The sequence below is a fragment of the Pseudomonas sp. NMS19W genome (assembly GCF_051554255.1).
GTDB classification, from domain to species: domain Bacteria; phylum Pseudomonadota; class Gammaproteobacteria; order Pseudomonadales; family Pseudomonadaceae; genus Aquipseudomonas; species Aquipseudomonas kribbensis.
This window is the reverse complement of record NZ_CP136718.1, coordinates 4,701,859-4,759,529: the sequence shown is the minus strand read 5'-3', so window position 1 is coordinate 4,759,529 and position 57,671 is coordinate 4,701,859. Positions and strand designations below refer to the sequence as shown.

Annotated in this window: 47 protein-coding genes and 4 pseudogenes (2 of these 51 only partly in view); 18 read left to right on the top strand and 33 right to left on the bottom strand. The window is 60.7% G+C overall.

Annotated features, from left to right (window positions below):
- The 9 genes and pseudogenes from R1A29_RS21755 to R1A29_RS21715 all read right to left on the bottom strand — a co-directional run.
- Positions 1–352: the 5' portion of a DUF2857 domain-containing protein gene (locus R1A29_RS21755; RefSeq protein ID WP_438299529.1), read on the bottom strand. Its footprint begins 344 nt before the window's first position; the window shows 352 of its 696 coding nt (coding positions 1–352); it begins with the start codon at positions 350–352; its stop codon lies off the left edge, out of view.
- Between the two features lie 32 nt (positions 353–384).
- Positions 385–2,090, bottom strand: a pseudogene (locus R1A29_RS21750) (ParB family protein).
- A gap of 1 nt (position 2,091) precedes the next feature.
- Entirely contained in the window at positions 2,092–2,436 is a 345-nt protein-coding gene (locus R1A29_RS21745; protein ID WP_438299528.1) for an Arc family DNA-binding protein, read from the bottom strand.
- 10 nt (positions 2,437–2,446) lie between these two features.
- The gene (gene yejK / locus R1A29_RS21740) at positions 2,447–3,451 is read right to left on the bottom strand and encodes a nucleoid-associated protein YejK (protein WP_438299527.1); all 1,005 of its coding nucleotides are present in this window, start codon (positions 3,449–3,451) and stop codon (positions 2,447–2,449) included.
- The gene (locus R1A29_RS21735) at positions 3,451–3,684 is read right to left on the bottom strand and encodes a hypothetical protein (protein WP_438299526.1); all 234 of its coding nucleotides are present in this window, start codon (positions 3,682–3,684) and stop codon (positions 3,451–3,453) included. Before R1A29_RS21735 ends, yejK begins: the two co-directional genes overlap by 1 nt.
- A complete protein-coding gene (locus tag R1A29_RS21730; RefSeq protein WP_438299525.1) occupies positions 3,677–4,204 on the bottom strand; it encodes a hypothetical protein in 528 nt (175 codons plus the stop codon). The genes R1A29_RS21735 and R1A29_RS21730 overlap by 8 nt, the downstream gene beginning before the upstream one ends.
- Before the next feature lie 174 nt (positions 4,205–4,378).
- Positions 4,379–5,758: a replicative DNA helicase gene (dnaB, locus tag R1A29_RS21725; RefSeq protein WP_438299524.1), complete on the bottom strand. Its 1,380-nt coding sequence runs from the start codon at positions 5,756–5,758 to the stop codon at positions 4,379–4,381.
- Positions 5,721–6,419, bottom strand: a complete 699-nt coding sequence (locus R1A29_RS21720) for a DUF2786 domain-containing protein (RefSeq protein WP_438299523.1) — start codon at positions 6,417–6,419, stop codon at positions 5,721–5,723. The genes dnaB and R1A29_RS21720 overlap by 38 nt, the downstream gene beginning before the upstream one ends.
- A gap of 1,054 nt (positions 6,420–7,473) precedes the next feature.
- Positions 7,474–8,343 (bottom strand): annotated as a pseudogene (locus R1A29_RS21715) (ParA family protein); the annotation flags it as partial.
- Positions 8,344–8,761: 418 nt separating this feature from the next.
- On the opposite strand from R1A29_RS21715, the gene nadA reads away from it, so the two are divergent.
- A complete protein-coding gene (gene nadA, locus R1A29_RS21710) occupies positions 8,762–9,820 on the top strand; it encodes a quinolinate synthase NadA (protein WP_438299522.1) in 1,059 nt (352 codons plus the stop codon).
- A gap of 58 nt (positions 9,821–9,878) precedes the next feature.
- Here the strand turns inward: nadA and R1A29_RS21705 are convergent, their stop codons facing one another.
- The 12 genes from R1A29_RS21705 to arcD (R1A29_RS21650) all read right to left on the bottom strand — a co-directional run bounded on the left by R1A29_RS21705 (position 9,879) and on the right by arcD (R1A29_RS21650) (position 24,426).
- Complete coding sequence (locus R1A29_RS21705) at positions 9,879–10,367, bottom strand: RDD family protein (protein WP_438299521.1); 489 nt, start codon at positions 10,365–10,367, stop codon at positions 9,879–9,881.
- Between the two features lie 97 nt (positions 10,368–10,464).
- Positions 10,465–10,677 (bottom strand): cold-shock protein, encoded by a 213-nt coding sequence (locus R1A29_RS21700; protein ID WP_065258514.1) that lies wholly within the window; start codon positions 10,675–10,677, stop codon positions 10,465–10,467.
- Between the two features lie 404 nt (positions 10,678–11,081).
- Complete coding sequence (gene gcvT, locus R1A29_RS21695) at positions 11,082–12,206, bottom strand: glycine cleavage system aminomethyltransferase GcvT (protein WP_438299520.1); 1,125 nt, start codon at positions 12,204–12,206, stop codon at positions 11,082–11,084.
- A 51-nt stretch (positions 12,207–12,257) separates the two neighbouring features.
- Positions 12,258–13,634, bottom strand: a complete 1,377-nt coding sequence (locus R1A29_RS21690; RefSeq protein ID WP_085730271.1) for an L-serine ammonia-lyase — start codon at positions 13,632–13,634, stop codon at positions 12,258–12,260.
- Positions 13,635–13,754: 120 nt separating this feature from the next.
- Positions 13,755–16,607 carry an aminomethyl-transferring glycine dehydrogenase gene (gcvP, locus tag R1A29_RS21685; RefSeq protein ID WP_438299519.1) on the bottom strand — a complete coding sequence of 951 codons (2,853 nt, stop codon included), beginning with the start codon at positions 16,605–16,607 and terminating at the stop codon, positions 13,755–13,757.
- A gap of 10 nt (positions 16,608–16,617) precedes the next feature.
- Positions 16,618–17,001, bottom strand: a complete 384-nt coding sequence (gene gcvH / locus R1A29_RS21680) for a glycine cleavage system protein GcvH (protein WP_119427862.1) — start codon at positions 16,999–17,001, stop codon at positions 16,618–16,620.
- A gap of 304 nt (positions 17,002–17,305) precedes the next feature.
- A complete protein-coding gene (locus tag R1A29_RS21675) occupies positions 17,306–18,814 on the bottom strand; it encodes a sigma-54-dependent transcriptional regulator (RefSeq protein WP_114885058.1) in 1,509 nt (502 codons plus the stop codon).
- 279 nt (positions 18,815–19,093) lie between these two features.
- On the bottom strand, positions 19,094–19,456 hold the full coding sequence (locus R1A29_RS21670; RefSeq protein WP_085709636.1) for a DUF5064 family protein: 363 nt from the start codon (positions 19,454–19,456) through the stop codon (positions 19,094–19,096).
- A 64-nt stretch (positions 19,457–19,520) separates the two neighbouring features.
- Entirely contained in the window at positions 19,521–20,450 is a 930-nt protein-coding gene (gene arcC / locus R1A29_RS21665; RefSeq protein ID WP_438299518.1) for a carbamate kinase, read from the bottom strand.
- A 72-nt stretch (positions 20,451–20,522) separates the two neighbouring features.
- Complete coding sequence (locus R1A29_RS21660; protein ID WP_025126828.1) at positions 20,523–21,533, bottom strand: ornithine carbamoyltransferase; 1,011 nt, start codon at positions 21,531–21,533, stop codon at positions 20,523–20,525.
- Positions 21,534–21,707: 174 nt separating this feature from the next.
- Positions 21,708–22,964 carry an arginine deiminase gene (arcA, locus tag R1A29_RS21655; RefSeq protein ID WP_085709638.1) on the bottom strand — a complete coding sequence of 419 codons (1,257 nt, stop codon included), beginning with the start codon at positions 22,962–22,964 and terminating at the stop codon, positions 21,708–21,710.
- A gap of 34 nt (positions 22,965–22,998) precedes the next feature.
- Positions 22,999–24,426, bottom strand: a complete 1,428-nt coding sequence (arcD, locus tag R1A29_RS21650) for an arginine-ornithine antiporter (protein ID WP_134827880.1) — start codon at positions 24,424–24,426, stop codon at positions 22,999–23,001.
- Between the two features lie 437 nt (positions 24,427–24,863).
- On the opposite strand from arcD (R1A29_RS21650), the pseudogene arcD (R1A29_RS21645) reads away from it, so the two are divergent.
- Positions 24,864–26,290: pseudogene (arcD, locus tag R1A29_RS21645) on the top strand (arginine-ornithine antiporter).
- Positions 26,287–27,138, top strand: a complete 852-nt coding sequence (locus tag R1A29_RS21640) for a DNA-3-methyladenine glycosylase family protein (RefSeq protein ID WP_438299517.1) — start codon at positions 26,287–26,289, stop codon at positions 27,136–27,138. Before arcD (R1A29_RS21645) ends, R1A29_RS21640 begins: the two are co-directional and overlap by 4 nt.
- A gap of 13 nt (positions 27,139–27,151) precedes the next feature.
- On the opposite strand, the gene R1A29_RS21635 is transcribed toward R1A29_RS21640, so the two are convergent.
- The 9 genes and pseudogenes from R1A29_RS21635 to gap all read right to left on the bottom strand — a co-directional run bounded on the left by R1A29_RS21635 (position 27,152) and on the right by gap (position 37,545).
- Complete coding sequence (locus tag R1A29_RS21635) at positions 27,152–28,501, bottom strand: CoA transferase (RefSeq protein WP_438299516.1); 1,350 nt, start codon at positions 28,499–28,501, stop codon at positions 27,152–27,154.
- 38 nt (positions 28,502–28,539) lie between these two features.
- On the bottom strand, positions 28,540–29,295 hold the full coding sequence (locus R1A29_RS21630; protein WP_371320921.1) for a methyl-accepting chemotaxis protein: 756 nt from the start codon (positions 29,293–29,295) through the stop codon (positions 28,540–28,542).
- Positions 29,296–29,397: 102 nt separating this feature from the next.
- Positions 29,398–30,405: pseudogene (locus R1A29_RS21625) on the bottom strand (PDC sensor domain-containing protein); the annotation flags it as partial.
- 453 nt (positions 30,406–30,858) lie between these two features.
- Positions 30,859–31,254 (bottom strand): YbaN family protein, encoded by a 396-nt coding sequence (locus R1A29_RS21620; RefSeq protein WP_085709643.1) that lies wholly within the window; start codon positions 31,252–31,254, stop codon positions 30,859–30,861.
- A 145-nt stretch (positions 31,255–31,399) separates the two neighbouring features.
- A complete protein-coding gene (locus R1A29_RS21615) occupies positions 31,400–31,996 on the bottom strand; it encodes a biliverdin-producing heme oxygenase (protein WP_085709644.1) in 597 nt (198 codons plus the stop codon).
- Between the two features lie 111 nt (positions 31,997–32,107).
- Positions 32,108–34,693, bottom strand: a complete 2,586-nt coding sequence (locus R1A29_RS21610; RefSeq protein WP_438299515.1) for a TonB-dependent receptor — start codon at positions 34,691–34,693, stop codon at positions 32,108–32,110.
- Positions 34,694–34,815: 122 nt separating this feature from the next.
- Positions 34,816–35,781: a FecR family protein gene (locus tag R1A29_RS21605; RefSeq protein WP_438299514.1), complete on the bottom strand. Its 966-nt coding sequence runs from the start codon at positions 35,779–35,781 to the stop codon at positions 34,816–34,818.
- 124 nt (positions 35,782–35,905) lie between these two features.
- A complete protein-coding gene (locus tag R1A29_RS21600) occupies positions 35,906–36,424 on the bottom strand; it encodes an RNA polymerase sigma factor (protein WP_438299513.1) in 519 nt (172 codons plus the stop codon).
- A gap of 119 nt (positions 36,425–36,543) precedes the next feature.
- Complete coding sequence (gene gap / locus R1A29_RS21595) at positions 36,544–37,545, bottom strand: type I glyceraldehyde-3-phosphate dehydrogenase (RefSeq protein WP_085709648.1); 1,002 nt, start codon at positions 37,543–37,545, stop codon at positions 36,544–36,546.
- Positions 37,546–37,766: 221 nt separating this feature from the next.
- Here gap and edd point away from each other — a divergent pair, with 221 nt between their 5' ends.
- The 11 genes from edd (at position 37,767) to R1A29_RS21540 (ending at position 51,225) form a co-directional block, all read left to right on the top strand.
- Positions 37,767–39,593 (top strand): phosphogluconate dehydratase, encoded by a 1,827-nt coding sequence (gene edd / locus R1A29_RS21590; RefSeq protein WP_064383733.1) that lies wholly within the window; start codon positions 37,767–37,769, stop codon positions 39,591–39,593.
- Positions 39,590–40,546 (top strand): glucokinase, encoded by a 957-nt coding sequence (locus R1A29_RS21585; protein ID WP_085709649.1) that lies wholly within the window; start codon positions 39,590–39,592, stop codon positions 40,544–40,546. The genes edd and R1A29_RS21585 overlap by 4 nt, the downstream gene beginning before the upstream one ends.
- Before the next feature lie 79 nt (positions 40,547–40,625).
- A complete protein-coding gene (locus R1A29_RS21580) occupies positions 40,626–41,357 on the top strand; it encodes a response regulator (protein WP_025112821.1) in 732 nt (243 codons plus the stop codon).
- Positions 41,358–41,388: 31 nt separating this feature from the next.
- Positions 41,389–42,816 carry an ATP-binding protein gene (locus tag R1A29_RS21575; protein ID WP_162803532.1) on the top strand — a complete coding sequence of 476 codons (1,428 nt, stop codon included), beginning with the start codon at positions 41,389–41,391 and terminating at the stop codon, positions 42,814–42,816.
- A gap of 295 nt (positions 42,817–43,111) precedes the next feature.
- On the top strand, positions 43,112–44,371 hold the full coding sequence (locus R1A29_RS21570; protein ID WP_438299512.1) for a D-mannose isomerase: 1,260 nt from the start codon (positions 43,112–43,114) through the stop codon (positions 44,369–44,371).
- Between the two features lie 118 nt (positions 44,372–44,489).
- Positions 44,490–45,791 (top strand): ABC transporter substrate-binding protein, encoded by a 1,302-nt coding sequence (locus R1A29_RS21565; RefSeq protein ID WP_438299511.1) that lies wholly within the window; start codon positions 44,490–44,492, stop codon positions 45,789–45,791.
- A gap of 109 nt (positions 45,792–45,900) precedes the next feature.
- Positions 45,901–46,809: a carbohydrate ABC transporter permease gene (locus R1A29_RS21560; RefSeq protein WP_085709653.1), complete on the top strand. Its 909-nt coding sequence runs from the start codon at positions 45,901–45,903 to the stop codon at positions 46,807–46,809.
- Positions 46,802–47,647, top strand: coding sequence for a carbohydrate ABC transporter permease (locus R1A29_RS21555; RefSeq protein WP_085709654.1), 846 nt, complete (start codon positions 46,802–46,804; stop codon positions 47,645–47,647). The genes R1A29_RS21560 and R1A29_RS21555 overlap by 8 nt, the downstream gene beginning before the upstream one ends.
- A 2-nt stretch (positions 47,648–47,649) precedes the next feature.
- Entirely contained in the window at positions 47,650–48,810 is a 1,161-nt protein-coding gene (locus R1A29_RS21550; protein WP_085709655.1) for an ABC transporter ATP-binding protein, read from the top strand.
- 95 nt (positions 48,811–48,905) lie between these two features.
- Positions 48,906–50,255, top strand: a complete 1,350-nt coding sequence (locus tag R1A29_RS21545) for a carbohydrate porin (RefSeq protein ID WP_119427878.1) — start codon at positions 48,906–48,908, stop codon at positions 50,253–50,255.
- Between the two features lie 115 nt (positions 50,256–50,370).
- Positions 50,371–51,225 carry a D-hexose-6-phosphate mutarotase gene (locus R1A29_RS21540; protein ID WP_438299510.1) on the top strand — a complete coding sequence of 285 codons (855 nt, stop codon included), beginning with the start codon at positions 50,371–50,373 and terminating at the stop codon, positions 51,223–51,225.
- 206 nt (positions 51,226–51,431) lie between these two features.
- On the opposite strand, the gene R1A29_RS21535 is transcribed toward R1A29_RS21540, so the two are convergent.
- Positions 51,432–52,292, bottom strand: coding sequence for a MurR/RpiR family transcriptional regulator (locus R1A29_RS21535; protein WP_169842436.1), 861 nt, complete (start codon positions 52,290–52,292; stop codon positions 51,432–51,434).
- A gap of 226 nt (positions 52,293–52,518) precedes the next feature.
- On the opposite strand from R1A29_RS21535, the gene zwf reads away from it, so the two are divergent.
- The 4 genes from zwf to R1A29_RS21515 all read left to right on the top strand — a co-directional run bounded on the left by zwf (position 52,519) and on the right by R1A29_RS21515 (position 56,271).
- On the top strand, positions 52,519–53,985 hold the full coding sequence (zwf, locus tag R1A29_RS21530) for a glucose-6-phosphate dehydrogenase (RefSeq protein WP_438299509.1): 1,467 nt from the start codon (positions 52,519–52,521) through the stop codon (positions 53,983–53,985).
- A complete protein-coding gene (gene pgl / locus R1A29_RS21525; RefSeq protein ID WP_438299508.1) occupies positions 53,972–54,685 on the top strand; it encodes a 6-phosphogluconolactonase in 714 nt (237 codons plus the stop codon). Before zwf ends, pgl begins: the two co-directional genes overlap by 14 nt.
- Before the next feature lie 17 nt (positions 54,686–54,702).
- Complete coding sequence (locus R1A29_RS21520; RefSeq protein ID WP_011335602.1) at positions 54,703–55,368, top strand: bifunctional 4-hydroxy-2-oxoglutarate aldolase/2-dehydro-3-deoxy-phosphogluconate aldolase; 666 nt, start codon at positions 54,703–54,705, stop codon at positions 55,366–55,368.
- A 186-nt stretch (positions 55,369–55,554) separates the two neighbouring features.
- Positions 55,555–56,271: an intradiol ring-cleavage dioxygenase gene (locus tag R1A29_RS21515; RefSeq protein ID WP_438299507.1), complete on the top strand. Its 717-nt coding sequence runs from the start codon at positions 55,555–55,557 to the stop codon at positions 56,269–56,271.
- Here the strand turns inward: R1A29_RS21515 and R1A29_RS21510 are convergent.
- Together R1A29_RS21510 and R1A29_RS21505 are read right to left on the bottom strand one after the other, a co-directional pair.
- Positions 56,268–57,449 carry an aminotransferase class V-fold PLP-dependent enzyme gene (locus R1A29_RS21510; protein WP_438299506.1) on the bottom strand — a complete coding sequence of 394 codons (1,182 nt, stop codon included), beginning with the start codon at positions 57,447–57,449 and terminating at the stop codon, positions 56,268–56,270. The genes R1A29_RS21515 and R1A29_RS21510 overlap by 4 nt on opposite strands.
- 24 nt (positions 57,450–57,473) lie before the next feature.
- On the bottom strand, positions 57,474–57,671 hold the 3' portion of the coding sequence (locus tag R1A29_RS21505) for a DUF3820 family protein (protein WP_003213031.1). It continues 39 nt past the right edge of the window; only the last 198 of its 237 coding nucleotides appear in the window; the start codon falls outside the window, past its right edge — the gene reads right to left on this strand; it ends in the stop codon at positions 57,474–57,476.

Sequence of the window (57,671 nt, the reverse complement as noted above, 5' to 3'; positions counted from 1 at the left end):
GGGCTCGAACCCCAATGACGGTACGCTGAAGGGCGATCTCCTGAGGTGTGAGCCCGAAAAACTTGTTGAGCAAGCTGGTAGTGGCACCCAAGCGGATTGCCCGCTCAATAAGGCGGGTTTCCTCTTCAGAGCGAGCAGCCCCGGTCAGAAGCTTGAGGATCATCGAGCTGTTGATAGACACATTGACCCAACTGACCGGTGTGTTGCGGAGCAAGCTGAGAACTGTTGGATGCTGGATCTGGCCCAGCACCTCGGGTTCAACCCCCATCTCCACACAGCGCTGGAGTTGGCCATTGCGCATCAGGTCAAGTAGCTGCGACAGAACTGCTTCGTTAAGTGTTGACTTGGACATTGAGACTCCCTCCCATTCATCTCATCGAGTGTTCAGTTGCCCTGGGCTTCCGAGGACCGTTTGAACTCTTCGATTTCCAAGTCGATCAACCGGCGAGCCAGTCGAATGATGCGGAACAGTTTGACCAGCGCGCCGTCGCTCAAACGGCCGTCGTCTCCTGGAGACTTTTCAGTACTCAAGGGCTGGCCCAGCAGCAGTTGGCCTAAGCCGGCTGCAAATTCAAACTCAGCTAATGCGCTGGCAGGATCTGGTTGCTCGTTCAGCATATTCAGAGCGATAGCCATGGCCCCGCTCAATGACTGAAGCAGCGTCAGGGTATGTTGAGCTGTTGCAGTGATTTCGACATCGGTGTCGGGCTGTTTGTATTTGAAACCGATCCCGCCGTCGATTGCCTGGATATCGCCTGGGCCGTCGACGGACTCGAGAATCTCAACTGCCAGCTGGGCTACCTGGTTGCGCAATTCTGCAGCTTGGTCAATCTGCCGCTCGATGTACCAAAGGTCTGTGATGGGGTGCAGTCCCCCGGCCTGTACGGGAATGGCGACCAGACAGTTCGCGTTGAAATCGGGTAGGGTTTCCCCACTGAGAGCGGCAACCTTCGCTTTGGTCTCGATCACCCGCTGGCTGAGGTTCGCTGGGGACGCAATGTGCCCTGCAACTCGCTCCTGCTGCTCCTCTAGTGTGAGCAAGGCTGCCGGCGCTGGGGCTGCTGGCTGGGGTGGTGTATGCGGAGACCGCTGCGAGCGAACAGTACCTTCAGATGGTTGTTGCGATGGAGGAAGGGTAGAGCCTGCCCCAGTACCTGGCGCAGGCGCGGGTGGAGTAGCGGTCGAACTCGTGATCGGCAATTCAACCACCGGTGTCGAGCGACGAAGCTTGTCCTGCTGTTGAGTGATTTCCAGCAGGATGTCCTCATAGCCCAACAGCAGCGATTTTTTCATTGTGCCGATGAGCTCGTCCTGGAAACGCTGGAACAGGAACTCTTCTGCCTCGCCTTCGAACTGGGCAAGGACGTCCTGGAACAACATCTCGAAGTCGACGCCTTCATTGCTGTAGTGCTTTTCCCAGCAGGCCAGTGCTGACTTCCTTAACGACAGTATTTTCTCGATCTGTGGCTTGCCGAGACCGTTGTAGAGAAGAGCAGGTACGGCAGGGAGCAGGTGCTGAACCGTGTCCAGCATCCTGCTGATATGAGAAGGAGAGATTGGATATCCGTCCTTCGTTAGACGGCGAGAGAGTTCTCGAATCCCAATCACCTCCCCACTCTCGGATTCATACAGCGTTTTTGCGTTCCCCACACCCACGGCGCGCTCGATGAACTTGAGTTCACCCTTGAGATCCTCAGCCAAGTGGCCGGTGAGCATGATGATCTCGCCGCGGGCTTGGTCCCAAGGGCGGAACAGCACGTGGAGGCGCTGGTACCGCGGGTCGTTGGTCTCTTGGAACAGCTCCTTCAAGATCGAGATGCGAGTATTGCCACCGTTGCGAATACGGTACTTCCCTTCCCCTGGCCGGCGAGTTACAGGCGGGGGGTGTCGAGGCCGCGGTTGCGTATCGACTCTTTGATTTCATCGTACCGAGGGTTACGGGTGGTACGAGGGTTGTCCTCCCAAGGGAGGACCTCGTCGATGCTCAGCAGGAGTGGGGTATCAGCGATAGGGTCGCTCATGGCGGCGGTGGAGCCTGTAGGGCTGAAGCCTGGAGCCAGGAGCTTGGCTTTGAGGTCTGTAGCGGCCATATCAAGCTCCTACCGCAGCAACGTGGGACAGATCCAGTGGAGTTTGATTGCGGACCAGGTGCAACACCTCCTGGATGTCGTCCTGTGTAGGAACGGCGTTTTGCAGCAGGCGATCGATGATCCTGTAAGCGCGAGCCAGCTCTGACTTGAGATTGTCGTCTGCTGAACCGGCCTGGACCTGAGCAGTATTGTGTTGGTCATTGAGCAGCGATTGCTCAAGGCGCTCAATGATCTCGCTGTTCATAGAGCGATGGTTGTCGCGGGCGACTTGAGCGACACGTTCACGCATGCCATCAGGCAGGCGAACCACAAATTTGTCAGCGGTGCGGGAATTGGTTGCGTTCATGGTGTTCTCCTTACTGGCGGCGCTTGAGTTGGTCGGTGAGCTGAGTGGGCAGGTTCTTGATCGTCAGCGAGCCGGTGTCGGCGTCGTAGGTGACGTTGGAACCGAGCAGGTGCGCCTCAAAGCTGATCGACAAACCTTCGGCGCGGCCGGTGAAACGGCGGAACTGGTTGAGCGTGCGCTTATCGGCCGGGATCTCCGGGGATAGGCCGTAGTCGCTATTGCGGATGTGGTCGTAAAACGCCTGAGGGCGGTCTTCATCGAGAGTCTGGGACAGCTCTTGAAGAGAGAGGGGCTGCCCCAGCTTCGTTTGGGTGGTGGCATAGTCGAGCAGCGCGTGGGTTTTCTCCCTGGCGCTTTCTTCTGGGAGATCTTCTTTCTCGACGTATTCGGTGAATGCCTTGAGAAGCGTGCGGGTTTCACCTGGCCCGTCGACACCTTCTTGGCACCCGATGAAGTCGCGGAAGTAGTCCGAACTCTTCCTGCCGTTTTTGCCTGTAACGAAGGAAATGTACTGCTTCGAGTTTGGGTTGTTGCGCCACTCGCTCAGGTTGATCCGGGCCGCGCAGGAGAAGTTGCTGGTGTCCAGGTAGCGAGAGGCGACAACATTAAGATCACCGTCGAGGCCGACGGTTTCGACCTGCTGGAGGACGGCGATCATCAGGTATTCAGTCAAGCCTTGTTGGTAATGACTGAAGAGCACGTGGCCACCGGTGGATAGGTTGACCTCTTCAATTAGTTTCTGCAGATGTTCGACAGACACACGGCTGAAGCTGGTGAAGTCTTGCTGTTCCTCCAGGTACTGTTTCAGCCAACCGCTGAACGGGTACGCACCCGACTCCCCATGGAAGAAGCCCCATGCTTTGCCTTGCTTGGCGTTGTAGCTGTCGTTCAGGTCGGCCTGGAGGTTCTCGATGGCATCCGTAGCCGGGAGCTCTGTGTCACGAGCGTGAAGGACGGACGGGTTGCCGTCGGGCCGCTTATCGAGCTGGTGAACGATTGCATGTCGGATTGGCATTATTGAATTCCCCGGGAGGTGTTATTTTGGGCCTCGGCACGGCGGAGCAGCGCCCGAGTATTACGCTCGGTACGGCGGTCGCTGGGCGTGCAGGACGTGAAGATCGGTGTAAAGCCGGACTTGCTGAATTTCAGATGCCCGCTGTTGGAGCGGGTGAGAGTCCAGCCTTCGGAGAGGGCGAATTCGGCAAGCCGGCGAACACTGTCGTGCGCGCCGCGAAGGAGGTTACGCATTGGATCCGGCCTCCTTCTGGCAAAGCGCATCCCCGGCTTGGATGGCTACGATTTCCGGAGTGCAGCCGGGGTATTGGGTGGCCAGGTCGGTGAGAAACTCACGCGCAGTTTCGCGCGATCCAGGAATGCGGAAGACCACGGTGCAATGATGAGCCTCATCATCGGAGCTGGTCAGATTGGGGGTTACTGCCACCTTCAGACCGCAGCTCAGGAGATGTCTAGGTACCCATACGGACCAGAAATAGTTTGTCAGCAGGGCTGGTTGGCCAAGAAGGGTCGCTGCCAGCGTTCCAGCATCATTGCATTCCAGCTCGATGTACTGCAGTCGGGCAAGCTCTTGCACAGCCTCATTCAGCTCAACTGGCACGGTGGTTTCACCAAACTGGGTGAGCCGTGAGATGACCTGGCCGAGTGCATCCAGCCAAACCGCGTTTACGCCAGAATGGTGCGCAAAGGCTAAGGCCGATTGGTCGGTGTTCGCGATCGCGGGGATCTTTGGATAGCTCTGCTCAGCTTGCATTTGGCAGCTCCGAGAGAGGGACGGGGTCATAGCTGCCGCACACCGGGCATACCAGAACCTCTGCCTCACCTTCAGGGGTGTGCTCGGCAGGATGCACCTGCCGTATTTGGTGCAGCGCGAAGTGCCGGCCACAGTTTAGGCAGCCGTGGGTAATCAGATGGGGTTCTATGACCGTCATGCGGCGGCTCCTTGCCAATGATCAGCAGTGAGGTTTGCGAAGCGAGTTTGGTTGGCGATGAAGGCTGCGCGGACATAGCCGACGGGGCCGTTGCGGTGTTTACCAATGATCAGTTCGGCAACGCCTTTGAGTTCGGTGTCCTCGTTGTACACCTCGTCTCGATAGACAAAAACGATGAGGTCCGCGTCTTGCTCGATAGCCCCGCTATCCCGTAGATCAGCATTCACAGGGCGCTTATTGGGTCGGCGCTCGAGGTCCCGATTGAGCTGCGAGAGGGCCATGAAGGGGCAGTTGAACTCCTTCGCGATCCCCTTGAGTGACCGGGAGATTTCGCTGATTTCGTTGACCCTGTTTTCCTGGCCGGGGCTCCGCATGAGCTGCAGGTAATCCGCCATGATCAAGCAAGGCTTCCCGAAGCGCCGGCTGGCACGTCTAACCTTGGCCCGCATAGCGGCAGGGGTCAGGTTCGCGCTGTCATCGATGACCAGTCGGTTGCCATAGGCGTTCATGCGATGGACGGCGGCGGATAGCTTGGGCCAATCTTCATCCTGCAACTGACCGGATAGCAGCCGGCTCAGATCGATGTGGCCCAGAATGGCCAGCATTCGATAGATCAGCGCCTCGGTAGGCATCTCCATGCTGAAAACCAGCACAATCTCGTCAGGCGAATTTGTCAGCGCGGCATCGACAATGCTCAAGCAGAACGAGGTTTTGCCCATGGATGGGCGCGCGCCTACGATAATGAGATCGGCTGGCTGCAAACCACGGGTCATCTCGTCAAGATCGGTGATCCCGGTCGGCACACCGGTAACGGTTACATGGCCATTGAAATTGGCGTCGATTTTGTCGACGACAGAGAGCAGTGCCTCGTTCATGTCGGCGAATTCGCTAACTACACGACCTTCACCCAGCTTAAACAGCTTCTGCTCTAGCGTGTCCTGGACCTCAGCCGCGTCAGCGGTGAGTTCAGCAGCGTCCCGAGTCCCCTGAAAACACAGAGACATGATGCGACGGAGATGGGCGCGGTTGCGCACGATCTCAGCATACGACCTAATATTCGCTACAGATGGAGTGTTCTTGGCCAGCTCTGCCAGGTAGGAGAGGCCTCCAACCTCCTCAGGGATGGCCATCGCCTCAAAAATCGTCACTATATCGAATGGGCTGTTTTTCTCTGACAGCTCTTGGATGGCAGTGAAGATCAGCCTGTGTTGGGATAGAAAAAAGTCGTCCGCCTGCAGTAGATCACCGACCAGATCCCAGGCTTCGTTGTCCAGCATCAGCCCGCCCAGGACGCCTTGTTCTGCCTCGACGGAATGAGGGGGGAAAGGATCAGATCGGTCACCTGACACCTCCGTGGGCAATTCCTGGCTGTTCACTGCGGCTTACTCCCCGGTGGAGCTGAGCATGCTGACCCTCCTTAATTCCTGCGTACAGCGAGCTACGATCGTGGCCCTTGGCTTCGCTTGGCGTGATGTCGAAGCGCTTCAACTCAGGGTGATGTAAGGTCAAGTAGGCAGTGATATCAGCCTGGATATCTGGGGCTAGGTCACCTGCGAATTCTCGAACTTTGTAGGCCACTGCCCCAATCCAACCCTCGGCAAAGAGTTGGCCGCGACGTCGTTTGGTCTTCAACTGGCAGCGTTTCTGCTGCGAGACATGCTCGCGACGTGCTTTCTGCAGTTGCAGGACGAGGCTGCTGTAGGCATAGGCAGCCAGATCCGGTCCGATACCCTTGCCCAGGAACTTGAAGCAGTACCCTTGCAATGGGTGGTAGTAGGAGAGGTGGCTGCAGTCGAAAGCGGCTGCGCACGTCGCGGCCAGGGAGTGCAGCCAATCCGCCGGGGAGCGGCGAGTGCCAGTAGGGACGCTTGCTTCTAGAACCTGACTGGCTCGAAGTTCGTCGGACTCGATGTTGTACTTGGCCATGAGCGAGCGGGCCTGGCGGAGTGCGGTTGCGGCCTCGTTCGTGTTTGCCCCTGGGCTATTGGCCAAGGACATCAGCTTGGTGACCTTGTCGAGGATCTTCTGCTTGTCCATCAAGATCCCTCCCCGGCGTGACGAGGCCGGCTGCGCATCGCGGATGCGATTAAGGTCAGGGTATTCAGCCCGCCGAAGACACGGAGCGCACAGGCTGGGTAGACCGCTCCTTGCAACGCCAGCTCGCCATGGGGGGCTTTGAGGATCGAGCCCAAGCCATAGGCAGTGGCCAGTGCCACAGAGCAGTTCATGAGATACAGGCAAAACGAGCCTGCGAACTGGGAGATGGAGGCCGAAGTCATCGAGCGCCTCCAGACTGCTGTTTGAGGGGATCGGCACCAATAAACATTTCGGCCGCCTGGCCCTCCTGCTTATCCGCTGCAGGTACCAGGGCCTCTTGCCAAAGGCGCAGTGTTTCGCGCTCGTTTGCTGTCAGGACTGCCAGGGCAACAGCTTCTGCCACCTTCTCCTGCAGGAGACGCAGGCGTTCATCAACTGATGAACCATCGTCATAAGCAAGGTGGCTGGTAAGGTCGCTGATCATGGAGTAGCGGAGTGATCTGACATTCCCTGCTCGGTGCTGCTCCACTGAATGCCCATAGAGCCGGGCAGGTGTCTTCAGCTCGTTTCTGATGTAAACGTTGAATTCAGAAGGGTTGTAGGAGGTGTAGAACTGCCGCGCACGATTCAGAATGAGTGCAGCTTTGATCGTCTCCAGCAGTTCTTCAGAGGTTTCGGTGGGTAATGGGAATGTTCGGGCAACCAACTGCTTCGACAGGGCTTCACGCGCATCTTGCCGGCGTTTCGTTTCTTTCTCGGAACGAACGCGCTTTTCCTTCGCATGGGTCACGTTGTGACCGATCGAATCAATGAGTTGTGCGGCACTACGCAGTAGCTCGCGCTGTTCACTGCTCAGAAGGTCACTGAGCGAACCGAGCAAGCCGGCACCCATCTTCCAACCGTTGGCCAGCTTGTGCAGGTCCCCAGACGTGGACGTCAGCTTTTTCTGGATACCCCGTAATTCATTGGAACTGTAGAGTTTCCCAATCCTGAGAACCTCATCAGCGGTGATCCCGGCAGCCTCGATAATCGTGTGCTTACTCATCGCGGCGGGCCCCCTAGCGATCTCGGCGACACGTTCTTCCGTCATTGCCTCGAAGCGGTCCTTCCACTCCGGGAACGCTTCTATAGCCAGGTTGCGGATGACGGTCAGTGCCGACGGAGACTTCCGATTTGACGGTTGGCGGTATTCCAATCGGTGTGCCGGAACTCCTTGGCTGGCCGCATTTTTGAAGACTACAGCGTCGGGAATGATTGATTGGAGGACGGTGTAGTCTGTATTTCCATCGAAAATTTCACGAACGGTTCTATGAATCTCGCGCGCGTCGGCTGTTTCATCCAGGCCGTTGATGATGATGTTGATGTGGGGAATGGTGAGACCGAGGCGTGCATAACTGCGAAGTCCATCCATCATGTGGATGGTTCCACGGCTGAATTCGCGCGCTGCCAACATTTCCGGAGGGAGAGGGGAGAGTATGACATCGCTGGCGAGTACAACCATCTCAAGCATGGCTGAGCGGGCGCCCTGGGTGTCGAAGAGGATCAGGTCGTAATCAGCTTCGAATGCCGACATCAGGTTCGCTAACCGCAGTCGCCCGTCAGGGGCTTGCAGTATGAGGTTGTTCAGTTGGTTGTTGGCGTCGTTCGAAATGATGACGTCGAGGTTCTTGATTGATGTCCGAGAGATGATTTTTGACCGATCAGTCTCATTGAAGGAAAGCAGCTCAAAAATGCCCCCGGGTGCAGTGTATTCAAGGGGGAAGTAGGAGGATGCGGAGGGCTGGACAGGATCCAGATCGATGAGGAGGGTGCGCAGGCCTGCGTCTGCTGTGAATGCCCCCAGATTAGTGGACCCAGTGGACTTCCCAGTACCACCTTTGGTGGAAACTTTACCTACTCGTTTTGCTTTTTTCGGGTGTGTCATTGCCATGCCTCTAATGTGGATTTCATTAGAGGCTGCGTGCCTAGGCGCTGGAATGGTGCTTAAAACCCCTCCTAGATGAAATTTCGGCCTAGGTCCCAATTGTCTTTTAACCAATTGGTCGTAGGTTCGAATCCCACACGACCCACCATATTTGGCGGTTTAGAAAATCCGGAAGGCCCACGAAAGTGAGGATTTCCGGGTTTTTTTTTGCCTGCGATTTGGCATCCCTCCATTTGGCGCCAGTTGCGCTGACACAGGTCAGAATCATCTTTTGCATCACGGGGATATTCTGTAGCCTTGCGCAGCTTCAACGCTGTCCGTGCCTGATAAAACTCACTCTCCCGGCGGTACCCTCAAGCGGTCCGGAGCCGGGTGTATACTCGACTTTCGCGCGAATGCGCCTGCAGGTCTTGCGAACATGACGCAGATTTCCGAACGCCTTCTGGTACAAGCCCACCTCGACGCCAAGCAGCCCAAGCCGCTGACGGCTGAGGAAGAGGCTTATTACCGTTCCGCCATCGCCGCCGAGCTCAAGGCTCAGGACGCGGTGCTTGTTGCTCACTTTTATTGCGATCCGATCATTCAGGCCCTCGCCGAAGAAACCGGTGGTTGCGTTTCCGACTCGCTGGAAATGGCCCGCTTCGGCAACGCTCACCCGGCCAAGACCGTGGTGGTCGCCGGTGTGAAGTTCATGGGTGAAACCGCGAAGATTCTCAACCCGGAAAAGCGCGTGTTGATGCCGACCCTCGACGCGACCTGCTCGCTGGACCTGGGTTGCCCGGTGGATGAGTTCTCGGCGTTCTGCGATCAGCATCCCGAGCGCACCGTGGTGGTGTACGCCAATACCTCGGCCGCGGTCAAAGCCCGGGCCGACTGGGTGGTGACATCGAGTTGTGCACTGGAGATCGTCGAAAGCCTGATGGATAACGGCGAGACCATCATCTGGGGCCCGGACAAGCACCTGGGCACCTACATCCAGCGCCAGACGGGCGCCGACATGCTGTTGTGGGACGGTGCCTGCATCGTTCACGAAGAGTTCAAGTCCAAGCAACTGGAAGACATGAAGGCGCTGTACCCGGACGCCGCCATTCTGGTACACCCGGAGTCGCCGACGTCGGTGATCGAGCTGGCAGACGCCGTCGGTTCCACCAGCCAGTTGATCGCTGCCGCGCAATCGCTGCCGAACAAGACCCTGATCGTGGCCACTGACCGTGGCATCTTCTACAAGATGCAGCAGCTGTGCCCGGACAAGGTCTTCATCGAGGCGCCAACGGCCGGTAACGGCGCGGCGTGCCGCAGTTGTGCGCATTGCCCGTGGATGGCCATGAACACCCTTGAGCGCACGCTGAAGTGCCTGAAGGAGGGATCGAACGAGATCTCCGTCGACCCGGCGCTGATTCCCCAGGCGATCCGCCCGCTCAAGCGCATGCTTGACTTCACTCAGGCTGCGCGGATGAAACTGGCAGGCAACGCCTGACCTTGAGCCGCATACGAAAACGCCCCGATCTGGTCGGGGCGTTTTTGCATCTGCAGGATTATTTGGCTTTTTTCGGAATTCGCACCAGTTGCGTATCCGAATAGATGTCGTGCCAGGCGCGCTTCTGTTTATCGAACAGGGACCAGAAGAATCCCACGCCCAGACACAGCCAGGACGCAATCGACACCATGAACCGCAGCAGTGCCTGCCACAGGCTGATCGCGGTGCCATCGGCATTCTGTACGCGGATGCCCCAGACCTGCATGCCCAGGGTCTGGCCGGCGTGAGTCCAGAATTTGGCGAAGAAGCCGAACAGCACCAGCAGCAGCACGGTGGAATACAGCGGGTCGCCGTCCAGTTTGCCGGCGTCGGTCATTGCGCGCAGACGTTCTTCGCCGATGATTGCAGCCTGGATCAGCTTATAGATGAAGCCCGTTACGATCAGCAGAGCGGTGCACAGCAGGAAGTCATAGAACATCGCTGCCAGACGACGGCCGAGACCGACGGCAGGAAAGTCGCCCTGGGGAAGGAGCAGGTGTTTCGACATGGCAGCCTCTGGACGGAAAGTGAAGCGCCATTTTACGGATTCGCGCGCACAAAAAAGCCCCTGATATCAATATCAGAGGCTTTTTCGTTACAGAAGATCAGGCTTCTGCGATGACTTCATCAGCTTGCATGCCTTTCTGGCCCTGCACTGCAACGAAGGTCACTTTCTGGCCTTCCTTCAAGCTCTTGAAGCCGCTGCCCTGAATGGCGCGGAAATGCACGAACAGATCCGGACCGCTTTCTGGAGTGATAAAACCAAAACCTTTCTCGTCGTTAAACCACTTGACGGTACCGCTCTGACGTGTGGACATTTCTTATTTCCTTTGACGCAAAAATTGATGACAGTCTCTTCCTCATGAAAGAGTACTGGGGCTGGTTGCAGGAGAGTAAGAAGACGTCGAACGGGATGTAGCTAACTTGTAGGCTACTGCCCAGGTCACGATTCCAAGCTGACCCATGCAAACACAGTGGACAAACTCTACGCCAACTACAGGAGGAAAAACAAGCCCCGTGAAGGCCCCGGTTTTCCTGTGCTTGCCGGCTGTTAGTCAGTCCACTAGTCGGGCTTATACGATTAGCTTGTTCAATTGTTTTCGAACGTTATAAGCCAAGTTCATATTCGAATCGAATGTAAGGGAAGTGCACTGTTTTATGGCGATTGCGTTACACATTAGTGCACGCATAACGCAATCGCGTTACTTATAGAAACAGTCAATCAACCACGATAGTAGCGTTGTGGAACGAATGGCATTTTGCTTACAAGCATTTGCACCTTTTTCCCACGAACGATGGCCCAGACTGGTGTGTCCAGTGCGACATAAGCGCTGTCGAGGTAACCCATCGCCAATGGCCCGCCCAGGGTCGGGCCGAAACCGCCGCTGCACACGCTACCGATGACTTCGCCGGCTTCGTTGACGATCTCTGCACCTTCACGGACCGGCGTGCGCTCCTGCGGCAGCAGGCCGACGCGTTTGCGTACGACACCGTTCTGCTGCTGGCCAAAAACCTGTTCCGCACCCGGGAAACCGCCGGCCCGTGCGCCATCGGCACGGCGTGGCTTGGAGATTGCCCACAACAGGCTGGCTTCGATTGGCGTGGTGTCGGTGTTCATGTCGTGGCCGTACAGGCACAGGCCGGCTTCCAGGCGCAGCGAATCCCGGGCACCGAGGCCGATGGCGGCGACTTCCGGTTCGGCCAGCAGGGCGCGGGCGAGTTTTTCCGCATCGGCTGCCGGTACGGAGATTTCGAAACCGTCTTCACCGGTGTAGCCCGAACGGCTGACGAAGCAATCCACACCCAGCAGCGTCACGCGGGCGAACTGCATGAAGGTCATCTTCGCCACTTCCGGCGCCAGACGTGCCAGTACGGTTACGGCCGCCGGACCTTGCAGGGCGAGCAGGGCGCGGGCTTCGAACAGCTCGGTAATGGTGCACTGATCGCCAATGTGTTTTTGCAGATGCGCCAGGTCCTGATCCTTGCACGCGGCGTTGACCACCAGGAACAGTTCGTCGTTGCCCAGATTGGCGACCATCAGGTCGTCGAGGATGCCACCGGTTTCGTTGGTGAACATCGCGTAGCGCTGCATGCCCACCGGCAGGTCGATGATGTCCACCGGTACCAGGGTTTCCAGGGCTTTGGCGGCATCGGCGCCGGTCAGGCGGATCTGACCCATGTGCGAGACATCGAACAGCCCGGCCTGCTCACGGGTGTGCTGGTGTTCCTTCATCACGCCCAGCGGGTATTGCACCGGCATGTCGTAGCCGGCGAACGGCACCATGCGGGCGCCGAGTTCGATGTGCAGAGCGTGCAGCGGGGTTTTCGACAGTTGTTCGGTGGACATGCGTGACTCCTTGATTCACACCAACCCTCTCCCGGCGGAAGAGGGGGCTAATTAACACTCGATAATGTTGACCGCCAGACCGCCACGGGCGGTCTCCTTGTATTTGCTTTTCATGTCGGCGCCGGTCTGGCGCATGGTGCGGATGACCTTGTCGAGGGAGACGAAGTGCTGCCCGTCGCCGCGCATGGCCATGCGCACGGCGTTGATCGCCTTGACCGAGCCCATGGCGTTGCGTTCGATACACGGCACCTGCACCAGCCCGCCAATCGGGTCGCAGGTCAGGCCGAGGTTGTGTTCCATGCCGATTTCGGCGGCGTTTTCCACTTGCTGCACGCTGCCGCCGAGGACTTCGCACAACGCACCGGCCGCCATCGAACAGGCCACGCCGACCTCGCCCTGACAGCCGACTTCGGCGCCGGAGATCGAGGCGTTTTCCTTGTACAGAATGCCGATGGCCGCCGCGGTCAGCAGGAAGCGCACCACGCCGTCATCGTTCGCGCCGGGAATGAAGCGCATGTAGTAATGCAGCACCGCAGGGATGATCCCCGCCGCACCGTTGGTCGGTGCTGTCACTACACGCCCGCCATTGGCGTTTTCTTCGTTGACGGCGAGGGCGTAGAGGTTGACCCAGTCCAGCACCGACAACGGATCGCGCAGCGACGATTCCGGGTTCTTGCACAGTTGCCGGTGCAACGCCGCCGCCCGCCGTTTGACCTTCAGGCCACCCGGCAGAATGCCTTCGTTGCGACAGCCGGCGGCCACGCAGTCCTGCATCACTTGCCAGATTTTCAGCAGGCCGGCGCGGGTTTCCGCTTCCGGGCGCCAGGCACTTTCGTTGGTCAGCATCACCTGACTGATCGACAGACCATAGGTGGCGCAGTGACCAAGCAAGTCCTTGGCACTTTTGAACGGGAAGGTCAGCGGTGTGGCGTCTTCGACGATGCGGTCGGCACCGGCCGCATCTTCGTCGACCACAAAACCGCCGCCGACCGAGTAGTACTCGCGGCTGCGGATCTGCAATCCCGCCGCATCGAAGGCACGGAAGATCATGCCATTGGGGTGATAGGCCAACGGCTTGCGGATCATTGCCAGATGTTCTTTCTCGTTGAACGCGATGCTGTGTTCACCGAGCAGGTTCAAACGCCCGCTGCCACGAATCTGCGTGAGACGTGCGGCGACGGTTTCGGTATCCACGGTGTCCGGGTGTTCACCTTCCAGGCCCAGCAGCACAGCCTTGTCGCTGCCGTGACCCTTGCCGGTGGCGCCGAGGGATCCATACAACTCGACCCTGACGCTGGTGGTGGCCGACAACAGGTTTTCCCGGCGCAGGCCTTCGACGAAGCGCGCAGCTGCGCGCATCGGGCCGACGGTGTGGGAGCTGGAGGGGCCGATGCCAATCTTGAACAGGTCGAACACGCTTAACGACATGGGAGGCTCCTGCGGAGCAGTTGTAAGCGGCAAGCTTCAAGCTGCAAGCAAGAGCGGTTGGCTTTTGACTTGTTGCTTGAGGCTTGCAGCTTGAGGCTTGAAGCTTATAGCTGCTTCTTTTTAAGCGTAGCTTTCGATCGACGGGCAGGCGCAGACCAGGTTGCGGTCGCCGAACACGTTGTCGACGCGACCGACCGGCGGCCAGTACTTGCCTTCGATCAACGACGCCACCGGGTACACCGCCTGTTCGCGGCTGTACGGGTGAGTCCACTCGCCAACCAGCTCTGCCGCGGTGTGCGGAGCGTTCTTCAGCGGGTTGTCGTCCTTGTCCAGGGTGCCGTTTTCCACTGCGCGGATTTCTTCGCGGATGCGGATCATGGCGTCGCAGAAGCGGTCCAGTTCTTCTTTGGATTCACTTTCGGTCGGTTCGATCATCAGCGTGCCGGCCACCGGGAACGACATGGTCGGGGCGTGGAAACCGAAGTCGATCAGACGCTTGGCCACGTCATCGACGCTGATGCCGCTGCTGTCTTTCAGCGGACGCAGATCCAGAATGCACTCGTGCGCCACCAGACCATTGCTGCCGGTGTACAGCACCGGGTAGTGCTCTTCCAGGCGACGGGAAATGTAGTTGGCATTGAGGATCGCCAGTTGCGAAGCGCGCTTCAGACCCGCGCCACCCATCATGCGAATGTACATCCAGGTGATCGGCAGAATGCTTGCGCTGCCGAACGGTGCTGCGCAGACCGCGCCTTCCTTGCGCTCCATGTGGCCGTGGCCCGGCAGGAACGGAGTCAGGTGCGATTTCACGCCGATCGGGCCGACGCCCGGGCCGCCACCGCCGTGGGGGATGCAGAAAGTCTTGTGCAGGTTCAGGTGCGAGACGTCGCCACCGAACTTGCCCGGTGCGCAGAGGCCGACCATCGCGTTCATGTTGGCGCCGTCGATGTACACCTGGCCGCCGTTGTCATGAATGATGCCGCAGATTTCGCGGATGCCTTCTTCGAACACGCCGTGGGTCGACGGGTAGGTGATCATCAGCGCGGCGAGGTGTTCGCGGTGCTCGATGGCCTTGGCGCGCAGGTCTTCGATGTCGACGTTGCCACGGGCGTCGCACGCGGTCACGACCACGCGCATGCCGGCCATGTTGGCGGTGGCCGGGTTGGTGCCGTGGGCGGACGACGGGATCAGGCAGATGTCGCGACGGTCTTCGCCACGGCTCTGGTGGTAGGCACGGATCGCCAGCAGGCCTGCGTATTCACCCTGGGAACCGGCGTTCGGTTGCAACGAGATCGCGTCATAACCGGTGGCGGCGCAGAGCATCGCTTCCAGTTCATCGGTCAGTTGCTGGTAGCCGGCGCTTTGCTCGGCCGGGGCGAACGGGTGCAGGGCGCCGAATTCGGCCCAGGTCACCGGGATCATTTCGCTGGCGGCGTTGAGCTTCATGGTGCACGAGCCCAGCGGGATCATGGTGCGATCCAGTGCCAGGTCCTTGTCCGCCAGTTTGCGCAGGTAGCGCATCAGCTCGGTTTCCGAGTGATAACGGTTGAACACCGGGTGGCTGAGGATCGGCGACTGACGCACCAGTGTGGCTGGAATGGTGCTTTGCGCGGCAGCGGCCAGAGCCGCGAAATCCGGCAGAGTCTTGCCGTCGGCGAACAGGCTCCACAGGGTTTCGATATCGACCTGGGTGGTGGTTTCGTCGACCGACAGGCCCAGACGCTGGGTGTCGATCACCCGCAGGTTGATCTGTTGGGCGCGGGCCTTGTCATGCAGCGCGGCGGTTTGCGCGCCGGTGGACAGGGTCAGGGTATCGAAGAAGCTGGTTTGCTCGACGGTCACGCCCAATGCGCTCAGGCCCTTGGCCAGGATCGCGGTCAGGTGATGCACGCGGTTGGCAATTTGGGTCAGGCCTTTCGGGCCGTGGTACACGGCGTACATGCTGGCGATGTTGGCCAGCAGCACTTGCGCGGTGCAGATGTTCGACGTGGCCTTCTCGCGGCGGATGTGTTGCTCGCGGGTCTGCATCGCCAGGCGCAGGGCCGGCTTGCCGAAGCGGTCAACCGAGACACCGACCAGACGGCCCGGCATGTCGCGCTTGAATGCATCTTTGGTGGAGAAGTAAGCCGCGTGCGGGCCGCCGAAGCCCAGCGGTACGCCGAAGCGCTGGGCGCTGCCGATGGCTACGTCGGCGCCGAATTCGCCCGGCGGAGTCAGCAGGGTCAGGGCCAGCAGGTCAGCGGCCACGGCTACCAGGGCGTTGGCAGCGTGGAAGCGTTCGGTCAGTTCGCGGTAGTCGAACACATCACCGTTGCTCGCCGGGTATTGCAGCAGGGCGCCGAAGAACGGCGTCACGTCAGTCAGTTCACGCTCGTCGCCGACCACCACTTCAATGCCCAGCGGCTCGGCACGGGTGCGCAGCACGTCGAGGGTTTGCGGGTGGCTGTGGATCGAGGCGAAGAACTGGTGGCTGCCCTTGTTCTTGCTCAGGCGTTTGCAGAAGGTCATGGCTTCGGCAGCGGCGGTGGCTTCGTCGAGCAGGGAAGCGTTGGCGATCGGCAGGCCGGTGAGGTCGCTGATCAGGGTCTGGAAGTTCAGCAGCGCTTCGAGACGGCCCTGGGAGATTTCTGGCTGATACGGGGTGTAAGCGGTGTACCAGGCCGGGTTTTCCAGCAGGTTGCGCAGGATCGGCGACGGCGTGTGGCAGTTGTAGTAGCCCTGGCCGATGTAGGTCTTGAACAGCTGGTTCTTGCCGGCGATGCCTTTGATCATTGCCAGGGCATCGGCTTCGCTCAGGCCGTCGTCGAGGCCGAGCACGCTGGTGCCCTTGATGCTTTCCGGGATGACGCTGGCGCTCAGGGCTTCGAGCGAGTCGAAGCCGAGGCTGTTGAGCATGGCCTGCTCGTCACCGGCGCGCGGGCCGATGTGACGGGCGATGAATTCGTTGGCGGTGCCGAGATTTACTTGGGTCATGTCAGGTTCCTCAGGCTTCGGCTTGGGCTTTGATCAGACGGTCGTAGGCGTCCTGATCCAGCAGCTTGGCGACGGCGGAAGCGTCGGCTGGCTTGAAGCGGAAGAACCAGCCTTCGCCCAGCGGATCTTCGTTGACCAGCTCAGGGGCATCTTCCAGCGCCGGGTTGACTGCCAGCACTTCACCGTCCAGCGGCATGTACACGCCGCTGGCGGCTTTGACCGATTCCACGGTGGCGGCTTCGGCGCCCTTCTCGTAAGCCTGCAGTTCAGGCAGTTGCACGAACACCACGTCGCCCAAAGCGTTCTGCGCGAAAGCGGTGATGCCAACGGTGACAGAACCATCGGCTTCGGCGCGCAGCCATTCGTGATCTTCAGTAAAACGCAACTCGCTCATGGAATCTCCTAAGGGCCAGACTCGTCTGGTGGACGCGGTGGATTACTTGGGCGGTAATGCCCTGATTTTATGAACGGTTACTTAGCAAGAACGCGGCCAACGTAAAAATATCGTTATAAATCAATGAGTTGATATTTTACTGATGAGCTTTGAGGGTGGGGTGTGTAGCGAAATCGCTACAGCTCGGGGCGAAGAAAAAAGCTGAAGCGGATCAAAGCCTTGCACGGCGGTGATCGGAGGAGGGTGTAGCGATATCGTTCCGCTGTAGCGCTTTCAGTACAGATGGAGGTCGCTTTTGGTGGGGTCAGGCTTTTCCCGGAATCCCGTACTTGCGCAGCCGATGGGCAATCGCCGTGTGCGAAGTCTGCAGGCGGCCGGCCAGTTGGCGGGTCGAGGGGTAGCTGACGTAGAGTTTTTCCAGCAGCGATTTCTCGAAGGCTTCCACGGCTTCTTCCAGGCTGTCGACGTCGGTGTCGGTCTGGCGTGCCACGGAGGTGCCGGCGATGTCGAGGTCGCCGATGTCTACCAGGCTGCTTTCGCAGATGGCGGCGGCGCGGAAAATCACGTTCTGCAATTGCCGCACGTTGCCCGGCCAGCGGTTGCCGAGCAGCGCCGGGTAAGTACCCGGGGCAAGGCGGCAGACCGGGCGCTGGATCTGCGCGCAGGCCTGCTGCATGAAATAGCGCGCCAGCAACAGAATGTCCTGACCGCGTTCGCGCAACGGCGGCACTTCGACGTTGAGCACGTTGAGGCGGTAGAACAGGTCTTCGCGGAACAGGCCTTCGCTGACCATTTTTTCCAGGTCACGGTGAGTGGCGCTGAGGATCCGCACATCGACTTTGACTTCGCGATCGCCGCCCACCCGACGGAAGCTGCCATCGTTGAGGAACCGCAGCAGTTTGGCCTGCAAGTACGGCGACATCTCGCCGATCTCGTCGAGAAACACCGTGCCCTGGTTGGCCAGCTCCATCAGCCCCGGTTTTCCGCCCCGTTGTGCGCCGGTGAAGGCACCGGGGGCATAGCCGAACAGTTCGCTCTCGGCGAGGTTCTCCGGCAGGGCCGCGCAGTTCAGCGCCAGAAACGGTGCGTTGTGTCGGGCGCTGATGGCGTGACAGGCGCGGGCCACCAGTTCCTTGCCGGTACCGGTTTCACCCTGGATCAGCAGCGGCGCATCGAGGGCCGCCACGCGCTGCGCCCGGGCCTTGAGCGTGCGGATCGGCGGCGACTCGCCGAGCAGTGCATCGAAACCTTCGGCATGGTCGTGGTGCAGCGCCGAGAGCTGTTCGCCGATACGGTTGGGTTGATACAGGGTCAGCAGGGCGCCGGCGTCGGTGATCGGCGTGGCATCCAGCAACAGGGTCTGGCCGTTGACGGTGATCTCCCGCAGCGGCAAGCGGAAGCCCTGTTCAAGCAAGGTTTCGAGCAGGCCCGGATCGTTGAACAGTTCCGAGACGCTTTCTCCCGCTGGTTCGCGACCGTACAAGGCGATCAGCGCCGGGTTGGCCAACAGCACCTTGCCGGCGCTGTCCAGCGCCAGCACCGGGTCGGTCATCGCCGCGAGCAACGCGTCAAGCTGCAAGTGCCGGCGCTGGCCGGGGAGGATGTCGACCACCACCACTGCTTCCACGCCGCGCACCCGGAACAGCGCATCCTTCAACTCTTCGAGCACTTGCGGGCTGAGGGTCGGGGCGTCGATGTAGACGTTCGGCGGAACCATTTCCACCGCATCCAGATTGAGATTGCGTCCACCGAGAATCGCCAGGACTTCCTGGGTGATGCCGACGCGGTCGATGAAACTGACGTGGATACGCATGGGGTGGTTCTGGGTTCTGGAGTGCGGAGGGGGGCAAGTATGCCTTGGGGCGATGGCGGAGGTGAAATCAAAAGCACCCTCACCCCAGCCCTCTCCCGGTGGGAGAGGGGGCCGACCGAGGTGTCTTGCGTGATACATCGACCTGAAGAATCGAGGCGATTATGGATTCGATAAGGCAGGATCAGGTCGGCGTAGCTCTGAAGCATCCCCCGGTCAGCTCCCTCTCCCTCCGGGAGAGGGCTGGGCGGGCGGCGTTCCGATGAGGGGAAGCTTTTGGGGTCACTCGAAATGCTCTGGATTGACCGGATCCCCGGATTTCATATTCAGCTGCGTACGAATGTCTTCAAACATCAGGTCGTAATGCTTGTGCACCGAGCCGATCTGGCTGTGGCTTTTGGGGATGCCGTACTTTTCGGCAATCTGCGTCACGTTGCGCGCGAAGTTGTAGGCCTCTTCCTTGGGCAGAAAGAATGGTTCGTTGACCTCTTTGCCCTGGATGCTTCCAACCAGCCGGAACTGTATCCCTTTGCCTTTTTGCGGATCCTGCGACACCTCGTATTCGAGGCGGATGTTGTAGTTGACGTCATCTTTGGTCAACGCGTGCCGCTCGATGTGCAAATGACCGGGTTCGAACTGGGCCATGGTGTTCTCTCCTTTCAAGGCATGGGAGAAGGGCAGACCTGGAGTCTGCCCCAGCATTTCTTTTTTATCGGTAGGTGATGCCGGGTTTCGAGGTGCTCACCCGCGTACCGGCGGTGCCCTGGACGATGGCTTCGATGTCCGCCAGCGAACCGATTACCGCGACCTTGCCAGTATGGCGTGCAAATTCGCAAGCTGCCTGCACCTTCGGCCCCATGGACCCGGCGGCGAAGCCCAGGCGTTCGAGTTCGTCCGGGTGGGCCTGGGCAATGGCTTTCTCGGTGGGTTTTTTGAAGTCGATGTACGCCGCGTTGACGTCGGTGGCGATCACCAGCAAGTCCGCTTCCAGCTGTTCGGCCAGCAGCGACGAGCACAGGTCCTTGTCGATGACCGCCTCAATGCCTTTGAGGTTGCGCTTCTCGTCGTACATGGTCGGGATACCGCCACCGCCGGCGCAGATCACGATGCTGCCCTTGTCCAGCAGCCACTTGATCGGGCGGATTTCGAAAATGCGCTTGGGTTTCGGGCTGGCCACCACGCGACGGAATTTGTCACCGTCGGCCTTGACCACCCAGCCTTTCTCTTTGGCCAGGCGCTCGGCTTCTTCTTTGGCATAGACCGGGCCGATGAATTTGGTCGGGTCTTTGAAAGCCGGATCCTTGGGATCGACTTCGACCTGGGTGAGCAGGGTGGCGAACGGGACTTCGAAATCCAGCAGGTTGCCCAGTTCCTGTTCGATGATGTAGCCGATCATGCCTTCGGTTTCGGCACCGAGCACGTCCAGAGGGTAGGCTTCATCGGGTTTGTAGGAGAGGCCCTGCAACGACAGCAGGCCGACTTGCGGGCCATTGCCGTGGGCAATGACCAGTTGATTGCCGGGGTGGATCTTGGCGATTTGCTCGGTGGCGATGCGGATGTTGGCGCGCTGGTTGTCAGCGGTCATCGGCTCACCACGGCGGAGCAGGGCGTTACCGCCCAGAGCTACGACGATACGCATAATGCAGTCCTTTCAGAATTCGGTGAGCCTGCGGGGCAGCCTTTGGCGGCGCCCGCAGGTCAGGGGCAACGCTTACAGATCAGCCAGGGTCGACACCAGAATCGCCTTGATGGTGTGCATACGGTTTTCCGCTTGCTCGAAGGCGATGCAGGCCGGCGACTCGAACACGTCGTCGGTCACTTCAATGCCGTTGGCCAGGTGCGGATACTGCTCGGCGATCTGTTTGCCGACCTTGGTATCGCTGTTGTGGAACGCCGGCAGGCAGTGCATGAACTTGGTGCGCGGGTTGCCGGTGGCTTTCATCAGTTGCGCGTTGACCTGGTACGGCAGCAATTGCTCGATGCGCTCGGCCCAGGCTTCAACCGGCTCGCCCATCGATACCCAGACGTCGGTATGGATGAAGTCCACGCCTTTGACCGCAGCTTTCGGGTCTTCGGTCAGGGTGATGCGGGCACCGCTTTCTTCTGCGTATTTTTTGCAGCGCTGTACCAGATCATCGTGGGGCCACAGGGCTTTCGGCGCGCAGATGCGCACGTCCATGCCCAGTTTGGCGCCGACCAGCAGCAGCGAGTTGCCCATGTTGTTGCGGGCGTCGCCCAGGTAGGCGTAGCTGATCTCGTGGATCGGCTTGTCGGCGTGCTCACGCATGGTCAGTACGTCGGCGATCATCTGGGTCGGGTGATATTCATCGGTCAGGCCGTTGAACACCGGTACGCCGGCGAACTTGGCCAGCTCTTCGACGATTTCCTGCTTGAAGCCACGGTACTCGATGGCGTCGTACATGCGACCCAGCACGCGGGCCGTGTCTTTCATGCTTTCCTTGTGGCCGATCTGCGAGGAATTCGGGTCGATGTAGGTGACGTTGGCGCCCTGGTCATAGGCGGCGACTTCGAACGCGCAGCGGGTGCGGGTCGAGGTTTTTTCGAAGATCAGGGCGATGTTGTTGCCCTTCAGGTGTTGCTGCTCGGTGCCGGTGTACTTGGCGCGTTTCAGGTCGCGGGACAGGTCGAGCAGGTAACGCAGCTCACGTGGGGTGTGGTGTTCCAGGCTGAGCAGGTTACGGTTGTGGATGTTGAAAGCCATGATGGATCTCCTTGCCCGACACTGTGAAAGCTACTGCGCTCGGAAATACTGCGTTAAAAACAGGCTCGGAATGCTCATTTACAGCCAGTAAACTCCGCTTCCTCGCCTGTTTTTGCCTTGTCTTTCCTTCGCTCGCTACGCTTTCACAGCGCCGGGTCGTTTTAAGTCAAAAAGTTAGTAGTCGATCGGGTCGCGGATGATCGGGCAGGTCATGCAGTGGCCGCCGCCACGGCCACGGCCCAGTTCGCCGGCGCTGATGGTGATGACCTCCACGCCTGCCTTGCGCAGCAGGGTGTTGGTGTAGGTGTTGCGGTCGTAGCCGATGACCACACCCGGTTCCACGGCCACCACGTTGTTGCCGTCATCCCATTGCTCGCGTTCGGCGGCGAAGCTGTTGCCGCCGGTTTCCACCACGCGCAGGTTCGGCAGGTTCAGCGAGTTGGCCACGACTTCGAGGAACGTTTTGTTCTCCCGTCGTACGTCCAGACCGTAAGGCTTGCTTTCGTCAGGACGGATGATGAACGGCACGATTTCCTTGACCACTTCCGGGAAGATCGTGACCAGGTCGCGGTCGCAGAAGCTGAATACGGTGTCCAGGTGCATCGCCGCGCGGGATTTCGGCAGGCCGGCGACCACGACTTTTTCCACCGCACCCTTGGCGAACAGCGACTGTGCGAGTTGGCCGATGGCCTGGCGCGAGGTGCGCTCGCCCATGCCGATCAACACCACGCCATTGCCGATCGGCATCACGTCGCCGCCCTCGAGGGTGGCTTTGCCGTGGTCCTTGTCCGGGTCGCCGTACCATACTTCGAAGTCGGCGCCGGTGAAGTCGGGGTGGAATTTGTAGATGGCAGTGGTCAGCAGGGTTTCCTGACGACGGGCCGGCCAGTACATCGGATTGAGGGTCACACCGCCGTAGATCCAGCAAGTGGTGTCGCGGGTGAACTGGGTGTTGGGCAGCGGGTCGAGCAGGAAGCTGGAATGGCCCAGGTAGTCGCGGTACATCTTGATCACGCTGGCGCCTTCGCTGTCCGGCAGATCCTCGCCGGCCACGCCGCCGATCAGGAACTCGGCAAGCTTGCGCGGCTCCAGGCCTTCGAGCCAGCTGCGCACTTCGTTGGTCAGGCCGACGCCGACGGTGTCCGGGGTGATCTTGCGATCCAGAATCCATTTCAGCGCTTCGGGGTTGCCGACGATGTCGGTCAGCAGGTTGTGCATTTCCAGCACTTCGATCCCGCGCTCGCGCATTTTGGTGACGAAGTCGAAGTGGTCGCGCTTGGCCTGATTGACCCAGATCACATCGTCGAACAGCAGTTCGTCGCAGTTGCTCGGGGTCAGCCGCTGGTGGGCCAGACCTGGGGAACAAACCATGACTTTGCGCAGTTTGCCGGCTTCGGAATGGACGCCGTACTTAACTTTTTCCGTGGTCATTTCAGTGATCCTCCAGAGATAAAACGTTTGGCAATTACAGAGTCAGGAAGCCGTCGTAGAGACCGTAGGCTGCCACCAGGGCGCCCACGACCACCGCGGCGAAAATCAGCTTCTCGACGTTGGTGAAAACCGGTTGTTTGAGTTCGAGCTTGGCCTTGGCGAACAGGATTGCGCCGGGCGCATAGAGCAGGGCCGAGAGCAGCAGGTACTTCACGCCGCCGGCGTAGAGCAGCCAGACCGCGTAGATCAGGGCGATACCACCGATGATCAGGTCCTTGCGCCGTTCTGCCGCGAAGCCTTCGTAGCTTTCGCCACGTACCGCCAGCAGCAGGGCGTAGGCCGCCGACCACAGGTACGGCACCAGAATCATCGACGTGGCGAGGTAGATCAGCGACAGGTAAGTGCTGGCCGAGAACAGGGTGATGACCAGGAACAGCTGGACCATCGCGTTGGTCAGCCACAGGGCGTTGACCGGCACATGGTTGGCGTTCTCCTTGCGCAGGAACTCCGGCATGGTGTGGTCCTTGGCGGCGGCGAACATGATCTCCGCGCACAGCAGCACCCACGACAACAGCGCTCCCAGCAGCGAGATGATCAGACCGACGCTGATCAGCACCGCGCCCCAGTGACCGACCACGTGCTCAAGCACGGCGGCCATCGACGGGTTCTGCAGTTTGGCCAGTTCCGGTTGGGTCATGATGCCCAGCGACAGCACGTTCACCAGCACCAGGAACAGCAGCACAGTGATGAAGCCGATCACGGTGGCTTTACCCACATCCGAACGTTTTTCCGCCCGGGCCGAGAAAATGCTCGCGCCTTCGATGCCGATGAACACCCACACGGTGACCAGCATCATGTTGCGCACCTGGTTCATCACGCTGCCCAGGTCCGGGTTTTTCACACCCCAGATGTCGGCGGTGAAGATGTCCAGTTTGAAGGCGAAGATCGCGATCAGGACGAACAGCAGCAGCGGCACAACCTTGGCGACGGTGGTCACCAGGTTGATGAACGCCGCTTCCTTGATCCCGCGCAGCACCAGAAAGTGCACGGCCCACAGCAGCACCGAGGCACCAATCACGGCGGCAACGGTGTTGCCTTCACCGAAAATCGGAAAGAAATAGCCGAGGGTACTGAAGAGCAGAACGAAGTAACCGACGTTGCCCAGCCAGGCGCTGATCCAGTAGCCCCAGGCGGACGAGAAACCCATGTAGTCGCCAAAACCTGCCTTGGCGTAGGCGTATACGCCGCCGTCCAGGTCAGGTTTGCGATTGGCGAGGGTTTGAAAGACGAAAGCGAGGGTGAGCATGCCGACGGCGGTGATGGCCCATCCGATCAGTACCGCACCGACGTCGGCGCTGGCGGCCATGTTTTGTGGCAAAGAGAATATCCCGCCACCGATCATTGATCCGACTACCAGGGCAACCAGTGCACCTAGTCGTAGTTTTCCGGGAGCTTCAGACATTGCATGACTCCATTGCAGGAGAGAAGAGTTCACAGCGTAGTTCTGTTGACTGTTCAAACAGCTGACATAGATCAGTGCATGGCCACATTCCATTGTTAATGAATGACTTATGAATCCACTGCAGGCATAAGGCTACTGTCTGGAAGGCCCGTCCCAGAGGCCTTTGGTCGATATGGTTGGGAATGGATCCTATTACTTTCGAGTTATCACGCTAGTTGCTTTTCAGGTTTTGGCAAATTTTTCACATCTGTTTTCAGTACAGAATTGATTTATTAGGATCGGCGCACAAAACTGACTTAACGTGCTAGGCGTTAGCGTCATCCGCTATATATAAGTGGGCGTTTGTTGGCATTACCTGATAAACGTCTTCGACTGTTAGCTGTTTAGTTAATAGTTGTTACAAATAAAACCTCACCACATCTTTCAAGGAGATTTGTATGTCGCAACCGACGCAAAAGCTGCGCCTTGGCGCGCTGATCGCCCTGGTGGTGGGTTCGATGATTGGCGGGGGATTTTCTCCTTGCCGCAGAACATGGCGGCTCGTGCCGACGCCGGCGCCATCCTGATCGGCTGGGGAATTACCGCCATCGGCATGCTGACTCTGGCGTTCGTGTTCCAGACCCTGGCGAACCGCAAGCCGGAACTGGATTCCGGCGTCTACGCCTACGCCAAGGCCGGATTCGGCGACTACATGGGTTTCTCTTCAGCGTGGGGTTACTGGATCAGTGCCTGGCTGGGCAACGTCGGGTATTTCGTGTTGCTGTTCAGCACCCTCGGCTACTTCTTTCCGGTGTTCGGCCAGGGCAACACGCCGATCGCCATCGGTTGCGCCTCGGTGCTGCTGTGGGCCGTACATTTTCTGGTGATGCGCGGGATCAAGGAGGCGGCGTTCATCAACCAGTTGACCACCGTGGCCAAGATCGTGCCGCTGATCATGTTCATCGTCGTCGCTGCCGTGGCGTTCAAGGCCGATATCTTCACCCGTGACATCTGGGGCCGCAGCAATCCGAATTTCGGCGGGGTGATGGATCAGGTGCGCAACATGATGCTGGTGACGGTGTTCGTGTTCATCGGCATCGAAGGCGCCAGCGTGTATTCGGCGCGAGCCGAGAAACGTTCGGATGTCGGCAGGGCCACGGTGATTGGCTTCATCGGCGTGCTGGCGCTGTTGGTGCTGGTCAACGTGCTGTCGCTGGGGATCATGAGCCAGCCGGAACTGGCGACACTGCAGAACCCTTCGCTGGCGGCTGTGCTGGAACACATCGTCGGGCCGTGGGGCGCGCTGGCGATCAGCATCGGTCTGGCGATTTCGTTGCTTGGCGCATTATTGTCATGGGCGCTGCTGTGCGCCGAAATCCTCTTCGCCACGGCCAAGGACAAGACCATGCCGGCGTTCCTGAAAAAGGAAAATGCCAACCATGTGCCGGTCAATGCGCTGTGGCTGACCAACGTGATGATCCAGATTTTCCTGCTGATCACGCTGTTTTCCGCCGGCACCTACACCAGCCTGATCTACCTCGCCTCGTCGATGATTCTGGTGCCGTACCTGTGGTCGGCGGCCTATGCGGTGCTGTTGAGCGGGCGCGGCGAAACCTATGAACATGCCTCGGCCGAACGCACCAAGGACCTGCTGATCGGCGGTATCGCCCTGTGCTACGCGGTGTGGTTGCTGTATGCCGGCGGGGTGAAATACCTGCTGTTGTCGGCGCTGCTGTATGCCCCGGGGGTGATCCTGTTCGCCAAGGCCAAGCATGAGCAGGGTGAGCCGCTGTTTACCACCATCGAAAAGGGGATTTTCACCTGCGTCATCGCCGGGGCCGGGCTCGCGGCCTACGGCTTGTACAGCGGCTTGCTGTCACTGTGAGGCTGCGGCTCGAATACCAGGCGCCCTACGACTGGCCGGCGATGCTCGGGTTTCTCGCCGCGCGGGCGGTGGTCGGGATGGAGGCGGTGATAGAGGGTGTGTATTCGCGCAGCATCGGTTTGGACGGCGTTCACGGCACGGTTTCGGTCTGGCCCGGTGACGGCGATGCGCTGGAGGTGGAACTGGATTTTCCGGATGCGGCGGCGGTTCCCGAGATCGTTGCGCGCTTGCGACGGTTATTCGATCTGGACGCGGATCTGCCGACGATGCAGCGGCATTTGAAGGCAGATCCGCTGCTGGCGCCATTGATTGCCGAGCGTCCGGGGTTGCGGGTACCGGGGACGTGGGACGGTCTGGAACTGGCGTTTAGGGCGGTGCTGGGGCAGCAGATCACCGTGGTCGGGGCGATCCGGCTGGCGGGGAAACTGCTGGCGCAGTATGGCGAGCCGTTGCGTTCATCGGTGCCTGGACTGACTCACGTCTTTCCTCGGGCAGCCGTTTTGGCGAGCGCCGATCTGGCGACGCTGGGCATGCCGAAAAGTCGTGGGCGCACCTTGTCCGGGGTGGCGCAGGCGTTGCTGGATGATCCGCTGCTGTTTGCCTCCGGGACGGCGCGCTTGCTGGCGCTGCACGGGATTGGCGACTGGACGGCGCAGTACATTGCCCTGCGACAGTTACGGGATATGGACGGGTTCCCGACCGGGGATGTGGGGTTGCTGCGAGCACTGGAGGTGCTGCAAGGAGAGCGGATGACGGCGCGGGAATTGTCTGTCCGCGCCGAGGCCTGGCGACCGTTTCGCGGTTATGCGGCGCAGTTGCTGTGGACTTCGTCGAGTCGTGCGGATTGATACCCGCACACCTTCAAAACCATCGCGGTTGATGTGAACCCAACTCGGTGGCCGGCAATGACCACTGCAATGGCGTCCCGCTGATCTTCAAAGGCGCTTGCAGCCGATGCGCCGGACCCCAGGGCGTCTGCTCCACCTGTGAGTTTTGATCCTGTTCATCTTCCGGACGCAGCACTTCGTTCGTGCCCCGCCCCTGCTCGATCAATAACTTCGCCGTCCGCGCCAGCGACAACCTTGCGGATCCACCTCGACCACTGCGCAGTCTCTCAGCCAGCAACCGGATCACACTCGCCGCCATCAGATACCCCGTCCCATGATCCAGCGCCTGTACCGGCAGCGGTGTCGGTTTGTCCGCCTGCTTCCAGCGCCGCCCGGCCTCGGCAATCCCGCTGCTCATCTGCACCAGACTGTCGAAGCCCCGACGGTTCTGCCATGGGCCGCTCCAGCCGTAGGCGTTGAGGCAGACATCGATCAGCCCCCGGGCCAGTTGTCGGCGACGTTCGGCGCCGAAACCGAGGTGTTCAAGCGCATCGGCGCGATAGCCGTGCAGCAGAATGTCAGCGTCCTTGAGCAAACCTTCGAACACCGCACGATCTGCCGGTTGATGCAGATCCAGTCGTGCACAGCGTTTACCGAGGGTGACTTCCGGCACCACGCCGGGTTCGTTCCAGGTCGGCGGGTCGATGCGCAGGACATTGGCGCCTAGCCCCGCGAGAAAGCGGCTGGCGGTCGGGCCGGCGAGCACGCGGGTCAAATCGAGCACCTTGAGCCCGGCCAATGGCTGCGCCATCGAGCCTTGCCAGAGTTGACGACTTTCATCTTTCCCATCACTGAAATGCACCAAGGGTTCGGCGTTCACCGCCAATCCTTGCGGGTGTTTCTGCCACTGTTCCCAACTGCGCATTTCGGCAGCACAACCCTTGGCATCGACCACCGCTTGCTCCAGATCGGCGCTGGTCCATTGCGCGACTTTCGTCGCCATGGCCGCACGATCGGCACAGGCACCCAGCACGCTTTCAGCGGCGGCGCGATGATGCGGGGCGTTGGTGTGCAGGCGGATCCAGCCATCCTTTGTTGCGTAGTCGCCGGCCACCGGATCCCACAGCGGCGGGACCTCCCAGCCGATCGGTCGCAGCGAGGTGGCAAACCAGAACGAGGCGAGGCGGCGGTCAACTTCGACGCTGGGCAGGTGGCCGGTCTGCTGCCGTAGCAATTCGCCGACCGCTTGCCCCGCCGCGGCAATGCTCGCGCAGGCAAGGTCGGTGACAGCAAACGCCGAGGGCAGGGCGCCCTCGCCGGTGAACGGAATCGGCGTGTGGGGCAAGCCGAGTGCGGCTTGAATGGACGTGAGCAGATCAGTCATCGAAGGCCCTCCGGGAGAGGGCCTGATCATAGATCAAATCAGACGCGGAACTGATCCATCAATTTCATCTGCTGGCTGGCCAGGGCGTTGAGCTGGCTGCTGATCGCCGCCGATTCGGTGGCCTGTTCGGTCAGGGTTTCGGTGACGGTACGGATCGCCGATACGTTGCGGTTGACCTCTTCGGCCACCGCACTCTGCTGTTCGGCGGCGCTGGCGATTTGCAGGTTCATGTCGCTGATCACGGTGACCGCGTCACTGATCTTGCCGAGCGCGTCCACGGCCTGGCGGATCTGCCCGGCGTTGTTGTGGGCCTGGGTCTGGCTCGAATGCATGGTCGCGACCACGCCACGGGTGCCGGTCTGGATGCGTTCGATTACCACGCGGATTTCTTCCACCGAATCCTGCGTGCGCTTGGCCAGGTTACGCACTTCGTCGGCCACCACCGCAAAACCACGACCGCTTTCACCAGCGCGGGCTGCTTCGATCGCGGCGTTCAGCGCCAGCAGGTTGGTCTGTTCGGCAATGCTGCGGATCACTTCCAGCACCGAGCCGATTTGCTCGCTGTTGACCGCCAGTTCCTCGACTTCGGTCACCGCTTTGCTGACTTCATCGGCCAGTTGATTGATGTCACGGGTGCTGCGCTCGATGATCGACATCCCGTCCTTGGCCGACTGATCGGCGCCCTTGGCGGCATTGGCGGCGTTCGAGGCGCTGTTGGCCACGTCGTGGGCGGTGGCGCTCATTTCGTTGGAGGCGGTGGCCACCTGATCGATTTCGCGGAACTGCACTTGCATGCCTTCGCTGGTCTGGCGGGCGATTTCCGACGACTGATCGGCGGTGCCACGGCCTTCGGTGATGCTTTGTTTGATCTGGGCGATGGTCGGCTGCAGCTTGTCGAGGAAGCGGTTGAACCAGTTCACCAGTTCGCCGAGTTCATCCTTTTTGGTGTAGTTCAGGCGCTGGGTCAGATCGCCTTCGCCGCTGGCAATGTTCTTCAGCATCTCGGCGACGCTGTTGATCGGCCGGGTCACGCCCGAAGCGGTGAGCCAGATCAGCATAAGGCCGATCAGACCGGCGATCACGGCCACCGCCAACGCGGTCATCACGCCGGTTTGCTGAGCGTCATCGAGCACTGCTTGCAGTTTGACCGAGTCGGCCAGCAGCACTTGTTTCGGCAGGTCGATGACCACACCCCAGGCCCGGGAATTGCCGATCGGATCGACCGGGTACACGGCGCGGATCAGGTCGCCCTGTTCGAGAATCTTCGGTGTGCCGGCGCTCAGCAGTTGCAGGATGTCCTTGCCTTCGGCGCCGAGGGTTTCGGCGATGCCTTTGCCGACCTTGGTCGCGTCAGTGCTGTAGGCGCCGAGTACGCCGCTGCCGGAGACGATCAGCATGTGCCCGGCACCGTTGAACAGTTCGCGCTGGGAACCCACGGCCGCCGCTTGCAGGGCGTCGAGGGCGATGTCGATGCCGACCACGCCGATGGCCTTGCCGTCCACCAGCAGCGGCACGGAAATGGTGGTCATGAGCATTTCCTTGGTGCCCACGGTGTCGGCGTACGGGTCGAGCAGGCAGGTGCGCTTGTTGTCGCGAGGGCAGGTGTACCAGCTGTTGTAGGGCGTGCCGCTGACGCTGAGGGTGGTCTTGGTCATGTCTTCTTCGACCATGATCGTGTTCAGCGCAGAACCCCCGGCGCGGCTCCAGTAGGTGGCGAAGCGCCCGGCTTCGTTGGACTGGCGCGCGGCGTCGTTGACGAACTCGCTGTCCTTGCCGTCCAGGCCGTTGGGTTCGAAGGCCAGCCAGATACCCAGCACCTTGCTGTTGCGCTCGAACGCGGTTTTCAGGCTCAGGTTCAACTCTTCACGCAAGGTCCCGGCGTCCAGCGAACGCTTGGCGGCCATGACGCGCATGTCCTTGATCTGGTCGGCCAGTGCGGTGATCACCAGCAGGCTCTCGCCGAAGGTTTTCTGCACCTGCACCGCCTGTTCGGCCGCCTTGGCCTGCAGCAGGTTCTGCACGCTGGCGGTGAGCATCTTGCTGCTCGAATCGCTGACCAGTTCGTCGTTCTGGTTGGTCTGGTAGATGTTGATGCCGACGATCAGCGCAACCACGCCGAGCAGGCAGAGCCCGGACAGCAGGACGATTTTCAGGCGAATGGACAGGGAGTCGAACATGGGACGTTCTCGCGAATGAATGAACTGTTGGCTACGGGGCACGGAGTTGCCCGGTTCGCCAAATCCATTCAGCGCCATTCAATGCTCATCGGCGCGGGGCGAGGGTGCATGAGGCGCATGCCGACGAACGGTCACGGCAAAACGTTTGCGCGGGCAAAAGCCCTGAAAAGATGGGGAAAATCAGGAAATCTTCGGCAGCGATTCCGGTCGCGACCAGATCCACAGGTTGCCCAGGGTCATGCCGGCAATCGCCAGGTAAACCGGCCAGCCGTGATCGAGCACCACCAGCATCAGGGTGGCGCACAGCAGCATGCTGACGGTGGCGCTGACCTTGGCCTTGCGGGCGATGATCTTGCCGTTGCGCCAGTTGCTCAGGATCGGACCGAACAGCCGATGGTTTTCCAGCCAGGCACTCAGGCGCGGCGAACTGCGGGTCGCGGCCCAGGCGGCGAGCAGGATGAACTCGGTGGTCGGCAGGCCGGGCACGACAATGGCGATCAGGCCGATGCCGAGGCTGACATAGGCGAGCAGGCCGAACAGCAGGCGGGCGAGTCGGGAGGAGGCAGGTTGGGGCATGGGCTCGAAGTGTGTGAGGCGAAACGGGGATTCTACAGACTTGCTCGGTTCCCATGTGGGAGCGAGCCTGCTCGCGATGGCGGTATATCAGTCGACATCTGAATCGCTAGCAGGCTAGCTCCCACAATGGGGAGTCGGTGTCGCTTCAGGCCGGTTCGGCTTCCGTGGCGTAAGCCTGTTCCAGCAACACGGTGAAGCGGTTGAATGCGTCGATCGCGCCTTGCTCCACTTCGGCTTCTTCTTCGGCACTGAATTGCAGCGAATCGAGGGTGCGCACGAAGCTCTTCCAGCCTTCGGCGCGACCGCCTTCAGGTTCGCCCAGGTGACGGGCGCCGAAGGTTTCGCTCAGTTCCAGCGCGACGGCGCGTTTGATCAGGAACGCCGCGCCGAGCTTGGAGCCCTCGGACACGAAGATCCAGCCCAGTGCGCGGGCCTTGCTCGGGTTTTTCACTGCGCCAGCGACTGGCGCAGGCACTTCAGTGTCGAGGTCGGCCAGGTCGGCCTTGGCCGCTTCAGCGCGGCAGCGGGCCGGCAGATCAGGGACGATGGCAGTCAGTTCGGCATCGTTGTACAGCGACACCAGTTCCGACTGGAACAGGTACTGCGCGACCACGAAACGGGCGAAATTGGCGCGAGTTTCGAACGGCGCGTGAGCCTTGACCAGTGCATCGAGCTTGCTGTGCGGCTCGTGGGTGATCTGGTTCAAGCGTTGCGAACGCAGGGCTTTTTCCGGGGTGCTCATGAGATGTCCTTGATAAAAGAGGCGCTTGATAACGAGACGAACAAGAAGACGTGCGAGCGTAAAAAAAACCTCACTGCGCTGTGATTCGTACACGCAGTGAGGTCGGCCGGATCAGATGTCCCAGACCAGGTTGATCGCGAAATTGCGACCCGGCTGGGTCAGGCGATCGAGGTTGGCCGGTTGTGTCACCGAAGCTTCGCCGACGCTGTCGTAACCGCGCACGTCATCCCACAACCAGTACTTCTTGTCGGTCAGGTTGTAGATGCCGCCGCTGACGGTGACGTCGTCGGTGACCTTGTAGTAGCCGGCCAGATCGAGAATGCCGAAGCCCGGGGATTTGAATTGACTGCTGACACCGTCCGGCGACTTGAAGTTGGTGTCGTCGACGCGATCCTTTTTCTTGACCACGGTCCAGCTCAGCAGGCCACCGTAGTTGTCCTGGTCGTAACCCAGACCGAATACGCCGGTCAGCGGATTGACGCTGTTCAACGGCTCGCCGTTGTCGTTGTTGCGTCCGTAGGCGTAGGAAATCGAACCCTGGGTGTACAGACCTTGCGGCGCGCCGAAGGAGTCCAGGTTCAGGCGACCTTTGACTTCGGCACCCTTGATGGTGGCGTGCTTGATGTTGCTGGACTGGAAGGTCAGCTCGCTGTAGCCCGGGGTGACGGCGTCTTCGTTGATGAAGTCGCGGTACTTGTTATAGAACACAGCTACGTCGAACGAGCCTTGCTCGAAGTTGCCACGCAGACCGGTTTCATAGCTTTTGCTCTTTTCCGGTTCCAGGTTCGGGTTCGGCGCCACGTTGTAGCCGGTGGTGCTGTTCTCGAAGCGGCCGTACAGCGCTTTCGCAGTCGGGGTGCGGAAGCCTTCGGCGTACTGGCCGTACCAGGTGTAGTTGTCGGTCAGAGCGTAGGTCAGGCCGAATTTGGGCGAGACTTTATGCCAGGTCTTGTTTTCGTCGCTCACCGTGCCCTTGCCGTCAGCGGCCACGGTGTTGAGGAATTCCTGGGTGATGTGCGGCTTGAGCTGGGTGTAGTCGTAGCGCAGGCCCGGCAGGAAGGTCCACTTGTTCCAGCTGATCTGATCCTGGGCGAACAGGCTGTAGGTGTTGATGGTCGGGTCCGGGAAGTCGCTGGACTTCTTCAGCACGTCCGCCGCACTGGTGGCGCCGATGGCGGTGCAGCCGCGACCGACTGCCAGGCACTTGCCGTCGCCGCCGCGTGAACCGGTGACTTTCTGTTGCTTGATCGTGGTGCCGTAGGTCAGCACGTGATCGGTGTCACCGATGGCGAATGCCTTGTCCAGTTGCGCATCGAACACCCATTGTTTTTCCTCGTAGATCGTGTCGCGGGTACGCAGCACTTTACGGGTCATCGGGTAGTAGAACTCTTCGGTGCTCTGGTCGGTCTTGGCGACCTGGTGATTGAGGCTCCACTTCACGTTGTCGGCCAGCAGGCTGTCGAGGGCGAAGCTGTGTTCCAGGCCGAAACGCTCACGGGTGACGGTGTCGTTGCCGGTACGCCACTGGTACATGCCGCCGGGCAGCACGCTGTTGGGGATCGTCGGAGCGCCATTGAAGAACGGGCCGCCGTAAGCACTTTTCTGATCGGTGTCGCGATCATCCTTGTACTTTTCGTAGGTCAGGCCCAGACGCGAACCTTCGCTGTAGTTCCAGCCGATCTTGGCCAGCACGTTGGAGGCTTTCACGTCCTCCGGGTTGGCGGCAGTGCGCTCAAGACCGGTGCCGTTGTTGCTGCCGTAGGAGTCGGTTTCATGACCGTCGCGCTGGCTGTAGTGCAGCAAACCGTCGAACTGCTCGGCGCGACCGGCGACGGTGGCGGATTTCAGCCAGCTGTCGTCGGCGGAGCTGTAACCGGTCTTCAGACGGGCGCCAACGTCTTGGCCGGGCTTGATGATGTCATCCGGGTCGAGGGTGTAGTAGCTGACCGCGCCGCCGATGGCGTTGCTGCCGTACAGCACCGAGGCCGGGCCGCGAAGGATTTCCACGCGTTTGACGATTTCCGGGTCGACGTAGTTGCGCTGGGTCTTGGCGTACGGGCCGTTGAAGAAACCGTCGGGGACTTCGACACCGTCGACCTGGGTCAGGATGCGGTCACCGTCGATGCCGCGAATGTTGTAGCCGCTGATGCCGCCGCGCTGGCCGGCGCCGCCGACGGAGACGCCCGGCTCGTAGCGCACCAGATCCTTGATGGTATTGACGTTGTTGCGGTCCAGATCCTGACGGGTCTGCACGGTGACGGTGGCCGGCACGCTGTTGACCGACTGTTCCTGACGGGTGGCGCTGATGGTCACCTGGTCGAGGTTGAGTGCGCCGCTGTTGTTGCGTTTTTCCAGCACGACGTTGTTGTTGCTCAGCTTGCGGAAGCTCAGGTTGGTCCCCACCAACAGTCGCTCCAGGGCTTTTTCCGGTGGCAGCGAACCGCGCACGCCCGGGGACGACACGCCTTTACCCAGTTCAGCCGGCAAACCGACCTGCCAGCCGGTGACGGCGGTGAACGCGTTGAGCGCCGACACCAGCGGTTGCTGGCCGATGGCGAACGAGTAATCGCCCATGTTGCGTGCCGGTTGCTCGGTGGCAGCCATCAGCGGCGCGGTGCCGGCCATCAGGATGGCGGCGGTCAGCAACGACAGCACGCGGGAAGGGGAAGAAGTCTGGCGGGTAAGGCGAGAGGACATCGATAGCGCTCCGTGTCGCACGAATCTTTATAGGTGCTGATTCGCGTCCGAAGATGCGAATCAATTGCATTGGCTATAACGAGACGAACGAGCTTCGGCTATCGAGTAAAAATAATTCTCATTTAGTTCAGAATCACCAGCGCCGGGAATTCCTGAAGCTTGGCCGAGGTGATGTGAGCGAGCGAGCGCACCACGTCCAGCGGCTGGTCGAGGCGGTAATTGCCGGTGACGGCGACGTCGGCCAGGTGTTCGTTGGTGTTGATGATGAAGCCCGGGTAGTAGCGGCGCAGTTCCGCCAGCACCTGGTTCAACGGGCAGTTTTCGAAGATCAACCGACCCTGCACCCACGCCAGATCGGTAGCGGCGTCGACCTTGGCCGGGCGGTCGAAACCGTTCGGACCGATGCGGATGCTTTCCCCGGCGGACAGACGTACCCGCGCATCGTCACGGGTGGCACGGAGATCGACATCGCCACGCTGCACCCGAACCTGTGCCACGCCGTCCAGGTAACGCACGGCGAACGCGGTGTCGCGCACGCTGGCTTTCACCGGCCCGGCGTCGATTTCCAGTGGCTGGGTGCGGCTGGCCGGGATCTCGAAAAACGCTTCGCCCTGATACAGCCGCGCAACTCGTTGGCGATCATTGATCGTGCTGGAGAAGGCGGAATTGGTGTTGAGCAGGACTTTCGAGCCGTCTTCCAACTGCAAACGTTGCCGCTCGCCGACCACGGTCAGGTGATCGGCCTGCAGACGCATGGGCAGGTTGCTGAAACTGAACAGTCCGAGAATCAGCACCGCAGCAGTGGCCAGCGGTTTCCAGTGTGGGCGCACGCGTGTGAGGACGGTGACTTTCTTCGGTCTGGCCGCGAGGTTCTGCGCGCACTGGGCGATCTGCGGGCCGTCCCAGATCGCCTGGGCCTTGGCGAACGCCTGGGCGTTCAACGGATCGGCCGCCAGCCAGGCATGAAACTGCCGGGTCTGCTCCTCGTCCGGGCTGCCGAGCACGATGAGCCAGTCCAGAGCCTGGTCCATTGCGTTGGCGGCGTCCTGCGCCGTGTCGGGCGAAGGAGGGCGGTGGGTGTCCGTCACGGTGTTTCCTCGGCAGTGTCTGTGCACGGCTGTTTTTTTAGTGAAGCGTAAAAGTCGGGCAAGGGTAACAAAGGCCGATGATCAGTGCAGTCGATCCTGTCGTTTACCGAAAAGGCTTAAGACATCAGTCGCCATTCAAGCGCTCGGCGACACCGATGCAAATGGTCATGATCAATTTGAGTTCTTTCTGCACCGTGCTGAGGGACACGCTGAGTTCTTCGGCGATTTCCTGGTAGCTGTGCCCGTGCAGGCGGTTGAGGATGAAGATTTGCTGCTGACGGGGGCTGAGTTCACCGAGGCTCACGTTCAAGCGCTCCAGCAATTGTTCGGCATGGGCGGCGTCTTCGGCGCTGCTGGCGGGGGCGGCGACGCTGTGCACCACGTCCTGCGGCACGTCGTCGACCATGGTGCGTGAGTGAATCTTGCGCGCACGCAAATGGTCCAGCGCCAGGTTGCGCGCGGTCTGGAAAACAAAGGGTTCAAGGTGATCGATGGCCCGTTCGCTCAGCGCCCGCGTGACGCGCAGGTAGGTTTCCTGCAACAGGTCTTCAGCGGTGCTGTGGTTGTTGACCATGCGTTCCAGCGTTCGCAGCAATGAAGTGCGCTGGGCGAGGAAAACGTGATTGAACTGCGACTGACTCACGGGAGGACCTGATCCATTTCGAGCGAATGATAATGCTTATCATCCGCCCGAGTGGTCAAGTGTTGATTTGTCAAAGGTTGGTAAAGCCACTACCCGCCTTCAAATCGGCAGCAGCGGTTTTATTCCGCGTTGCACAGCGCCAGGCAGTTATCGAGCATGCGGTTGGAGAAGCCCCACTCGTTGTCGTACCAGGCCAGCACTTTCAGCAGTTTGCCGCTGGATTTGGTGTGGTTGGCGTCGAAGATCGACGACAGCGGGTTGTGGTTGAAGTCGCTCGATACTAGCGGCAGGGTGTTGTAGCCGAGGATTTTCGAGTGCTGGCTCGCGGCTTTCATCAGTGCGTTGACTTCATCGGCCGAGGCTTCGCGTTTCAACTGAACCGTCAGGTCCACCAGCGACACATTGATCACCGGCACACGCACGGCCATGCCGGTCAGCTTGCCCGCCAGTTCCGGCAGCACCAGGCCCACGGCTTCGGCAGCGCCGGTCTTGCTCGGGATCATGTTCTGCGTGGCGGAACGGGCGCGGTACGGGTCGGTGTGATAGACGTCGGTCAGGTTCTGGTCGTTGGTGTAGGCGTGAATCGTGGTCATCAGACCGCTTTCGATGCCCAGTTCGCGGTGCAGCACCTGGGCCACCGGGGCCAGGCAGTTGGTGGTGCACGAGGCGTTGGAAATGATCTGGTGCGACTGGCGCAGGATGTCGTGGTTCACACCATAGACGACAGTGGCATCGGCGCCTTTGGCCGGGGCCGAGATGATGACTTTGCGCGCACCGGCAGTAATATGCGCGGCGGCTTTGGCCCGGTCGGTGAACAGACCGGTGCATTCGAAGACCACATCAATCTTTTCCGCAGCCCATGGCAGTTCGGCCGGGTTGCGGATCGCGCTGACCGAAATACGGTCACCGTTGACAGTCAGACTCTCGTTGTCATGCGCAACTTCAGCATCGAACGTGCCGTGAACGGTATCGTATTTGAGCAAGTGCGCATTGATCGCGCTGTCGCCCAGATCGTTGATGGCGACGATCTGCAAATCCTGACGATAGCCTTGGGTATACAGTGCGCGCAGGACATTACGGCCGATGCGGCCAAAACCATTGATTGCGATTCGAAGAGTCATTGAACAGCGCCGCCGTCGTTTTGTTGTTGGAATTACAAGATTATTCGCATAAAAATAGAAAACAAGCCTTTTTAGTGGCAATATTTTGTTTTATCTACAACGAGTGACCTGAATCAACTGGTCCGAATGGTCAAGGAAACCGCCCGTCATCCCACACGTGCGGGCGCTTTGGTCAGCATAGACAATCAGGTCGCCACATCCGTTAGCCTGGAGTTCTACACATGCATCCCCGCGTTCTTGAGGTCACCGAACGGCTTATCGCCCGCAGCCGCGCCACGCGTCAGGCTTACCTTGCGCTCATTCGCGGCGCCGCAACCGACGGGCCGATGCGCGGCAAGCTGCAATGCGCCAACTTCGCCCACGGCGTGGCCGGGTGTGGCAGCGAAGACAAGCACAGCCTGCGGATGATGAACTCGGCGAACATCGCCATTGTGTCGTCTTATAACGACATGCTTTCGGCGCACCAGCCGTACGAAGTCTTCCCGGAGCAGATCAAGAACGCCCTGCGCGAAATCGGCTCGGTCGGCCAGTTCGCCGGCGGCACGCCTGCCATGTGCGACGGCGTGACCCAGGGCGAGCCGGGCATGGAGCTGAGCCTGCCGAGCCGCGAAGTGATTGCGATGTCGACGGCGGTGGCGCTCTCCCACAACATGTTCGATGGCGCGTTGATGCTCGGCATCTGCGACAAGATCGTGCCGGGCCTGATGATGGGCTCCCTGCGTTTCGGTCACCTGCCGACGATTTTCGTACCAGGCGGGCCGATGGTCTCGGGGATTTCCAACAAGGAAAAAGCCGACGTGCGGCAGAAGTACGCCGAAGGCAAGGCGACCCGCGAAGAGCTGCTGGAATCGGAAATGAAGTCCTACCACAGCCCGGGCACCTGCACCTTCTATGGCACCGCCAACACCAACCAGTTGCTGATGGAAGTCATGGGCCTGCACTTGCCGGGCGCTTCTTTCGTCAACCCGAACACGCCGCTGCGCGAGGCCTTGACCCGCGAAGCCGCGCATCAGGTCACGCGCCTGACCAAACAGAACGGCAACTTCATGCCGATCGGTGAAATCGTCGACGAGAAGGCGCTGGTCAACTCGATCGTCGCGCTGCACGCCACCGGCGGCTCGACCAACCACACCCTGCACATGCCGGCCATCGCCATGGCGGCGGGCATTCAACTGACCTGGCAGGACATGGCCGACCTCTCCGAAGTCGTGCCGACCCTGAGCCACGTCTACCCGAACGGCAAGGCTGACATCAACCACTTCCAGGCGGCGGGCGGCATGTCGTTCCTGATCCGCGAACTGCTCGAAGCCGGCCTGCTGCACGAAGACGTCAACACCGTGCTCGGCCACGGTTTGAGCCAGTACACCAAGGAGCCGTTCCTCGATAACGGCAAACTGGTGTGGCGCGAAGGCCCGACCGAAAGCCTCGACGAAAACATCCTGCGTCCGGTGGCCCGTGCGTTCTCGGCAGAGGGCGGCTTGCGGGTGATGGAAGGCAACCTCGGTCGCGGCGTGATGAAGGTGTCCGCCGTGGCGCTGGAAAACCAGATCGTCGAAGCACCGGCCATGGTGTTCCAGGATCAACAGGATCTGGCCGACGCTTTCAAGGCCGGTTTGCTGGAGAAGGATTTCGTCGCGGTGATGCGCTTCCAGGGCCCGCGTTCCAATGGCATGCCGGAACTGCACAAGATGACGCCGTTCCTCGGCGTGCTGCAGGATCGCGGCTTCAAGGTCGCGCTGGTGACGGACGGGCGCATGTCCGGCGCCTCGGGGAAAATCCCGGCGGCGATCCATGTCAGCCCCGAAGCTTATGTCGGCGGCGCTTTGGCTCGCGTGCAAGAGGGCGATATCATCCGCGTCGATGGCGTCAAAGGCACCCTGGAACTCAAGGTGGACGCCGCCGAATTCGCAGCGCGCGAACCCGCCAAAGGCCTGTTGGGCAACAACATCGGCAGCGGTCGCGAACTGTTTGGCTTCATGCGTTTGGCCTTCAGCTCGGCAGAGCAGGGCGCCAGCGCCTTCACTTCTGCCCTGGAGACGCTTAATTGAAACTGGCTTTGGTCGGTGACATCGGAGGCACCAACGCGCGGTTCGCGTTGTGGAAAGATCAGCAGCTCGAATCGGTGCAGGTGCTGGCCACGGCCGACCATGCCAGCCCGGAGGAGGCGATCAGCCTCTATCTGAGCGGGCTCGGCCTGGCGCCGGGCGCCATCGGTTCGGTGTGCCTGTCGGTGGCAGGTCCCGTCAGCGGCGATGAGTTCAAGTTCACCAACAATCACTGGCGGCTGAGCCGCAAGGCGTTCTGCCAGGCGTTGCAGGTCGAACAGTTGCTGCTGGTCAACGACTTCTCCGCCATGGCGTTGGGCATGACCCGATTGCAGCCCGGCGAGTTCCGCGTGGTCTGCGAAGGCGAACCGGAGCCATTGCGTCCAGCGGTGGTGATCGGTCCGGGCACCGGCCTGGGCGTCGGCACTTTGCTCGACCTGGGCGAAGGGCGGTTTGCCGCGCTGCCGGGGGAGGGTGGTCACGTCGACCTGCCGCTGAGCAGCCCGCGTGAAACCCAGCTCTGGCAACACATCCACAACGAAATCGGCCACGTCAGTGCCGAGACCGCGTTGAGTGGCGGCGGCTTGCCTCGGGTGTACCGGGCGATCTGCGCGGTGGATGGCCACGAACCCAAACTCGACACGCCGGAAGCGATCACCGCAGCCGGCCTCGCCGGTGACCCGATTGCCCTGGAAGTGCTGGAGCAATTCTGCTGCTGGCTCGGTCGCGTAGCCGGCAACAACGTGCTGACCACTGGCGGTCGCGGCGGGGTGTACATCGTTGGCGGCGTGATTCCGCGCTTTGCCGATTTCTTCCTCGAAAGCGGTTTCGCCCGCAGCTTCGCCGACAAGGGCTGCATGAGCGATTACTTCAAGGGGATTCCGGTGTGGCTGGTAACCGCGCCGTACTCAGGTCTCGTCGGTGCAGGAGTGGCGCTCGAACAATCCGGTAAATGAACATTCCCACGCCGAGCGTGGGAACCCTCGGCACATCAGGCATAATCCGCCCAATTCCAACAACAAGGATGCCTTCGAAGTGAGTTCAGTCAACAAGTCGATTTTGTTGGTCGATGACGACCAGGAGATACGCGAGTTGCTGGAAACCTACCTGACCCGCGCGGGTTTTCAGGTACGGGCCACGGCCGACGGTGCCAGTTTCCGCCAGGCGCTGAACGAGGCGCCAAGCGATCTGGTGATCCTTGATGTGATGCTGCCCGATGAAGATGGCTTCAGCCTGTGCCGCTGGGTGCGCCAGCATCCGCGTCAGGCCCAGGTGCCGATCATCATGCTCACCGCCAGTTCCGACGAGGCCGATCGGGTGATCGGTCTGGAGCTGGGGGCCGACGACTACCTCGGCAAACCTTTCAGCCCCCGCGAACTGCAAGCCCGGATCAAGGCCCTGTTGCGCCGTGCCCAGTTCGGTCAGGAACGCAGTGGCAGCGAAGTGCTGGCGTTCGATGAGTGGCGACTGGACATGGTCAGCCATCGGCTGTTTCACACCGACGGCGAGGAAGTGATTCTGTCTGGCGCCGACTTCGCCTTGCTGAAACTGTTCCTCGATCACCCCCAGGAAATCCTCGACCGCGACACCATCGGCAACGCCACCCGTGGCCGCGATCTGATGCCCCTCGATCGTATCGTCGACATGGCCGTCAGTCGCTTGCGCCAGCGTCTGCGCGACACCGAAAAACCGCCACGGCTGATCCGCACCGTGCGTGGCAGCGGCTACCAACTGGCAGCCAATGTGGTTGCCGGCAATGGTCACTGAGTTTCTGCGCAACACCGCGCGCAAAGTGCCGATGCCCCGTTCGCTGCTCGGGCGGATGTTGCTGCTGACGTTGCTGGCGGTGTTGTTCGCCCAGACGCTGTCCAGCGTGATCTGGGTTTCCCAATTGCGCGCAACCCAGCTCGAAGGCCTGGTCACCAGCGCCCGCAGCCTCGCCCATTCGATGACCGCCAGCGTCAGCTATTTCCGCTCGCTGCCGGTGGCTTATCGGCCGTTGGTGCTCGATCAGTTGCGCAGCATGGGCGGCACCCGATTTGTGGTGACGCTGAACGACAAACCGCTGGGCATGGAAGTGTTGCCGGTTACACCGCGCAAGGCAGCGGTGCTTCAAGCCGTGGATGAAGTACTGCGTCAGTCTCTGGGCCAGGATACCGACATTCTGGTGACCTTCGTCAGCCCCGATGACCTGCGTATCTTCAACGCCGGGTTGAAACTCGACGAGCTGCCACGCTCCTGGGCGCACTACGCGCTGACCCTGGAACCGGTGAATCCGCCGGTACTGGTGACCCAGATCCAGTTGGCGCCGGGTGAATGGCTGTACATCGCCTCGCTGTTGCCCGAGCCCTACACCAGTCTTGAAGAGCAGGGCCTGCCGACGCAGCAGGTGTGGTTCATTGTATTCACCAGCGGATTTCTGTTGCTGTTCATCGGTCTGCTGGTGCACTGGCAGAGCCGACCGCTGAAGCGCCTGGCGCGGGCGGCGCGGGACTTGTCGCTGGGCGCCGACGTCGAGCCGGTGGCCGAGGGCGGCGGCAGTGAAGTGGTGGAAGTGGGTCGCGCCTTCAACACCATGCGCGAGCGCATCAGCCGTTACCTGACCGAGCGCAGCCAGTTGTTCAGCGCGATTTCCCATGACCTGCGCACGCCGATTACCCGCCTGCGTCTGCGGGTCGAACTGCTGGAAGACGAACAGCTGCAAACCAAGTTCGGCCGTGATCTGGATGAGCTGGAGCTGTTGGTCAAAGGCGCGCTGCAATGCGTCAAAGACACCGACATCCACGAAAACATCGAGCCGGTGGATCTCAACCATGTGCTCGACTGTCTGGTGGAGCCGTATCTGGCGCCCAACGGCAATGGCCGCGTGACCCAACAGGGGCGTGCGCTGGCGGCGTATCCGGGCAAGCCGCTGGCGCTCAAGCGCTGCATCGGCAACCTGATCGACAATGCGCTGAAGTACGGGCAGAACGCTCATCTGCATATCGATGATGACGAGAGTGCGTTTGTCCTGCACGTTGATGACGAAGGGCCGGGCGTACCGGAGCAGCGGCTGGAGCAGGTGTTCGAGCCGCACTTCCGCCTGGCCGGGCAGCAGCAGGGGTATGGGCTCGGGTTGGGGATCGCCCGCAACATTGCCCATAGCCATGGCGGTGAAGTGACGTTGCAGAATCTGCGTGAAGGCGGGTTGCGCGTGACCCTGCAATTGCCGCGGTCGGCGGACTGAGTCAAAAGCTTGCCCTCACCCCAGCCCTCTCCCGGGGGGAGAGGGAGTCGACCGAGGTGTGCGGCGCAATATATCGACCTGACAAACCGAGTCGATTATGGATTCAGCGCAAATCGTTCAGGTCGGTGAAATTCTCCAATATTCCCCGTTCGGCCCCCTCTCCCTCCGGGAGAGGGCTGGGGTGAGGGTTGCTCTTTTGTCACGACTCGGTGACAAAACCTGCCCCCTTCGTTACAAGCCAACCCCGGCCCGTTGTTTAGACTGCCCGCAGTCATAACAACAAAAAAGGCCTTCCATGGATCACTTCAATCCGGGCTTCAGCAGTTGGCTGAACGCCCCTGCCCACCAGCAATGGCTCGCCGACGAAGGCCTGCGCCTGCTGGCGTTTGCCAAGGCTTCACGACTGCCCGAAGGCTTCGGCAATCTTGATGAGCGCGGCCAGCTCCAGGCCGGCGCGCAAGCCGAAACCATGAACACCGCGCGCATGACCCACAGCTTTGCCATGGCCCACATTCAGGGCCTGCCAGGATTCGCCGAGCTGGTCGACCACGGCATTGCGGCCCTGCGTGGCCCGTTGCGTGATGCGCTGCATGGTGGCTGGTTCGCCGTCGCCGAACACCGCGACGGCAACACCGGCAAGAACGCCTATCTGCATGCTTTCGTGGCCCTCGCGGCCAGTTCCGCCGTGGTCGCCCAGCGTCCCGGCGCTCAGGCATTGCTGGATGACGCCATCGACATCATCGACACCTATTTCTGGAGCGAAGAAGAGGGCGCCCTGCGCGAATTCTTCAATCGTGACTGGAGTGAAGAAGAAGCCTATCGCGGCGCCAACAGCAACATGCACGCCACCGAAGCGTTCCTCGCGCTGGCCGATGTCACCGAAGACCCGCGCTGGCTGGTGCGTGCGCAACGCATCGTTGAACGGGTAATTCACGGTCACGCCGCTGCCAACGATTATCTGGTGATCGAACATTTCGACCGCGACTGGCAACCACTGCGCGAATACAACCAAGACAATCCCGCCGACGGATTCCGCCCCTACGGCACCACACCGGGCCACGGTTTCGAGTGGGCGCGGCTGTTGCTGCACCTCGAAGCGGCGCGGGTCCAGGCCGGCATGCTCACGCCGGGCTGGCTGGCCACCGATGCGCAAAAGCTGTTCGAGAACAACTGCCGGCATGGCTGGGACGTCGATGGCGCCCCGGGCATCGTCTACACCCTCGACTGGGACAACAAGGCCGTGGTGCGCCATCGCCTGCACTGGACGCATGCCGAGGCCAGCGCCGCCGCCAGTGCGTTGCTCAAACGTACCGGCGATGCGCAGTACGAATCCTGGTACCGGCTATTCTGGGAATTCTGCGAAGCGAATTTCATCGACCGCTGCGACGGCAGCTGGCATCACGAACTCGACCCGCAGAACCGTCCAAGTGCCGATATCTGGGCGGGCAAACCGGATCTGTATCACGCCTGGCAGGCGGTACTGATCCCGCGTCTGCCGCTGGCGCCGAGCATGGCGACTGCGCTGGCACAGTTGTCCCGGCCCGTTCCTGTGTAACCATGCGGTGACATTTGCGCGTCCCTTCGTTACCTGCGAGGGGAAACGTCCTGTTTAAACTCGTGTGCAGCGCAAGCACCAGACTTGCATGCATAACAACAAGAAAGGTACATCTCAGATGAATGCGATTTCTCGCCTCGCTACTGTCATTTCTGTCGCCTCCCTGTTCCCGCTCGCTGTGCTGCCCCTGAGTGTTTCCGCTGCCGAATCCAAAGGTTCGGTGGAAGTCGTGCATTGGTGGACGTCCGGTGGCGAAAAAGCCGCCGTCGATGTGCTCAAGGCACAAGTGGAAAAAGACGGTTTCACCTGGAAAGACGGCGCTGTCGCCGGTGGTGGCGGTGCGACCGCCATGACCGTGCTGAAAAGCCGTGCGGTCGCCGGCAACCCGCCGGGCGTAGCCCAGATCAAAGGCCCGGACATCCAGGAATGGGCGTCCACCGGTCTGCTCGACACTGACGTGCTGAAGGACGTTTCCAAGACCGAGAAGTGGGACAGCCTGCTCGACAAGAAAGTCTCCGATACCGTGAAGTACGACGGTGATTACGTGGCCGTGCCGGTGAACATTCACCGGGTGAATTGGCTGTGGATCAACCCGGAAGTCTTCAAGAAAGCCGGTATCGCCAAAGCCCCGACCACTCTCGAAGAATTCTACGCCGCCGGCGACAAGCTGAAGGCTGCGGGCTTCATCCCGCTGGCCCACGGCGGTCAGCCTTGGCAGGACAGCACCGTGTTCGAAGCGGTCGTGCTGTCGGTGATGGGCGTTGATGGCTACAAGAAAGCCCTGGTCGACCTGGACAACGCTGCCCTGACCGGTCCGGAAATGGTCAAGGCCCTGACCGAGCTGAAGAAAGTCGCGACCTACATGGACGTCGACGGCAAAGGTCAGGACTGGAACCTGGAAGCGGCCAAGGTCATCAACGGCAAGGCCGGCATGCAGATCATGGGTGACTGGGCCAAGTCCGAATGGACCGCCGCCAAGAAGGTCGCCGGCAAGGATTACGAGTGCGTAGCCTTCCCGGGCACCGACAAGGCGTTCACCTACAACATCGACTCGCTGGCCGTGTTCAAGCAGAAGGACGCGGGCACCGCGGCCGGTCAGCAGGACATCGCCAAAGTCGTGCTGGGTGAAAACTTCCAGAAAGTCTTCAGCATCAACAAGGGCTCGATCCCGGTGCGCAACGACATGCTCGCCGACATGGGCAAGTACGGTTTCGACTCCTGCGCCCAGACCGCTGCCAAGGACTTCCTGGCAGACGCCAAGACTGGCGGCCTGCAGCCGAGCATGGCGCACAACATGGCGACCACGCTGGCCGTACAGGGTGCGTTCTTCGATGTCGTGACCAACTTCATCAACGACCCGAAAGCCGACCCGGCCGACGCGGCGAAGAAACTCGGCACTGCCGTCAAGGCTGCCAAATAAGCGGTAGCGACGAGCTGCAAGCTACAAGCTGCAAGACAAGCGCGCTGTTCTGCCTGTCTTGCAGCTCGCAACTCGCAGCTGCTCTTCTCTTTTCTTATTGGATCTTCCCATGAGTTCTGTTGCTGTGTTCAGCAAGGCCTCGCCGTTCGACGCATTGCAGCGCTGGCTACCGAAACTGGTGCTGGCGCCGAGCATGTTCATCGTTCTGGTGGGCTTCTATGGCTATATCCTCTGGACGTTTGTCCTGTCGTTTACCACGTCGACCTTCCTGCCGAACTACAAGTGGGCAGGCCTGGCGCAATACGCGCGACTGTTCGACAACGACCGCTGGTGGGTGGCGAGCAAGAACCTGGCCGTGTTCGGCGGCATGTTCATCGCGATCACTCTGGTGATCGGCGTGACGCTGGCGATTTTCCTCGACCAGAAAATCCGTCGCGAAGGCTTTATCCGCACCATTTACCTGTACCCGATGGCGCTCTCGATGATCGTCACCGGTACCGCGTGGAAATGGCTGCTCAACCCGGGTATGGGCCTGGACAAATTGCTGCGGGACTGGGGCTGGGAAGGCTTCCGTCTCGACTGGCTGATCGACCCGGATCGCGTGGTGTATTGCCTGGTGATCGCGGCGGTCTGGCAAGCTTCGGGCTTCATCATGGCGATGTTCCTCGCCGGCCTGCGTGGCGTTGATCAGTCGATCATCCGTGCCGCCCAGATCGACGGCGCGAGCATGCCGCGCATTTACTGGAAAGTGGTGCTGCCAAGCCTGCGTCCGGTGTTCTTCAGTGCGGTGATGATCCTGGCGCACATCGCGATCAAGAGCTTCGACCTGGTGGCGGCCATGACGGCCGGCGGCCCGGGTTATTCCTCCGACCTGCCGGCGATGTTCATGTACTCGTTCACGTTCAGCCGTGGGCAGATGGGCATGGGCTCGGCCAGTGCGATTCTTATGCTCGGTGCGATCCTCGCGATCATCGTGCCTTACCTGTACTCCGAGCTGAGGACCAAGCGTCATGACTAGTCTCGCCTCCAAACCGGCCATCAGCCTGAGCCGCATCGCGATCTACGCGGTACTGATCCTCGCGGTCCTGCTGTATCTGGTACCACTGGTGGTCATGCTGCTGACCAGCTTCAAGACCCCGGAAGACATCTCCACCGGCAACCTGCTGAGCTGGCCGACCGTGGTCAGCGGCATCGGCTGGGTGAAAGCCTGGGCCACCGTTGACGGCTACTTCTGGAACTCGATCAAGATCACCGTTCCGGCCGTGATCATCTCCACCGCCATCGGTGCGTTGAACGGCTACGTGCTGTCGTTCTGGCGCTTCAAGGGTTCGCAGCTGTTCTTCGGCCTGTTGCTGTTCGGCTGCTTCCTGCCGTTCCAGACCGTGCTGCTGCCGGCGTCGTTCACCCTCGGCAAGATGGGCCTGGCGAGCACCACCACCGGCCTGGTGTTCGTGCACGTGGTCTATGGCCTGGCGTTCACCACGCTGTTTTTCCGTAATTACTACGTGAGCATTCCGGATGCGCTGATCAAGGCCGCACGCCTGGACGGTGCCGGGTTCTTCACGATCTTCCGGCGGATCATCCTGCCAATGTCGACCCCGATCATCATGGTCTGCCTGATCTGGCAGTTCACCCAGATCTGGAACGACTTCCTGTTCGGTGTGGTGTTCTCCAGCGGTGATTCGCAACCGATCACGGTGGCGCTGAACAACCTGGTCAACACCAGCACCGGGGCCAAGGAATACAACGTGGACATGGCGGCGGCGATGATCGCCGGGCTGCCGACCCTGCTGGTCTATGTGGTCGCAGGCAAGTATTTCGTGCGCGGGCTGACGGCCGGCGCAGTCAAGGGGTAATCATGGCTACGCTCGAACTTCGCAATGTAAACAAGACCTACGGTGCCGGTCTGCCGGACACCCTGAAGAACATCGAACTGTCGATCAAGGACGGTGAGTTCCTGATCCTTGTCGGGCCGTCGGGCTGCGGCAAGTCGACCCTGATGAACTGCATCGCCGGCCTGGAAACCATCACCGGCGGCGCGATCATGATCGGTGACCAGGACGTCAGCGGCATGAGCCCGAAAGATCGCGACATCGCCATGGTGTTCCAGTCCTACGCGCTGTACCCGACCATGAGCGTGCGCGAGAACATCGAGTTCGGTCTGAAGATCCGCAAGATGAGCCAGTCGGCCATCGACGAGGAAGTCGCTCGCGTCGCCAAACTGCTGCAGATCGAGCACCTGCTCAATCGCAAGCCGGGCCAGCTCTCCGGTGGTCAGCAACAGCGCGTCGCCATGGGCCGTGCCCTGGCGCGTCGCCCGAAGATCTATCTGTTCGACGAACCGCTGTCCAACCTCGACGCCAAGCTGCGCGTCGAGATGCGCACCGAAATGAAACTGATGCACCAGCGCCTGAAAACCACCACGGTCTACGTGACCCACGACCAGATCGAAGCGATGACCCTGGGCGATAAAGTGGCGGTGATGAAGGACGGCATCATCCAGCAATTCGGTACGCCGAAAGAGATCTACAACGACCCGGCCAACCTGTTCGTGGCGAGCTTCATCGGTTCGCCGCCGATGAACTTCATCCCGCTGCGCCTGCAACGCAAGGACGGCCGTCTGGTGGCGCTGCTCGACAGCGGCCAGGCCCGCTGCGAGCTGCCCATGGCGATGCAGGACGCCGGTCTCGAAGACCGCGAAGTGATCCTCGGCCTGCGCCCGGAGCAGATCGCGCTGGCCAACGGCGAGGGCAATGGCCTGCCGAGCATCAAGGCTGAAGTGCAGGTCACCGAACCGACCGGTCCGGACACGCTGGTGTTCGTCAACCTCAACGACACCAAGGTCTGCTGCCGTCTGGCCCCGGACGTGGCGCCGCAGGTGGGCGAGACCCTGACCCTGCAATTCGATCCGTCGAAAGTGCTGCTGTTCGACGCCAAGAGCGGCGAGCGCCTGGGTGTTGCCGGTCTGCCGAAGACCGAAGCGCACAGCGCCAACGTCGCTCAGTTCAAGGGTCGGTAAGAAATCAATGCGGGAGTGGGCGCGCCCATTTCCGCAGGGGATGTAAACCGCGTTGGAAAAAAACAGTTAATAACAATAAAGACGAGGATGTAGGGATGAAAAAGAAACACGTCAATGCCCGGTTGATCTGCCAAGTGTCAGCCGCGGCCGCATTGGTCATGGCCGGCAATGCCATGGCCGCCGATGCATTCAGCTCCGATTCCAAGTGGATGACGGGCGACTGGGGTGGTGAGCGGACCAAGCTGATCGAGCAAGGCATCGACATCAAGGCTGACTACGTTGGGGAAATGGGCGCCAACCTGCATGGCGGCTACAACGACGACAAGACCGGCCGCTACAGCGACCAGTTCGGTCTGGGCGTGGCCCTGGACCTGCAAAAACTCTGGGGCTGGGACAACACTCAGGCCAAGATCCAGCTGACCAACCGTAACGGTCAGAACATTTCCAACGACCGCGTTGGCGACCCGCGTGCCGGCACCCTGTCTTCCTCGCAGGAAGTCTACGGTCGTGGCCACATGGTGCGTCTGACCCAACTGTGGATTCAGCACCAGTTCTTCGACAACAAGCTCGACGTCAAGGCCGGTTACTTCGGTGAAGGCGAAGACTTCAACACCTTCCCGTGCGACTTCCAGAACCTGGCGTTCTGCGGCTCGCAGGTCGGTAACTGGGCGACCAACATCTGGTACAACTGGCCCGTCAGCCAGGCCGCGATCCGTGTGAAGTACAACATCAACGACGAGCTCTACGCGCAGATCGGCGCGTACAACCAGAACCCGTCGCAGCTGGAACACGGCAACGGCTTCAAGCTCAGCGGCAGCGGCACCGCCGGTACCGTTCTGCCGGTCGAGCTGGTCTGGTCGCCGAAGGTCAACAGCCTGCCGGGCGAATACCGCGTCGGTTACTACAAGAGCACGGCTGATGCCGCTGACGTCCGTGAAGACATCAACGGCAACGACGCCGCAACCACCGGCAATGCCTACCGCACCCACAGCAGCAAGCACGGCTACTGGTTCGTTGCGCAACAGCAACTCACCAGCCACAACGGTGATGCTTCCCGTGGTCTGAACATCGCAGCCAACGCCACGTTCCACGACAAGGACACCAACTTCATCGACAACTACCAGTCGGTGATGTTTGTCTACAAAGGCCCGTTCGACGCCCGTCCGAAGGATGACGTCGGTATCGGCGCGGCGCGTATCCACGTCAACGACGACGTGAAGAAAAACGCCGAGCTGCTGAATGCTTCCAACGGTGTTTCGGACTACGACAATCCGGTGTTCTCGCCGATTCGCGAGACCGAATACAACTACGAGATCAACTACGGCTTCCACGTTACCAACTGGCTGACCGTGCGTCCTAACCTGCAATACATCACTCACCCGGGTGGTGTGGATCAAGTGGACAACGCTTTGGTCGCTGGCCTGAAAATTCAGTCTACGTTCTAACGCGTCTGCGATAAGCTCCTCTCTATGTGCGCATATTTGCGGACAGCCCTGGCTGTCCGCTTTTTTTTGGAAAGGGTGTCGCAGCCCATGAAAGTTGAATCTGGAACCGTGGCCCATGCATGAGCATCCGCTGCAACGCTTCTTCAAATCCTTGCGTGAACGACCGGTGTTCGCCTGGGAGCGCTATCAGATGCGCGATGTGCTGGTGATCGACCATCCGCTGTGTCAGGCGGTGTTCAGTCGTCAGGGTGCGCAGTTACTGCACTTTCAACCGCGCGGGCAAAAACCGTGGCTGTGGTGCGCGGCGAAGTGGCCGCACGTCGGCGCAATCCGTGGCGGTGTGCCGGTTTGCTGGCCGTGGTATGGCCGCCATCCGAGCGAAAACGCGTGGCCGTCCCATGGCTGGGCGCGACTGCTGGACTGGAAACTGCTCGACAGCAGCACCGCCGATGACGGCGTGCGCCTGCATTGGCAATTGCAGCTGTGCGACTGGCAGGTGGACCTGCACGCGCACCTGGGCGAACGCATGGAATTACGCCTGAGCACCGAGCATCAGGACGACATGCCGTGCCAGTTGAGCCAGGCTTTGCACGCTTACTGGCGTATTGGTGATGTGAGTGAGATAGCGCTGTCTGGGCTCGAAGGGGCGCAGGGTTACGACCAGTTGAACCGTGAAGTCTGTCAGCAGGAAGGCGAGTTGCGGGTCGACGGCGGCTGTCAGCGCGTGTTCCAGCATGACGGCGAATTACAGCTCAAGGATCACGCCTGGCAGCGCGAGCTGTGCATCGATACCGGCGAGAGTGCGGACACGGTGGTCTGGCATCCAGGGGCGCGGCCGTTGTTGGGTGTGAGCTGGGATGAGATCTCGGAATTTGTCTGTGTCGAAGCGGCGGCGGGGGGCACCGACAGCCTGCATCTGGCGCCGGGGGAGAAGGCGCATTTGAGTTTGCAGGCTTGGGCTGGGGTTTGAGTGTGTCAGTCCCACCGCTGCCCTCACCTAGCCCTCTCCCAGGGGGAGAGGGGACCGATTGGGGGATATTCAAGAGATTCACCGAATTGAACGAATGTCTTTGAATCCATAATCGACCCAATCTTTCAGGTCGATGTATAGCGCAAGACACTTCGGTCAGTCCCCTCTCCCTCCGGGAGAGGGTTAGGGTGAGGGGCTTTTGATCTTCAGTTGAACTCGTCACCCACCGGATACCGGCTGGCATTCAAGCTCTCTTTGATCTTGCGCAAATGCGGCTGGAAATCCACTCCACGACGCAAGGTCATCCCCGTCGCCAGCACATCCAGCACCGTCAACTGAATGATCCTCGAAGTCATCGGCATATAGATGTCGGTGTCTTCCGGCAGCGGAATGTTCAGGCTCAGGGTACTGGCCTTGGCCAGTGGCGAGTTCTCGGCGGTCAGGCCCAGTACCGAAGCGCCATTCTCCCGGGCGATGCGCGCCACTTCCACCAGTTCGCGGGTGCGGCCGGTGTAGGAAATGATCACGAACAGCTCGCCGGTGTGCGCCACCGAAGCAATCATTCGTTGCATCAGCACATCGGCGTGGGCTGTGACGGCCAGGTTGAAGCGGAAGAACTTGTGCTGCGCATCCAGCGCCACCGGAGCCGAAGCGCCGAGGCCGAAGAAGTGGATCTGCCGGGCCTGGATCAACAGGTCGACGGCGCGGCTGATCAGGTTCGGGTCCAGTGCCTGGCAAGCGCTGTCGAGCGAGGCGATGGCGCTGCCGAAAATCTTCTGGGTGTAGGCCTCGGGATTATCGTCGGCTTCCACCGCGCGGCTGACGTAAGCCGCACCGCTGGCCAGGCTCTGGGCCAGTTGCAGCTTGAGTTCGGGGTAGCCGCTGACGCCGAACGAACGGCAGAAACGGTTGACCGTCGGTTCACTGACCGAGGCGGCCTGGGCAAGGGCGGCGATGCTGAAGCGGGTGGCCTGCTGCGGGTTGAGCAGGATCACTTCGGCGACTTTGCGTTCGGCCTTGTTCAGCTCTTCAAGGCGACTCTGGATCTGTTCCAGTAAATTTCGCACGCGGTCCATAAGAATTCCTAGATTCACCGGCGCCGATAAGCGCGCGGCTATGCAAATTGGGCCTTTGATGTGGCCCGTGACGGTGGCCTATCCTACTGATGGCTCCGACCGACCACCACTCGGAATCTGTATTTTGCGAAAATGTTGTGGTTATTACTACATTTTCCCTTGAGTGATGCCTTGAAAAAAGGTATTTGTAGCTTAACTTGATAAAAGAACAAACATCATGCCTTCGATTACGGTAGAACCGTGCACCTTCGCCTTGTTCGGCGCTCTGGGCGATCTGGCCCTGCGCAAGCTGTTTCCTGCCCTTTATCACCTGGATGGCGCCGGCCTGCTGCACGAGGACACACGCATTATCGCGCTGGCCCGTGAAGAAGGCACCGAGCAGCAGCACATGGCATTCATTGCCGCCGAACTGCGTCGCTATGTGGGCAAGGAACTGGACGAGGCGGTGGCCGAGCGCTTTCTGGCGCGCCTGACCTACCTGCACGTCGACTTCCTTAAGGCTGAAGATTACGCGGCGCTGGCTGAACTGGCGGGCACCCAGCAGCGCATGATTGCCTACTTCGCCACCCCGGCGGCGGTGTACGGCGCGATCTGCGAGAACCTGGCGAAGGTCGGTCTGGCGGAAAACACCCGCGTGGTGCTGGAGAAACCGATCGGTTCGGACCTCGAATCCTCGCGCAAGGTCAACGACGCCGTGGCGCAGTTCTTCCCGGAGAACCGCACCTACCGCATCGACCATTACCTGGGCAAGGAGACGGTGCAAAACCTGATCGCCCTGCGTTTTGCCAACAGCCTGTTCGAAACCCAGTGGAACCAGCATTACATCTCCCACGTGGAAATCACTGTGGCCGAGAAGGTCGGCATCGAAGGCCGCTGGGGCTATTTCGACAAGGCCGGCCAGCTGCGCGACATGATCCAGAACCACCTGCTGCAACTGCTTTGCCTGATCGCCATGGACCCGCCGGCCGACCTGTCCGCCGACAGCATCCGTGATGAAAAGGTGAAAGTGCTCAAGGCCCTGGCGCCGATCAGCCCGGAAGGCCTGACCACTCAGGTAGTGCGCGGTCAGTACATTGCCGGCCACAGCGAAGGTAAATCCGTACCGGGTTACCTCGAAGAACCGAATTCCAACACCCAGAGCGACACCGAAACCTTCGTCGCCCTGCGTGCCGACATCCGCAACTGGCGCTGGGCCGGCGTGCCGTTCTACCTGCGCACCGGCAAGCGCATGCCGCAGAAGCTGTCGCAGATCGTCATCCACTTCAAGGAACCGTCGCACTACATCTTCGCCCCGGAGCAGCGCCTGCAGATCAGCAACAAACTGATCATCCGTCTGCAACCGGACGAAGGCATTTCCCTGCGGGTGATGACCAAGGATCAAGGCCTGGACAAGGGCATGCAGCTGCGCAGCGGCCCGTTGCAACTGAATTTCTCCGACACCTGGCGCAGCGCGCGGATCCCCGACGCCTACGAACGGTTGTTGCTGGAAGTGATGAACGGCAATCAGAACCTGTTTGTCCGTAAAGATGAAATCGAAGCCGCGTGGAAGTGGTGTGACCAGCTGATCGCCGGATGGAAAAAATCCGGTGATGCGCCCAAGCCGTATGCGGCCGGGTCGTGGGGGCCGATGAGCTCCATTGCATTGATCACGCGGGACGGGAGGTCGTGGTATGGCGATATCTGATGTGAAACTGCCCGCGGGCGTGAATGCCCATGAATACAAGAGCCCGGTGCTGCTCGCCGAAGGCCTGGCGCTGAATGTCGCCAAGCAGTTGAGCGACGCACTGGCGGCGCGCGGCAACGCGGTGCTGGTGGTGTCCGGCGGTCGCAGCCCGGTGGCGTTTTTCCAGCACCTGGCCAAGCAGGAGCTGGACTGGTCGAAGGTCGTCGTGACCCTGGCCGACGAGCGCTGGGTGCCGGTCGAGCACGCCGACAGCAATGCCGGCCTGCTCAAGCAGTATCTGCTCAAGGGCCCGGCGGCCAAGGCGCAGTTCCTCAGCCTTTACAGCGCGGCGGCCAACGTCGAGCAGGCTGCGCAACAGGCCGATCGGTTGCTCGCCGAGTTGCCGCCGATCGACGTGCTGGTGCTGGGCATGGGCGATGACGGCCACACTGCGTCGCTGTTCCCGGACAGCCCGAACCTGGCTGAAGCCCTGCAAGCCGATGGCACCCGTCGTTGCTGGCCGATGCTGGCGCCGAGCGTGCCGCGTCAACGCCTGACCATGAGCCGGGCGCTGCTGGCTTCGGCGAAGCACAAGATTCTGTCGATTTCCGGTCAGTCGAAACTGACCACCCTGAATGCCGCACTGGCATCCAACGACGTCGCCGCCATGCCGGTTCGCGCGTTTCTGCAACCTACGTTAGAGATTTACTGGTGCCCATGAGCCAAGGAACAGCCGCTATGACAACCCCATCCCCGACCGTTTCCATGGCGGACAAAGTTGCCCTGATCGACAGCCTCTGCGCCAAGGCGCGGATCCTGCCGGTGATCACCATCGCCCGTGAACAGGACGTGCTGCCGCTGGCCGACGCCCTGGCCGCCGGTGGTCTGACTGCGCTGGAAGTGACCCTGCGTTCGCAGTTTGGCTTGAAAGCAATCCAGATCCTGCGCGAACAGCGTCCCGAACTGGTGACCGGTGCCGGCACCGTACTCGACCGCAACATGCTGGCCGCGGCCGAAGCGGCCGGTTCGCAATTCATCGTCACCCCGGGCATCACCCGTGACCTGCTGGAAGCCAGCGTTGAAAGCCCGATCCCGCTGCTGCCGGGCATCAGCAACGCCTCCGGCATCATGGAAGGTTATGGCCTGGGTTATCGCCGCTTCAAGCTGTTCCCGGCTGAGGTCAGCGGCGGCGTGGCAGCCATCAAGGCCCTCGGCGGCCCGTTCGGCGAAGTGAAATTCTGCCCGACCGGCGGCGTAGGCCCTGCCAACATCAAGAGCTACATGGCGCTGAAAAACGTCATGTGCGTGGGCGGTAGCTGGATGCTTGATCCTGAGTGGATCAAGAACGGCGACTGGGCCCGCATTCAGGAATGCACCGCCGAGGCTTTGGCGCTGCTGGACTGATCGCTTCACCTGACACTTCGTTGTGTGTTCTACGGCTTTAACGGTGCGCTTGGTCGGTGCACCGTTTTTTTTGCCTGAAAAAGCCTTCGTTATCTCGCGATACGTTATCTGGAGATACATAGTTACCGCACCTGGCTTGGCGTGTGGCGTTAACCTGCGTTCATCTTATGGAAGAGAGAACGCGTCATGGATAACCAGCCTTCAGCTCCATCGATTTATCAACTGGCCCCCGAACAAGTCGCCGGGCCGTATTTTCGCAATCCCAAACTGCTGCGTCGCAACATCAGCGAAGGCGCCGAGGGCTTGCCTTTGCTGCTGCGCCTGACCATCGTCGACGCCATGACCGCCGAACCGGTCAGCGGCGCACTGGTGGATATCTGGCACTGCAACGCACGGGGTGCTTATTCCGGGTGGAGCCGGGTCAACCCGGATCAGGAAGTCGACGTTGAAGACATCGGCTCGATCCCGCGAACCGACGATGACACTTACCTGCGCGGTGGTCAGTTCAGCGATCACAAGGGCAGGGTGCGTTTCACCACGATCTATCCGGGTTTTTATGCCGGACGTGCCCTGCACATTCACGTGGCGGTGCGCATCGTTGCCGGCAACGAATACCTCGATGAGCGCAATGTGGCCTGGGTCGGACAGTTGTATTTTCCCGAGGTGGTTTCTCGCGGGGTGCTCAACGCCAAGGCTTATCGCGGGCGCGGCTCGGCGCCGGTGTGCAACAACGACGATATCTATTACGCCAATATGGGTGGGGAAGCCTCGACGCTGACGGTCTGGCCGATCGGTCGGGACTCTCACGAGGACGGTTACTTCGGCCACCTGACGATCGGCATCGACACCTTTGCGGTGTCGTCGCAGATCAAACCCGAGGACTTCGACAAGTACACGGTTTAACGCAGTTCATTCAGCGCCAGAACCAGCGACTGAATCTCCGCGGCCGTGGTGGTCAACGACGGCGTAATGCGGATGCACGGCCCGCAGGCCGCGCCGTTGCGCACCACGGTGAACAGGTTGTAGTCGTTGAGCAGGCGTTCGACCATCGCCTGCTGGTCGGCATGCCGGGTAAAGCGCATCGAGGTGATCCCACAATATAGACGCGGATCGTCCGGGGTGGTGACCTCGATACCCGGCAGGTTGCGCACGGCGCTGACCCACAGGTTGCGCAGGTAGTTCACCCGTGCACCCTTGGCCGCCGCGCCACCGAGCGCACGGTGTTCCTCGAACACCAGCGGCAGGGTCATCAGCGCCGGAATGTTCGGGGTGCTGTAGGGCGTGCGTGAGCGAATGTCGTTGAGCGGGAAATGCATCTCGCCCATGTCCGGATCGATGTCGGCCAGGCGCTGCGGAGCGATATACAGAAAGCCCAGGGTCAGCGGCGAGCCGATCCATTTGTGCAGGTTGTATCCGGCGAAGGCGATGCCCAGCGCTTCCAGATCGAACTCCATCTGGCCGAGGGCGTGGGCGCCGTCGAGGATGATATCGACGCCATGCTCCTTGGCCAGCGAGGCGATCGCCTGCACCGGCATCACCAGTCCGGTGCGGTGGGTGACGTGGGTCAGCGCCATCAGCTTGAGCTTCGGATAGCGAATGAAAGTTTCGCGGTAAGTCGCCAGCAGGCTGTCGAAACTGGCCGGGTGCGTGTGTTCGATCTCGATCACCTCGACCCCGCGATGGCGGCCCAGCCAGCGCATCGCGCCCTTGACCGTGTCGTATTCCAGATCGCAGATCAGCACCTGATCGCCAGGCTCCAGACGGTTGTAGTTGCGGATCAGCGACTGCAGGCCGGCGGTGGCGTTCTGAGTGAAAGCGATGCTTTGCGCGCGCACGCCGATCAGCTCGGCCAGTTGTGCCCGGATGTCGAGGCTGTCGTGTTGTTCGAAGCGTTGGCGCACATAGATCGAGTTGCTGTTGTTGATCTGTTCGATATGGCGCTGATAGTCCTCGACCACGGTGCGCGACATGCGCCCGAAGTAGCCGTTTTCCAGGTTTACGGGGCCGGGATGGCGGTCGTAACGGTCGGCGAAGGTTTGCCAGAAGGCTTCGTCTCGGGCGCGGCGGGTGTTATCGGGCATGGTCGACTCGGATCAGGATGCGCCTCAGTGGCGCGGGGCGGGTTTGCCATGTTTGGCGCGCAGCGGTTCCAGCAGCTCCGACAGGCCGTTGTGATCGATTTCCTGCATCAGCGCCAGCAGGCCGCCGAGTTCGCCGTGGGGGAAGCCTTCACGGGCGAACCAGTTCAGGTACGGGCCGGGGAGGTCGGCGATGATCCGTCCCTTGTACTTGCCGAAGGGCAT

Bases quoted from the DNA above. Each gene is read 5' to 3' on its own strand.
- R1A29_RS21690 (WP_085730271.1), bottom strand. From the start codon at position 13,634: ATGTCGTTAAGCGTGTTCGACCTGTTCAAGATTGGCATCGGCCCCTCC.
- R1A29_RS21675 (WP_114885058.1), bottom strand. From the start codon at position 18,814: ATGCGTATCCACGTCAGTTTCATCGACCGCGTCGGCATCACCCAGGAA.
- R1A29_RS21730 (WP_438299525.1), bottom strand. From the start codon at position 4,204: ATGCAAGCTGAGCAGAGCTATCCAAAGATCCCCGCGATCGCGAACACC.
- R1A29_RS21610 (WP_438299515.1), bottom strand. From the start codon at position 34,693: ATGTCCTCTCGCCTTACCCGCCAGACTTCTTCCCCTTCCCGCGTGCTG.
- nadA (WP_438299522.1), top strand. From the start codon at position 8,762: ATGACGCAGATTTCCGAACGCCTTCTGGTACAAGCCCACCTCGACGCC.
- R1A29_RS21545 (WP_119427878.1), top strand. From the start codon at position 48,906: ATGAAAAAGAAACACGTCAATGCCCGGTTGATCTGCCAAGTGTCAGCC.
- R1A29_RS21550 (WP_085709655.1), top strand. From the start codon at position 47,650: ATGGCTACGCTCGAACTTCGCAATGTAAACAAGACCTACGGTGCCGGT.
- R1A29_RS21745 (WP_438299528.1), bottom strand. From the start codon at position 2,436: ATGAACGCAACCAATTCCCGCACCGCTGACAAATTTGTGGTTCGCCTG.
- yejK (WP_438299527.1), bottom strand. From the start codon at position 3,451: ATGCCAATCCGACATGCAATCGTTCACCAGCTCGATAAGCGGCCCGAC.
- R1A29_RS21510 (WP_438299506.1), bottom strand. From the start codon at position 57,449: ATGCCCGATAACACCCGCCGCGCCCGAGACGAAGCCTTCTGGCAAACC.
- R1A29_RS21615 (WP_085709644.1), bottom strand. From the start codon at position 31,996: ATGAGCACCCCGGAAAAAGCCCTGCGTTCGCAACGCTTGAACCAGATC.
- R1A29_RS21735 (WP_438299526.1), bottom strand. From the start codon at position 3,684: ATGCGTAACCTCCTTCGCGGCGCGCACGACAGTGTTCGCCGGCTTGCC.
- zwf (WP_438299509.1), top strand. From the start codon at position 52,519: ATGCCTTCGATTACGGTAGAACCGTGCACCTTCGCCTTGTTCGGCGCT.
- R1A29_RS21670 (WP_085709636.1), bottom strand. From the start codon at position 19,456: ATGGCCCAGTTCGAACCCGGTCATTTGCACATCGAGCGGCACGCGTTG.
- edd (WP_064383733.1), top strand. From the start codon at position 37,767: ATGCATCCCCGCGTTCTTGAGGTCACCGAACGGCTTATCGCCCGCAGC.
- pgl (WP_438299508.1), top strand. From the start codon at position 53,972: ATGGCGATATCTGATGTGAAACTGCCCGCGGGCGTGAATGCCCATGAA.
- R1A29_RS21540 (WP_438299510.1), top strand. From the start codon at position 50,371: ATGCATGAGCATCCGCTGCAACGCTTCTTCAAATCCTTGCGTGAACGA.
- R1A29_RS21660 (WP_025126828.1), bottom strand. From the start codon at position 21,533: ATGGCTTTCAACATCCACAACCGTAACCTGCTCAGCCTGGAACACCAC.
- R1A29_RS21515 (WP_438299507.1), top strand. From the start codon at position 55,555: ATGGATAACCAGCCTTCAGCTCCATCGATTTATCAACTGGCCCCCGAA.
- R1A29_RS21570 (WP_438299512.1), top strand. From the start codon at position 43,112: ATGGATCACTTCAATCCGGGCTTCAGCAGTTGGCTGAACGCCCCTGCC.
- R1A29_RS21565 (WP_438299511.1), top strand. From the start codon at position 44,490: ATGAATGCGATTTCTCGCCTCGCTACTGTCATTTCTGTCGCCTCCCTG.
- R1A29_RS21555 (WP_085709654.1), top strand. From the start codon at position 46,802: ATGACTAGTCTCGCCTCCAAACCGGCCATCAGCCTGAGCCGCATCGCG.
- gcvH (WP_119427862.1), bottom strand. From the start codon at position 17,001: ATGAGCGAGTTGCGTTTTACTGAAGATCACGAATGGCTGCGCGCCGAA.
- R1A29_RS21575 (WP_162803532.1), top strand. From the start codon at position 41,389: ATGCCCCGTTCGCTGCTCGGGCGGATGTTGCTGCTGACGTTGCTGGCG.
- R1A29_RS21720 (WP_438299523.1), bottom strand. From the start codon at position 6,419: ATGGACAAGCAGAAGATCCTCGACAAGGTCACCAAGCTGATGTCCTTG.
- gcvT (WP_438299520.1), bottom strand. From the start codon at position 12,206: ATGTCCACCGAACAACTGTCGAAAACCCCGCTGCACGCTCTGCACATC.
- gap (WP_085709648.1), bottom strand. From the start codon at position 37,545: ATGACTCTTCGAATCGCAATCAATGGTTTTGGCCGCATCGGCCGTAAT.
- R1A29_RS21520 (WP_011335602.1), top strand. From the start codon at position 54,703: ATGACAACCCCATCCCCGACCGTTTCCATGGCGGACAAAGTTGCCCTG.
- arcA (WP_085709638.1), bottom strand. From the start codon at position 22,964: ATGACCACGGAAAAAGTTAAGTACGGCGTCCATTCCGAAGCCGGCAAA.
- R1A29_RS21630 (WP_371320921.1), bottom strand. From the start codon at position 29,295: ATGCAAGTGCAGTTCCGCGAAATCGATCAGGTGGCCACCGCCTCCAAC.
- R1A29_RS21635 (WP_438299516.1), bottom strand. From the start codon at position 28,501: ATGACTGATCTGCTCACGTCCATTCAAGCCGCACTCGGCTTGCCCCAC.
- R1A29_RS21620 (WP_085709643.1), bottom strand. From the start codon at position 31,254: ATGCCCCAACCTGCCTCCTCCCGACTCGCCCGCCTGCTGTTCGGCCTG.
- R1A29_RS21705 (WP_438299521.1), bottom strand. From the start codon at position 10,367: ATGTCGAAACACCTGCTCCTTCCCCAGGGCGACTTTCCTGCCGTCGGT.
- R1A29_RS21560 (WP_085709653.1), top strand. From the start codon at position 45,901: ATGAGTTCTGTTGCTGTGTTCAGCAAGGCCTCGCCGTTCGACGCATTG.
- gcvP (WP_438299519.1), bottom strand. From the start codon at position 16,607: ATGACCCAAGTAAATCTCGGCACCGCCAACGAATTCATCGCCCGTCAC.
- R1A29_RS21700 (WP_065258514.1), bottom strand. From the start codon at position 10,677: ATGTCCACACGTCAGAGCGGTACCGTCAAGTGGTTTAACGACGAGAAA.
- arcD (WP_134827880.1), bottom strand. From the start codon at position 24,426: ATGTCTGAAGCTCCCGGAAAACTACGACTAGGTGCACTGGTTGCCCTG.
- arcC (WP_438299518.1), bottom strand. From the start codon at position 20,450: ATGCGTATCGTCGTAGCTCTGGGCGGTAACGCCCTGCTCCGCCGTGGT.